This window comes from Thermanaeromonas sp. DSM 22490 (assembly GCF_056378755.1).
Map to the genome: position 1 here is coordinate 1 of NZ_JBJHHE010000018.1, position 47,862 is coordinate 47,862.

The window sequence follows — 47,862 nt, forward strand, 5'->3', positions numbered from 1 at the left end:
TCACAAAGCATTCATGAGCAAATTAATGAAAGCGGAATCCTTTGTGGCATAATCTCCATAATTAGGGGGCCAGCCCGTTCTTCGTACTCTTCCTCGTATTTCACCCTCCAGCAGTGCGGCTCTTCTCTGGGGTCGTACCAAGCGCAGTGCTTGCCGCAGTTCTGGCCGTTAATGGGGCAAATAAGGGGCTTTTTAGACAGTTTCCATATAACCCAAATCGAGATGATAAGTGAAGCAGAAAGCAGCATAACTACACCATCCTTGATCGCCCCATTCCTTATAGCTATCACTCCCATGCCAATAAGGAAAAGAAGTATAAGCGCAGCCATATCTAACGACCTTGTCCTCCTCTTCTTTTGTTCTCACTATCCGGTAGCCGCTCTTTGCCATCCGGTAGGGGTGCATTCCCTTTGTCGCCAACTAAGGCTGTGCCACCGTCACTAAATAAACATACTTTCTTAAGCGCCCACGTTGGGATTGTCGCCAGGTAAACTTCTCCACCCTCACCAAATCTCACAGATGGCGGGCCTGGCAGTTTCGGGAACACTTAGCTCCCCGATCCTCCACCCCGGCTCAGTAGTTTCGATGAAGTAGTAGCTCGTATTTCCCTGGAAGTAAGCCCGCAGGTTCATTGTGAGCCTATCCGCTGGTATCTGATCCAAGGAAAAGGCTACACCCACAGCGGCATGGGCGATAGGAAAGGGATAGACCAGAATGGCCACCCGGTAGCCGAGCTTTCTTAAGATGGCTGCCAGAAGCACGGACTTATTGATGCAGTCCCCTCCGTGGGCAATGACCTGGGGCGGGTACTGCGTGTTGGTCGGCAGGATTATTTTGTAGGGTATGGACTGGACAAAAGCAGCGATAAATTCGGCCTTGCGGAAGATATCGTAACCCTGGGCTTCTGCCGCACGGTTTAAACGATCGGCCACATAGCTTATGTACTCTGAGCTTGTCCTATCCTGTACCAGCATATTATTCAGGATCTCCTGGGCCATGGTCACGGGAGAACCAGTAGCGAAGAGGCTGGCGAACCACATGGCAGGATTCGAAGCTATAAACATGTACCAGAGGGGCCATTTAATCATTTTCTGCCCTTGCTCGTATTTCACGAGCACTTGAGGCACCTCGATGGTCCAGCTAAACTGCTTTCCTTCGTAGTACCAGGTGTACGTATTACGGATTGTCTCCAGGCCCCCAGGGTATTGAAGGGGAGGAAGGACCACCACGTTGGAGGCCGGAGGTTGCCCATAGGAAACATTGTTCGTTCTCCAGGATATCTGTATTGTTTCGCTCGGAGGGCTTTCTTCTCCCGCCTGGTTCACCGCCGTTACATAAATTTTGGTGAGGGTGGTGCTAATCGGGAAGGTAGCGTAAGAATAAGAATAACTGTTCCCAGAACATAAGGCTAGCTCATGCGGTGGAGTCCACGTGCCGTTTTGATCAAGATAATCAGAAGTATAGATCTTGTAGCCGGTCGCACCGTTTACCGGGTTCCAGGAGAGGGTCACCCAAAAGCCTGACATACCAGAACTGTTCATCGGGCTAAGGTCCACGTGCAATCCAGTGGGGGCTTCAGGCTTGGGGGACTGATTGTTGGACGGTTGACTAGCCGCCTGGTTGACGTTTCCTACGACATTCCAGTCAGGGAGCGTCACCTGCAATGTTTGGCTGGGAGGGCTTTCCTCACCCGCCTGGTTAACCGCCGTCACGTAAAATGTTTCGGTGACGTTGTTTTTAACCATGAGGGGATAACGGATGGTAAAAGTGGGATTAGTAGGATACCCGCAGATAACCCATTTGCTGCTCTCTGTAGTGCTTACCAGTGTATACACCCGGTACCCGGTAGCCCCATTTACCGGATCCCAGGAGATGGTTACACTGGCCCCTATAATGCGCTGAGACGTAGCGCTTATCTCCGGAGTGATGCTCACCAGATGCAGCCCGGTCGGTGCTTCAAGCTTATTCCCAACTAACGAACCAGCAGAGACGGATATGGTATTGCTTGGCGGGCTCTCCCCTGCTGAATTTACCGCCGTAACGTAGAACTCCCAGGAGGTACCCGCAAAAGTGCTGGTGTAGGTGTTAGTATTAGTCTCTATGAAGGCGGGCCCCTGGGGTGTCCAGGAATGGGTCTCATAAACCCTGTACCCGCTCGCATTGTTTACAGGGTCCCAGCCCAGGGTTATTACATAATGGCTAGATACTCCTGCCGGGCTAATGCTTACCAGGTGCAGCCCGGTCGGAGCCTGGGGTTTTTGCCGTTGATTATCGGATACCCGAGTGGCCGGCTGGTCGTCCAGTCTAATGACCACCTGCTGGTATTCGGCGTTCCAGTCTATCCTGGCATCAAAGGCCTGGGCCATCCACCGGAACGGGACCATGGTCCGGCCACCGATAACTTCCGGGGCTACGTCCATGGCCGTAGTAGCACCGTTAATTGTTATAAGGTTGCTGCCGATGGTGAGCTGGATAACCTTGTTACCTTTGATGAGGGTGACTTTACCGGTATCATATAGTATATTCTCCGGGGTGACACCCAGGGTCTGGGCAGCATACCTCAGGGGAATGAAGGTCCGGCCATCCTTAGTATACGGGGTAACGTCCATAAGAAATTCCTGGCCGTCAACGGTGTAAATGTTGCTTCCGATTGTAAATACTACTGTTTGCTCCGCCGCCCTTGAAGGTAGAGGCAATAAAAACAAAATTCCGACCAAAGTGACCAAAGATAGGAGAAACGTAAGTAACTTGCGCCTCATCTACCTCCCCCCATGCCCATTTCCTCCCGTCCCACTCCCTGACAGTCCTCTCTAGTAATAAGCTTTCTCTACGCGTGTGGGCTACTCATCCGATTGCGAGATACTTCTTTACGTTCTACAAGGACCGCCAAAACCACCTCCCCCAGGGACCTACTATATCAAAGCTTAGGGCTGTTTTAGAGAAAACGAAAAAGGCCAACATAACTACTAAAGCTACCAAGAGGTAAAGCACAGCCCGCCCTAATCTCCTACGCATAAAATAACCTCCCCTGGAAAACCATTACTGGAAGCCCCAGCGGCCCTCCCACCAGTTCCACTGGTCGATACCCCCATAGGCTTGGACAGCCTCGTAGATGTCCTGGAAGAGCTGCTTATAGCCTTGATAATAGCCAACGGCATGTTGATCGCCCTGGTAGATAACTCCAGGGGCTCTGCCCTGTAGCTTTAAGAGCATTTTGTTGATGAGCCCCCTCTTCACTAGTACAGTTGGCTCAATAGCCACTGTATGGTCTACGGTATTCGCTATGACCCAGGCGTGCGAGCCAAGGTTGGGGTCCCAGGGGCAGGGCCCTACGGCGATGGAGGCCTTGAAACCCGAGATCTCTAAAGCCCATTCCAGCATGGCCGCAGACTCGGAACAGTCGAAGATTTCCTGCTCATAACCCCTGGGCAGAGAAAAGGCGAACAGGAACTTGCACAGCTCGGAGAACGTATTGGAGTAACGCCCGTAGGGGCTGGATACCTGGTAGTAGTTCTTGGGCACCTGGGTAGCCGGATCTTCGTAGAATACTTTCAGTGTAGCCGTGGTGGCGTTTCCCGCCGCATCCCGGGCCACGACGGTTATGGTGTTGTTCCCCGCCTCCAACCCCTCTAGTTCACAGGTGAACCTGCCATCCTGACCTACCTGGATCTCACGGGTTACTTTAGGGGTCTTTGCTGTAATTATGGCTCCTGCCTCGGTTACCCCGCTTACCGTAATCTTAGGCCAGCGGGTTATAGCGCCGTCTACAGGAGATATAACTTGCAGCGGTGGGGGAGTGGTATCACGGGCAGGGCTATAAGAGCTGGCCTGTGCAGTAGGGTTTGAGGAGTAAGAGTAAGAAAAGGAAGGACGGTAATAACTGCGTCCGAAAATAAAGTAAATGGCCAACAACGCCGCTACAATATACCCGAATGCTATAAGCAGAGTAACGCCCATAGACTGCCCGAACCCTTCCTGGTCTGCTTTGGGCTGACTTTTTTCTTTACTGTCTTCGGTCGAAGGTAGGTTGACAGGCTGAGTTTCCTCTAGAGCTGCAGCTACCTCTTGCATAGCTAGGAGGGGTTCGGTATGTTCTAAAGGAGTAGAACCCTGCCTCCTCCTGGCAGGAGGCTGAACCTCCAAGGGTACCCTTTCTTCTTTCCCTTCGGAAAGCCCACGGCGGCCGCAGGTAGGGCAGGCTAGCTCCACTCTACCGTCGCTCCAGACTATTATAGTAGCGCCATGCCCTTGGGGACACTTCACCGGGTGGCTGCCCACTACCCTGACCCCATCCTCTACCCTTTGGCCTTCGTACTTGTTTAGCAGGCCCTGGATACGCTTCCTAGTTTCAGGGTCAAGATCTTCGAACTTCAGGGGCATAAAACCAACCCCCTTGCCTATAATCCTAGCCTCGGGACAGCCAATGGTCATTTTGCTACAAGGGAAATCACCTAACCCTCGGTTGCCTTCGACACATTTATTCTACCTTCCAGCTTTTTCTCCTCCTTTGGGCTATCGACTTCATCAAGCGTGTAAAAGCACTCCGCCCCGCAAAAAGGGCAGGGCCAGGGTGGCCTGGTCCGGGCGGAGAACGATAATTGGCCGCATTGTGGGCAACGCTTGCCGGTCATTTTTTCCTCTCCTTCCTTTTGCTGATCAAAGTAAGTGGGGCCCGTAAACTAGGCCCCTTCCCTCATTTTTGAAACTTCGCTCCGCTTATGCACTTCTGGGCACCTCTGTGTTCCCTTTTTTACTTTGGCACCCTGCCCAAGGTGGCGAGCACACGCCGCACCACCACTACTGCTTCGGCACGGGTAGCCTTACCTTGGGGTACGAGGCTTACGGAGGTACGGCCCCGCAGGATATTTTCTTTCACCGCAGCAGCTACGCCCTCCCTGGCCCATGGGCTTACCTCACCGGCATCGGTAAAGCGAGCCAGGATCTTTTCGACTTCGCCAGTTACCACGACTTTTTTCCCGGCCCGGGCCAGGGCCCGCTGGATCATGCAGGCCATCTCTTCCCTGGTGATAGGAGACGCTGGCCGGAAGGTCCCGTCCGGGTACCCGCTGATGAGTCCCGCTTCCCTGGCCGTCTCCACGGCGCCAAAATACCACTCGGAAGGGCTGACATCCCAGAAGTGGCTTTCCACTGGCTTCTTTTCTTCTATCCTCAGGGCCCGGAGTAAGAAGGCAGCAAACTCGGCCCTGGTTACCTCCGGGTCAGGAGCGAACCTGTCCTCGCCTATGCCGCGGGCTATCCCCAGGGCAGCCAGGGCTTCGATATCCGCTTGGGCCCAGTGGCCCTGGACATCGGCAAAGGTCTTTGGCGGTGCCTTCTCTAGCAAGGCGTATTTGCTAAGGTGGTCGGTCTCAAAGACGATAGCTCCCGCCTGGGCATCGTAGCTACCACCCAGGGCCACCCAGGTATTGGTAGCTTCATCGTAGCGGTGGGCATCAAGCTTGCCTGCAACTGCGGCCCCTCTGGCCTCCTCTGGCACCGGCAGGCTTACCCGGATGGCCGCCCCGAACCGCTCGACCGCCTGTTTGGTTCCATCCTGGGCTACCGTCATGGCGTTAAGCTCGAATACGTCGCCGATAAGCCGCAAGCCCCGAGCATTAACTGCTCCAGATACCAGCCGTTTTGCCTCTTCAGTGGCCAGCTTGACCGCCGCTACCTCGACCTGAGCCGCGTCGGCTGCCACCAGTGCCTCTAGCGCTGCCGGAGGCAGGGTAAACTTTACTTCGGACACCGAGAGGACCACAGGCTTTTCAGCCTGGATCACCTTTTGCAGCTGGGCCACAGTAAGGGCTAGGACCTCCTCCTTCTCAGGTACGGAGATGGCCACTACGCTTTGCTCCCCACCTGCTGGGCAAAGCGCCTGGAACCTTCCGCGAAACCAGTAACCTGGTGCTCTAGTTCCTGCCTGCTATAAATTTCCTTTTTACCAAAGCAAATCCTGGAAGAAAGTGAGACCTCTATACCCCCTTTCGTACCGACTTCTAGGCTAATTTTTTCCTTCGTGGAGGGGCTCCGTGATAATGCTTGCCTTAGTTTTCTTCTCCTTATCTTCTTCTCTGGGCGGGGGCAGTATCTTCAATTAGCGTAGTTACTGGCACATCTAAAGCCGCAGCAAGTTTCTCCAATGTGCGCAGTGTGGGTGACTTCTGCCCAACCTCAATGCTGTGAATGAAAGAAGGAGAAACTTTTGCCCTTCGGGCCAATTCCGCCCTGGTAATTCTCTTTTCCTGCCTAACGGCCTGCAGCCTGATTCGCATGGTAGCCCACCGGTGTTCATAGTATATTCCGCATAAAGTATATCCTCTTTAGAGTATACTGTCAATACGCTAAAAAGGTCAGTTACGAATATTGTTCCTTACCTTGCCGTATAGTAGCATCCTCTATAGAGGATGGTGTGGATGACAACAGGACAGAGGCTTAGGGAAATCAGAGCGAAATATGGTATTAGCCGATCTAGCCTGGCTAGGAAAGCCGGGGTGTCACTCTCTTTTCTCAATGCCATAGAGAAGGATGAGAAGGAGCCCACTATTGCCACGCTGAGAAAAATTTGCGCCAGCCTGGGCATCACCTTGGGGGAGTTTTTCGCAGAGGAAAATGAGGCAGTTACGGTTCCCCAGCATTTGCGCGCTCTGCTAGAGGAGGCGAGGGCTCTAACACCAAAACAGGCCGCCCGATTGCGTGACTTTTTGGCGGCATTGAAGGAAAAAGAGTAGGGGCAAAAGATGGCTAAGAAACTGCCTTTAGACGATGGGAGCCCTTTTGCGCTAGAGCTCAAAGAGGCGGAAAAGGCCGGGTAATAGACTTTATCTCCCGGCCTTTTCCGTGACCTTACAGGACAAAATTATGGAGTATTTCCTATGCCTGCTACGCCTCGCAGGCGATTCGTTATAGTTTTTATTTACCACTTTGGCCGCCACCGGAACGGTTTCAGGGGGAGACAACGGCTCTTAAGCCAGAATTTAGAGGCACATATGGTAGGTGGTAACTTTTAACGAGAATTGGAGGATAAAGACATTTGACATAGAATAACAGTTATTAAAATGTGGATGGATAAAGGCTAAAAAGTCAAGAATTATATCTTAACGTAAGCCAAACCCTAGGAGACCTGAGATAATTTAGCTTGCCGCAAGGGATAGTAGAATTATAAATCTTCGAGAAGGTATTGCCAACATGAGGAGTGTTTCCCCCGTGGCAAAGAAAAGAAAGCGGGCAAACAAAGCAAGTCCCAATGGCGCCGAGGATTTCCGACACCCAGAGGTTACCCGCAAGAATAACCCGCCTGCGGGGCTGGCACCCACCTATGAAGTGCGGGAGCAGCGGACCCAACGTTATGCCTACAATCCCCATGAAGACCCTCAGCTGGTATGGGCGGGCAAGGCCGAGCATACTTCCTTCGAGGTTGATGTCGTTTCCCTACATATTCACGAGTACGTTTCTACGAAGGCCATTCTTAATGCCGTCCGCCGACCCGAGCCGGTGCAGCTAACCATTTTCGGAGAGACGCCGTTACCCGCCGACCAGCAGCTCGCCTTTTACCAGCACGATGTTGGCTGGACGAACCGGCTCATCCTGGGCGATTCCCTACTGGTCATGAACTCGCTGTTGGTCAAAGAAGGCATGGTGGGAAAGGTGCAGATGATCTATATGGACCCGCCTTACGGCATAAAGTATGCTTCCAACTTCCAGCCCCGCATTGACCGCCGCGACGTGAAGGATCAAGATACAGATCTCACCCACGAGCCGGAGCAGATTAAGGCCTACAGGGACACTTGGAAGCTGGGCATCCATTCCTACTTGACCTACCTGCGCGACCGCCTGCTCCTTTGCCGCGAGCTTCTGCACGAGAGCGGCTCCATCTTCGTGCAAATCAACGACGAGAACCTGCACCTGGTGCGCTGCTTACTGGATGAGGTGTTCGGGCGGGAGAATTTTGTAGCAGTAATCAGTTTTGTCAAGACGAGTGGCAAAGGCGGGGCCTTACTCGACACAGTCAACGACTACCTTTTGTGGTACGCAAAGAATAAAACTTTAATCAAGTACCACCAGCTATACCTGCCTAAAGAGCTAGGCGTAGAAGGGGCCAAGGGCTACCAGCATGTAGAACTTCCCGACGGTACACGGAGGCGCCTCAGTCGCCAGGAATTAGAAAACCCGGAGCTACTCCCTGAAGGCGCGCGAGTGTTTATGGCCAGTGGACTTGACTCACAGGAGCCGGGTAAGACTACCTTTGCCTATGAGTTTCAAGGCGTATCCTTTTTACCAGCAAGTGGGAAGCGACATTGGGCCACAGGGTTTGAAGGTATGGAGCGTCTTAAGCGAGCGGAACGTCTCTTTGTCGTAGGCAATACGCTCAGGTACGTGCGTTACTTAGATGAAGTTCCAATGCATCCCCTTACCAACATTTGGACGGATACAGGTATTGCCGGCTACGGCGATCCCAAGCTTTACGCCGTCCAGACTAACACCAAAGTCATCGAGCGTTGTATCCTTATGACTACCGACCCCGGCGATCTGGTTTTTGACCCGACTTGTGGCAGCGGCACTACCGCCTACTGCGCCGAAAAGTGGGGCCGCAGGTGGATAACCTGCGACACCTCCCGCGTGGCTGTCGCTATCGCCAGGCAGAGGCTCATGACCGCTCGCTTTGATTATTATGAGCTGAAAAACCCCGAAAAGGGCCCTGCTGGTGGCTTTGAGTATGAAAAAGTGCCCCACATCACCTTAGAGAGCATCGCCAAGAATATGGAAATCGATGCGATTGCGGAAAAGTATCAACCCGAGATTGATGCTGCCCTGGCACTGCTGAACGAGGCTCTCGGCCAAAACTGGCGGGAGTGGGAGGTGCCCCGTGATATAAACGAGGGCTGGTCGGAGGAAGCCAAGGAAGCACATCGCTGGTTTTGGGAGCTAAAGCATAAGAAGCGGCAAGAGATAAACGAAAGCATCCGGCGGAACGCCCCTTCCGAAGACTTGCGTGACCGTCCTAGGATAAGACGGGGAGTGGTCAGGGTTTCGGGGCCATTTACTGTAGAAGCCATCCCCGCACCGACAATTGAAGACCCGATGCAGGCTCCCGTGCCGCAGTTCGAGGATGAGGAAGCGCGAGCTCGGATCTCGGACCCAGGGGGCGATTATTTGAGCCGTCTCATTAATTTGTTGAAGGCACAGGGAGGTGTCCTGTTTAAAGACGGCAAAAGGCTAGAGCTTAGAAACCTGCGACGCCTTAGTTTAGGGATGCTCCATGCCGAGGCCGAAGCCACCCAAAATGATAAAACAATCCGGGTGGCCGTGAGCTTCGGCCCGCAGTACGGTCCCGTTACCGCCTTCCAGGTTCAGGAGGCCGTTCCAACGGCCAAGGTAAACGGTTATGACCTCCTAATCTTTGCGGGTTTTAGCTTTGACCCGGAGGCGCAGGCCTTGCTTCAGCGGACACCAGTAGCACGAATTAAGGTGGAGTTCGTCAACATCTCCCCTGATGTGTTGGTTGAAGACTTACTGAAAGCCAACCGCGCCAGTCAAATTTTTACCGCTTTTGGTCAGCCAGACGTAAAGCTGGAGAAAAATCAGGACGGTACCTGGACGGTAGAATTGCTGGGCGTGGACATTTATGACCCGCTCACTGGTGAGGTTTACAGCACGCGGGGTGAGGACGTGGCTGCTTGGTTCCTTGATACCGACTACGACGGAGCCACCTTCCACATCTGCCAGGCGTTCTTTCCAGGTGATGCTAACGCGTGGGAGAAGCTTCAGCGGGCATTGAAAGCTCAAATCGCTTCAGAAGTCTTTGAGAGCATGCGCGGCACCCGCTCGTTTCCCTTTAAGCTTGGCGACCATAAAAGAGTCGCCGTCAAGGTTATCGACTTCCGGGGTAACGAAGTAATAGCTGTGCGCTCGCTGGGGGAGGGGACACATGGCTACTGAGAAAGCAATGTTAGTGGACGAGCCGATCCTCAACTCCCCTTTTGAAGAGCCCGCCCGCTGGTGGGATTACGCGGAGGGCCAGCCCGTGGTCAGGGAAGGAAGGCGGCCTGCTGGCTACTATCTTCGTCCTCGTACCCGTGGCCCCCAGGTTTCGATACTTGAGGAAGAGTTCATTCCCCTGGAGACCGTAAACCTTATCCGTGCTCGGGTAAAGGATTGGAGACAAAGAGGGTACCCTGGGGTAACTTCCATTACCCGTCGGCTTTTGAACCACTGGAACGATCCGGGGCGGGAAAGGCGGCTATTCTTCTGCCAGAGGGAAGCCGCGGAGACGCTTATCTGGCTTGTAGAGGCGTCCCCGTCTGAGAGGGAAGGTATTATCATTCCGAAGGATAACGGCCTTATCCGATATGCCTGTAAAATGGCTACGGGTAGCGGCAAGACCGTGGTCATGGCGATGGTTATCGCCTGGCAGGTTCTTAACAAGCTTGCCAATCCTCAGGATCGACGCTTTTCCGACGCTGTGCTTCTCGTCTGCCCTAACCTGACCATAAAGGAGCGGCTTCAGGTTCTCCTGCCGTGGCGCACCAAGAATTATTACGAGCGCTTTGACCTGGTTCCAAAAGGGATGATGGATCGTCTTCAAGAAGGACGGTATCTTATCACCAACTGGCATCTTTTCCAGCCAAAGGACGATGCGCGCTCTAAAAGCGTGGTTCAGCGTGGCCAGGAAAGCGATACCGCTTTCTGCAACCGCGTACTTAAGGAACTAGGGAAGAAGCAAAACATACTGGTCATAAACGACGAGGCCCACCACGCCTACCGGCCGGCGCCTCTCCCTGACGAGGTAAAAGAAAAGCTTTCGCCAGATGAGGTTGCCGAAAGAGAGGAAGCCACTGTTTGGGTGAGCGGGCTCGACCGGATTAACGCCGTTCGGGGCATTAACTTTTGCGCCGACTTTTCAGCCACTCCATTTTATATCAAGGGCAGTGGCTACCCGGAGGGTGAGCCCTTCCCCTGGATAGTTTCGGATTTTGGGCTGGTAGATGCCATCGAGTCAGGTATTGTTAAGATACCACGGATTCCTGTAGACGACGATACAGGTGCGCCTATACCGAGGTACTTCCGCCTGTGGGAATGGATCAACCAGCAGCTCCCGGCCTCAGAACGCCAGACAGCTCGCCGCCGGGCCAAGCCCCAATCGGTACTTCGGGAAGCTGATGGGGCCTTAAAGATGCTTGCCTCTGAGTGGAAAAAGACGCTAGAAGAGTACCAAAGGGTAGGCTCACCAGTCCCGCCGGTAATGATCGTCGTCTGCGACAACACCGACCTTTCTCAACTGGTCTATGAATATATTGCTAAGGGTAACGTGATAGCCGAACTAGAGAACCGCCCAGGGCAAGAGGTCACTTTGCGTATCGATACTAAACTTCTCAAGGAAGCGGAAAGTGTAGTGGAAGGTTTTACACGTAAAGAGGCGGCCGAACGCCTGCGCAAGACGGTGGATACCGTAGGTAAGACTGAATGGGACGGCGAAGGCGACCCGCCTGGTAAGGATATAAAATGCGTTGTCTCAGTGGGCATGCTTACCGAGGGATGGGACGCCCAGAACGTCACCCAGATTCTAGGGCTACGGGCTTTTACCTCCCAACTCCTGTGCGAGCAAGTGATCGGGAGAGGCCTCCGGCGCCTAAACTACGATGACTTTAGGGAGCCGGAATATGTGGACGTCTACGGTGTACCCTTTGAAGTAATTCCTGTGAAAAAGAAGCCTGTATCCCGTACCGAGGTTACAAAGGTATCTACCCTAGTGCGTGCACTGCCGGAGCGCAAACATCTTGAGATCACGTTCCCCAGGGTTGAAGGCTACGTGTTTGATGTTAGACAGCGGATACGTCTTAATCTGCAGGGGGTACCTTACCTAGTAATCGATCCGACGAGCGAGCCTACGGAGGTAGTGGTCAAGCCCGCCGTGGGTTATCGCATAGGTCGCCCAGACCGTCTGGGACCGGGGCCAGAAGTTCTACACGATCGCAATCCCTTCCATCAGGAAAAGCGGCTACAGGCCACGGTGTACGAGATCGCGGCTGAGGTGACGCGGAGGCTTAAAGAAAAGCGGGAGGAGTGGACTGGCCGCCACATTCTGTTTCCTCAGGTGCTCAGATGCGTGTGGCAGTATTTGGAGGAACGTGTGGTCAGGTCTAGACCGGACATACCGCTGGAGGAAATCGCCCTGCTGCGCTACAAGCAGCGCATCGTTGAGCGTATAACTGCTGCCATTGAGCCGGATACGGAAGCAGGCGAGCCCCCTATTCTTCCGGTAGTGGAACGCTTCCGACCCTTCGGCTCCACTTCGGAAGTGCTGTTCCGGACTGTGAGACCTACGGTGGGCACTACAAAAAGCCATATTAGTCATGTCGTTTTAGACGCGCCAGTATGGGAGCATAGCGTTGCTTACCAGTTGGAGCGTATGCCGGAAGTAGTAGCTTACGCCCGGAATGACCACCTGGATTGCACCATCCCTTACGAATGGCAGGGGGTACCTCGCGAATACCGCCCGGATTACCTGGTGCGCTTGAAGACGAAAAATGGGAGTGAACTCAAGATTTTGCTTGAGGTCAAAGGGTTTGAGAGTGAACAGGACCGTCAAAAGGAAGTTGCAGCGCACCGGTGGGTGCGGGCAGTAAATTATCACGGTGAGTTTGGCAAATGGGCGTTTGTAGTGTGCAGGGATCCGCATCAGTTGCGCTCCATTCTGTCGGAGCTTGAGCCTATTTAACAATGTACAGAGAGGGTTAATACCGAAGCAATGTAGGGGTGACGGCGGGCCAGCCCATAAAGAAGAGCGGCCACCTTGGCGAGAAGGCCCGGATAGAGCTCTGCACCGCCAAAGGTGGCCAGCGGGCCCATAACTGCGCTCTCCAGCAGCCCTCGATCGCGGATACCAGAGAGGCCGCCAGTAGCGCGCACTACCTCCTCATGTATACGTTCCACGTCCTCAGGAGTTATCCACTTCACCGTGAGGCCAGCTCCTCAAGGGCCGGCCGGTACTGCTCGATAACCTCCCTGGCCAGCTCTAAGTCCCGCCGGACCTCCAGCTGGCGTACCACAGCTTCCAAGACCTGCTTCAGTTCAGCAGGCGGAAGCTTTAAGAGTTCCTGTACCAGCGCATCGCGGGTCATAGAGGCACCTCCCTGAGAATATTATAGCATTTCCCCACAAGGCTCTTTGTCTAAACTCAGGTGGTATTACTTCCCGGCGTCCCTGTTCCGCACCAAAAAGTTGCTGAAGCTCCGGTACATCCCGGGGCTTTTTATTTTTGCTCATCATGGGGAAATTCCATACCAGGACCTATAGAAAATTGCTGCTACAGAGGATATAATAATTACGACTTGAGACATACATTAAACCCTTAACAGAAAAGGATGATACAAGACTATCATGAACCTGAACACAACCAAGATTGCACGGGTAGCTATTATTGCTGCTATTTACGCTGTAGTTACTATTATCCTATCACCCATTAGCTTTGGCGTTTTTCAAATTAGGGTGGCCGAAGCCTTGACGGTATTGCCCATTCTTTTTCCAGAAGCGATCTGGGGGCTTTTCCTGGGTTGCTTACTTAGCAACATTTATGGAGGATTGGGCCTTATCGATATTTTTTAGGGAGCTTGACCACTTTGATTGCCGCTTGGCTTACCTATCTCTTGCGCACTTCCCCCTTGGCTTATGCACCGCCGATCGTACTAAACGGGCTAATTGTGGGTACTTATCTCTCTTTCCTCCTCCATATGAATATTTTGCTTTCTATTGTGAGCGTATCTCTCGGTGAGGCTATTGCTGTTTTAGCGCTGGGTATTCCTTTAATACGCCACTTGCGCAAACTTAAATTGCATAACAGGTGATTTCTTAATGATAACGGAAAAAGAAATATATGTTCGACAGCTTTTTAGCAAGATAGCCCATCGTTATGATTTGATGAACACCCTCTTAAGTTTTAATCTGGACAAATACTGGCGGCGTATAGCAGTAGAAAAATCGGCTTTAAAGCCTGGGGGGTTTGCCTTAGATGTTTGTTGCGGTACGGGAATGTTAACTTTGGGCCTGGCACGAGCGGCCTTCCCTCACGGTAAAGTTATTGGCCTGGATTTTTGTCGGGAAATGTTAGAAGTGGCTAAAGCCAATCTGGCCCGCAGCCCCTATGGTGGAATAGTGGAACTGGTAGAAGGAAATGCCACTTCCCTTCCTTTTGAGGACAATACTTTTGATTGTGCTACCATAGCCTTTGCTTTAAGAAATGTTCCTGACCTCGAGCGAACCCTACGTGAAATGAAACGCGTTGTACGGCCAGGCGGTCGAGTGGTTTCCCTGGAACTAGCTAAACCTTGCTGGCCTGTTTTTAAACAACTTTATTACCTTTACTTTAACCGTTTAGTACCTTTACTCGGTTGTCTAGGAGTAGGGCGCAAAGATCCCTATAGCTATTTACCCCGGTCTTTAAAGGATTTCCCGCATCAGGAGGAAATACGGCTGCTTTTTACCAGAATAGGGTTGGAGCAGGCCCAATGCTTGGAGCTGACGGGGGGCATTGTAGCTATTCATGTAGGAATTAAAGGAAAGGGATGATCTGTCCTTTGGCCTATAAAGATCTCCGGGAATATCTTAAGGCGCTGGAACAAAAAGGACTTTTGCACCGCATTCCGGTCGAAGTTGATCCGATATTGGAAATAGCAGCTATTAGCGATAGGGTGGTTAAAGCGGGTGGACCGGCTCTGTTGTTCGAAAAAGTTAAGGGCTATTCTATCCCGGTAGTTACTAATCTTTTTGGCAGTGAAGAGTTATTGAAAACTGCCTTGCAAATTGAAGATCTGAACGAGCCGGCCCGGCGCCTGGCTGAGCTACTAACAGTGCCGGAATTAAACTCCTGGCGCTCAAAGTTGCAAAATATACCGCGGCTTTTGGAACTGACCAAATATTTGCCACGGCGGGTTAAACATGCTCCCTGCCAGGAAGTGGTGATAGATCCGCCCTCCCTTAAAGAATTACCTGTTCTCCAGCTATGGCCGGGCGATGGAGGCAGTTTTATTACTTTGCCCCTGGTCTTCACTCGGGACCCGCGTACAGGACGTCGTAATGTAGGCATGTACCGGATGCAGGTCTTCGACGAGAGAACCACAGGAATGCACTGGCACCTTCACAAAGATGCTGCCGAACATTTTCGTCTGGCCGGGGGGCGCCTGCCCGTAGCTGTAGCCCTGGGAGGGGATCCCAGTATTATTTATGCCGCTACGGCGCCACTCCCCTTAGGGATAGATGAGATGATACTGGCCGGTTTTTTAAGACAGGAACCTGTGGAAATGGTACCTGCTCTGACGGTAGACCTGGAGGTACCCGCCCACGCCGAAATTATCCTGGAAGGCTATGTGGAAGCAGGGGAAAGGAGGCTGGAAGGCCCCTTTGGGGACCATACAGGTTATTATTCGCCGGCTGATTATTACCCGGTTTTCCACCTTACCTGTATAACCAGGCGAAAGGATGCCCTTTATCCGGCTACAGTAGTGGGGCGTCCGCCCATGGAGGACGCCTTTTTGGGTAAATTGACGGAAAGGCTTTTCTTACCGTTAATTCAACTCCAGCTACCTGAGGTAAGGGATATCAACTTTCCTATTGAGGGCGTTTTCCATAACTGTGCTATTGTGTCCATTGAAAAGCGTTACCCCGGCCAGGCGCGTAAAGTGATGTATGCCCTGTGGGGAATGGGGCAGATGATGTTTACTAAGTTCATAATTGTGGTTGACGCAGATGTCAATGTCCACGACCTGGACGAGGTACGTTGGCGAGTCCTGGGAAATGTAGACCCTAAGCGCGATACTATAATATTAGATGGGCCTGTGGATATTTTGGATCATGCTTCCCCGCAGGTAGGCTATGGCAGTAAGATGGGAATTGATGCCACGCGGAAGCTCCCGGAGGAAGGCCATCCCCGCCCCTGGCCGGAAGAAGTGCGTACTGATCGGGAAACCCAGCAGTTAATTTTAAAGAGGTGGGAAGAGTATGGGTTACCCTCAGATATTTTACAGAAAACTAAACATCTTTTTAGAGATGATTAAGTTCGAGCACACCGTTTTTGCTCTTCCTTTTGCCTACCTGGGTGCCTTCCTGGCGGCAGGAGGAATACCTACAGCCCACCAGCTGTTCTGGATTACCATGGCCATGCTCGGTGCTCGCACGGCAGCCATGTCCCTTAACCGCCTGATCGATCGCCATATTGATGCGCTAAATCCCCGTACAGCTAATCGAGCCTTACCCCGGGGGCTTATCTCTGTCTTGGAAGTATGGGTGTATACTATTTTGTCTCTCTTGCTCCTCCTTTTTTCTGCCCTTCAGCTAAATGAGCTTGCTGTGCGGCTTTTGCCCATCGCTGTCTTTATACTGGTGATCTATTCTTATACCAAACGCTGGACTTGGGGGTGCCATCTGGTACTGGGCCTGGCCGATAGCCTGGCGCCTATGGGAGCCTGGGTAGCAGTTCGCGCAAGCTTGGATCTCCCCGCTATTGTATTGGGGTTAGGCATGGGCCTTTGGGTGGCGGGCTTTGATATTATTTATGCCTGCCAGGACTATGATTTCGACAGGCAGTACGGTATACATTCCATACCGGCCCGTTTCGGTAAGGAAAAAGCTCTGTTTATGGCCAGGGTGTTACATGCTGCCTCTTTAAGTTTCCTTGTGGCTGTGGGGATTCTCCTCCAGCTGGGCGTTATTTATTTTGTGGGGGTAGTGGTGGCGGGGCTTATTCTTATTCATGAACACCGCCTGGTATCACCCGAGGATCTGTCTCGGTTAAATATTGCCTTTTTACAGATGAACGGCTACCTTAGTGTGCTCATGTTTATTTTTACCGTACTGGCTTTAACTTTATAAACAAATACTTGCAAAAAGGAAGGTGAACCAGGTTTGACAGAGCTATCCAATGCGGAAATTGAGCGGTACAGCAGGCAGATTATCCTGCCCAATGTAGGAGGGCGCGGCCAAAAAAAGCTTAAAGAAAGCAAGGTTTTGGTAGTAGGAGCCGGCGGCTTGGGCTCTCCGGTGGCCTTTTATTTAGCAGCTGCGGGTGTAGGTACCATAGGTATAGTGGATAGCGATGCCGTAGAATTATCCAATCTGCAACGGCAAATTCTTCATACCACCGATCGATTAGGGGAGCCCAAGGTAGAGTCTGCACGGAAAACCTTGTTAGCCCTAAATCCTTTAATCACCGTGGAGACCTATCCTCTGCGCTTAAGCAAAGACAACGTTTTAGATATCATTAACAACTATGACGTGATTGTAGGAGGTGTTGACAACTTCCCGACACGCTATTTATTAAATGACGCCTGTGTTATGGCCGGGAAGCCCCTGGTAGAGGGCGGGGTGTTGCAATGGGACGGCTTAGTAATGACCATCAAACCTAAAGAAGGGCCCTGCTACCGCTGCATCTTTCCCGAACCGCCGCCGGTTGGTGCCGTACCAACTTGCCAGGAAGCGGGAATAATTGGGGTTATACCGGGGGTTATTGGAATCATTCAGGCTACAGAGGTTATCAAACTTTTACTGGGAATAGGGGATAACCTTGTCGGCCGCTTGCTTGTTTATAATGCCCTGGAAATGCGTTTTCGTGAAGTGCGCGCAGACCGCAATCCCGATTGTCCCGTTTGCAGTGATAACCCGCGCATTCGTACCCTGGAGGAATACATCTTTGCTTGCGACAACAGATAAATAGAGGCGGTAGTTTATGTACCACAATTATTACAAGGCTGCGCAGGAACTTTTCCCTCAACTGGTGGCCTGGCGCAGGCATTTCCACCGCTATCCGGAACTGAGTTTTGAGGAAAGGGAAACAGCCAGTAAAATAAGCGAAATCCTTTATTCCCTCGGGATAGAGGTAACAACGGAACTGGCCTCTACTGGAGTAGTGGGGTTGCTTAAAGGTAAAAAGGATGGGGTGGCCGTTGCCCTCCGGGCAGATATGGACGCCCTTCCCCTTAACGAAGCTACAGGAAGAGAGTTTGCTTCAGTCCGGCCGGGGATTATGCATGCTTGCGGACATGACGCCCACATATCCATGGTTTTAGGTGCGGCTGCCCTTCTTGCCCAAGAGCGGAAAAAGCTGCCGGGGGCGATAAAGTTTATCTTTCAGCCGGGAGAAGAAAAACCGCCCGGCGGAGCCAAGCTAATGATTGAAGAAGGGGTTTTAGAAAATCCTCCTGTTAGGGCTATTTACGGCTTGCATATAAATAGCCTTTTTCCTACGGGAACAGTGGCGGTTAAGGAAGGTCCCATGATGGCCGCGGTAGATAATTTCACTTTAAAAATTAAGGGGCAGGGGGGCCATGGCTCCATGCCCCATTTGACTGTGGATGCCATAGTAGTGGCCTGTGAAGTGGTGTTAGCCTTGCAGACTATTATTTCGCGCACTTCCGATCCTCTTCAGCCGGCAGTGCTTAGTATAGGTACCATAAGAGGGGGAGAAAAAGAAAATATTATAGCCAGTGAGGTAGAACTTAGCGGTACAGTAAGAACCTTGGATCCCGGTTTGCGAGCCAGAATCAAAGAACAATTCAACCGGATTGTAGATGGAGTCACAGCGGCCCACGGCGCATCTTACGAACTTGATTATTTGTGTGGTTACCCGGTACTATGTAACGACGGCCAGCTTTTGAGAATTCTTTGCTCCTTAGATCTAAAAGCTTTAGGCATTGACCAGGTCCATTGGCTCCAGGCCCCTTCCATGGGCGGGGAGGACTTTGCCTGGTATACGCACAAAGTGCCGGGGTTATATCTTTTTCTGGGCGCTAAACCCCCACAAGGCCAAGGGTATTTGTGGCATCACCCGTGCTTTGATATAGACGAGGAGGCTCTGCCCTTGGGAACTGCCTTGTTGGCGGCCTTGGCCGTAGAAACTCTTAAATTTACTCAATAAAAAAACCTTCCCGGGGGAAGGTTGCTTAAATATAACTAACTGCTTTCTTTTTTACTAAAAGTATCTTTTTGGCCACATTCAGGGCATTTACGGGGTTTACAACGGGTTTCTTTTTCATATCCACAATTGCTACACTTCCAAACAGCCATTTTGGGTTCCTCCTAAGGAAAAGTAGTAGCTATTTTTATTTTAGTATCCATGTCACCGATAGTCAATCGCTCTATTATAATTAAGCCTAATGTAAGGCCTGTTCAAGCAGGAGGTTTCCCGCTGTTGGTAAAAAGAATTATAATATAAGTGGCCAATAAGGGGCAAATTTAAAGCAGCTTCGCAATGAAGGAGGGTAGGTAGACATGAAAGTCATTCTGCACCAACCCCAGAGACAGGAACTGGAGATAACGGGCGGGAAAAAGCTGGCTGAGATTGCTAAAGAGCTCCATATAAATCTAGAAGCCCATTTAGTGGTACGGGATAACACCATCCTTACCCGGGATGAATTTATAAAAGACAGCGATGTAATTGAGATTTTCCCGGCAGTATCAGGGGGTTAAGCAATGCGCTGTAAGGTTTGCCGAGCCAAAGCCTCGGTAGAAGTACAACAGCATAATGCTGCTTACTGCAATAATTGTTTCGTGGACTATTTTCTTAAGCAGGTGCACCGGAACATCCATGCCCATAGAATGTTTTCTCCCCAAGATCATATCCTGGTGGTGGTTTCCGGGGGCAAAGATAGCTTAAGCCTGTGGGATGCCTTAATCCGCTTGGGCTACCGGGTAACCGCTCTTTATCTGGACTTGGGGATTAACGGGTATTCGGAACGTTCCGGGGAAAAATGCAGGGCTTTGGCTACCAAAACCGGCACTCCTCTCCACATAGTGTCGATTAAGGATGAATTTGGCCTGAGTGTTCCCGAGTTAGCCCGTAAGACGCGAAGGATTCCTTGTGCTGTATGCGGCCGGATCAAACGCTACCTTTTTAACAAATTCGCTTGGGAAGGCGGCTTCAGTGTAGTGGCTACCGGACATAACCTGGACGATGAAGCAGCCACTTTACTGGGTAACTTACTTCACTGGCAGACGGGGTACCTGGCGCGCCAGCAGCCCAGCCTGCCGGCTTCTCACCCTAAACTAGTAAAAAAGGTGAAACCCTTATACACCTTAACCGAGAGGGAATGCCTGGCTTACGCTTTGATCCAGCAAATTTCCTATCTGGCGGAGGATTGTCCCTATGCCGAAGGGGCAACCAGTATCACTTACAAAGAAGCTCTTAATCACATTGAACAAGCAGCGCCTGGAACTAAGCTCGCCTTTTTTAAGGGCTTTCTAAAGCACAAGGACCTTTTCAAGACTCGGGAGGACGACCTGGAGCTTAGAGAATGCTCCCGCTGCGGTCAGGTAACTACCGAGGACGTGTGTTCAGTGTGTCGCCTTTGGGAGAAGGCTCTAGCAACCGGTAACCGCAACAAGGCATAGCCGCTATTTATTCCCAGAGGTTAGCTTTTTTAAATCTTGCCTGAAAGGGAATGCCATGTTAAAATTATAAACGGCCCGGGATGTAGCTCAGCTTGGTAGAGCACCTGCTTTGGGAGCAGGGGGTCGCAGGTTCAAATCCTGTCATCCCGACCATAAAGTACGCCAACGTAGCTCAGCAGGTAGAGCAGCTGACTTGTAATCAGCAGGTCACCGGTTCGAGTCCGGTCGTTGGCTCCAGTGAGTTTCGAGGTCTCCGGATATTAGGCCGGAGACTTCTTTGATTCTTGAGGGGGCTTTCGCTATAATTAATAAATAATTTATTGACAACTTGTTGAATTAACAGGTATGATTAATCGCAAGTAAAATAATTATATTTGTTGCAGGACAGAGCAGTTCCTTAGCCTGATAGTTTCCCCTTGTGATTAATTTCACCATTTGAATAATTAACTAAATTTATACCTATTTTTTGACGAAATGTATTATAATAAAGCTAAAAGGTATGAAATGGGGGTTGAATATTTTTGCCTTGCAATTCTTCAAAAAGAAAAATGTTAAACAAGGAAAAACCCAAAAAATAGCGGTTGGCTAGCAGGAAAATCTGGATTTGTGCAGAATTTCACTAATGTCAATAGTACTGAACAGCTTGTAGTACTGGATTTTGAACACTGGGGGCTATAACTTTGAAGTTAGCTATTTCCGGAAAAGGTGGAGTAGGTAAGACAACAGTTGCGGCCGCATTGATTAGGTTTTTTGCCTCTCGAGGCTATCGTGTCTATGCAGTAGATGCCGATCCGGATATTAGTTTAGGAACGGTATTGGGCTTACCAGAAGAGCAAATAGGGGCCCTTAAACCTGTTGTGGATATGCGCGAGGCAATTGCCGAGCGCACAGGTGGAAATGGGGCCTTTTTTTCGTTAAATCCAGAAGTAGATGATCTCCTTGCAGATTATACTATCGCATACGGTAACATATTATTTTTGAAAATGGGAGCGGTTAAGCACGGAGGATCTACTTGTTATTGTCGGGAAAATGCAGTATTGAACGCCCTGGTAAATTCCCTTTTACTGAAACGGGAAGAGATAGTAGTGCTAGATATGAGCGCGGGCATTGAACACCTGACTCGGGGGACAGCTCGGGGAGTAGATGTTATGTTAATTGTTACTGAGCCCTCACTGGTTAGTGTCCGCACGGCACGCGTGGTACAGAACTTGGCTAAAGAATTAGGGGTTGCGCACATTAAATTTATTGCCAACAAGGTACGCAATTCCTTGGAGCGTGAATTTCTCCAGCAGCACTTCAAGGAGGAAGAAATATTGGGGATCATCCCCTTTGACGAAGACATTTTAAACTTAGGCTTAGGCCTGGAAGGGAAAGAGCCGCTGGGTTTCAAGAAATCCATAGAGAGTATGGGCCATCTTTTATTGACAATTAAATAGCCCTAGTTAGCGTCCGGCCCAAGCGGAAGTGCCCTTAACGAAGGCACGCATCCGGACGTTGACCATTCGCAGTAAATTTAAGAATGTTACCAAGGAGGTAATAGGGAATGCCCAGGTTTCGCGACGTAACCCATACTTGCCGCCCTTCGGGCGCTCCCCGGGTAGTGGAACCCAAAAGCCGGGAACGCAGCATTGATCCAGCTGTCAAGGAAATGCTGGAACAGAGCAAAAAAACCAACGTAATCACCGCCTTTGATCGCTTTGTGGCCCAGCAGCCTCAGTGCAAATTTGGCTACGAAGGCCTCTGCTGCCGCTTCTGCATGGCCGGCCCCTGCCGGATTAAAAGCGATTCCGGGCCCGGGAGCCGAGGAATATGCGGCGCCTCTCCCTGGACCATAGTGGCCAGGAGCGTAGGCTTAATGATTTTAACCGGTGCTGCTGCTCACTCCGAGCACGGCAATCACATGGCCCATACTCTGCTGGAGATGGCCGAAGGCCATGCGCCGGATTACACGGTTAAAGACCAGGACAAGCTTTACCGGGTATGCCAAAGGGTAGGAATAAATACTGAGGGCAAGTCCGATAAAGAATTGGCTAAAGAGTTGGCCCTCAAGGCCCTGGAGGATTTCAGCCGTCTTAAAGGTATGGGGGACTCCACCTGGGTAACCACCACTGTAACTCCGGGCCGCGTGGAAAAATTTCGCACTCATAATGTAATGCCTCATGGCATCCATGCCACCATATCTGATCTGGCCAGCCAGGCCCACATTGGTAACGATGACGATCCCGTTAACCTGGTATTCAGCGCTATTCGCGTAGGATTGGCTGATTATGCAGGAATGCATATAGCTACCGATATCTCGGATATTCTCTTTGGCACGCCCGAACCCATACTAAGCCAGGCCAATATGGGAGTGTTGGACCCTGAAAAAGTAAACTTCGTCCTTCACGGCCATAATCCGCTGTTAAGCGAAATAATCGTCCAAGCCGCCAGAGAAATGGAAGGAGAAGCTGTAGCCGCCGGGGCAAAGGGTATTAACCTGGTAGGCATCTGCTGCACTGGCAACGAGGTGTTAATGCGCCAGGGGATTCCCCTAGTTACCTCCTTTGCCTCCCAGGAGCTGGCCATCTGCACCGGAGCCGTAGACGCCATGTGCGTGGACGTGCAGTGCATTATGCCCGGCATCCGCACTGTATCCGAGTGTTTCCACACCAGGATCATAACTACCTCTGACATTGCCAAGATTCCTGGCTCCTACCACCTGGATTACCAAACCACCAACGCCTTAGAGAAGGCCAAAGAAGCCTTGCGCTTAGGTATCCAGGCCTTCAAGGAAAGGAAAGAGAGCAACCGCCAGGTATATATACCGCCTGTAAAGAACACCGTAGTGGCGGGCTGGAGTTTAGAGACCCTCTTCAAACTCTTTGGAGCCCTCAACCCCGAAAATCCCGTGCGGGTGCTTAACGAGGCTATACTTTCCGGAGAACTGGCCGGAGTAGTCCTCCTGGCCGGCTGCAACAACCTTAAAGTTTACCAGGATGCCTCCCATATAACCATCATGAAAGAACTTCTCAAAAACAACGTCTTTGTTATAGCTACCGGCTGTTCCGCCCAATCCGCTGCCAAGCTGGGGCTTATGGACCCGGCCAAAGTAGATGAGCTTTGCGGTGACGGCTTAAAAGGCTTCCTTGCTCGCTTGAGTGAAAAAGCAGAGATAAGCACAGGGCTGCCGCCGGTCTTCCATATGGGGTCTTGCGTAGATAATACTCGGGCCTCGGACTTACTTATGGCTATGGCCAACGATTTAGGCGTGGATACACCTAAAGTTCCTTTTGCCGCTTCTGCCCCGGAAGCTATGAGCGGTAAGGCCACTAGCATCGGCACCTGGTGCGTAGCCTTAGGATTGCCCACCCACGTGGGCTGCATGCCGCCGGTGGAAGGTAGCGATTTAATTTACAGCCTCCTTACCCAGATAGCCAGCGACGTCTACGGCGGCTACTTCATCTTTGAAATGGACCCCCAGGTAGCCGCACGGAAGATACTGAACGCTTTAGAATATCGCACCTGGAAACTGGGCGTCCACCGTCAGGTAGCCGAACGTTACGGGACCAAACTATGTCAGGGTTACTAAAGGGGGAGAGGGAAAATGGCCGTAGAATTTGATAAGATTTTCGAAGGAGCTATTCCGGAAGGGAAGAATCCCACTAAGCTCTTCCGCGAAGTATATCACGGAGCCATCACAGCCGTTAGCTATGCCGAGATCCTGTTAAATCGCGCCATAAAAGAATACGGCGCGGACCATCCGGTAGGGTACCCGGATACTGCCTATTACTTGCCCGTTATCCGCTGCTTTAGCGGTGAAGAAGTAACCAAGCTGGGCGATCTGCCGCCCATCTTAAACCGCAAAAGAGCCCAAATTAAATCCGAACTAACCTTTGAGAACGCCAGACTAGCCGGCGAAGCCACTTGGTACGCGGCAGAAATCATCGAGGCTCTACGGTATCTTAAACATAAGCCGGAAGAGCCTTTGGCACCTGAACCCTGGACCGGCTTCATAGGCGATCCTGTGGTTCGGCGCTACGGCATCAAAATGGTGGACTGGACCATACCAGGTGAGGCCATCATCTTAGGCCGCGCTCGTGACCCCAAAGCCCTGGCCAAAATGGTCCAGGAGCTTATGGGCATGGGCTTCATGCTCTTCATCTGCGACGAAGCAGTAGAACAGCTGCTGGAACAAAACGTCAAACTGGGTATCGACTACATTGCCTATCCTTTAGGCAACTTCACCCAGATTGTGCATGCTGCCAACTATGCTTTAAGGGCCGGCATGATGTTCGGAGGAGTTGCCCCGGGCGCCCGTGATGAACAGCGTGACTACCAGCGCCGGCGCATCCGCGCCTTTGTCCTCTACCTGGGTGAGCGGGACATGGTGAAGACCGCCGCCGCCTTCGGCGCCATCTTCACCGGTTTTCCGGTTATAACCGACCAACCCCTAGCCGAAGATGAACAAATACCCGACTGGTTCTTCAGCGTAGAAGATTACAGCAAAATGGTCCAGATAGCCATGGAAGTGAGGGGCATCAAGCTCACCAAGATCAAGCTTGACCTGCCCATCAACTTCGGCCCGGCCTTTGAAGGCGAAAGCATCCGTAAACACGAAATGTATGTGGAAATGGGCGGCACCCGCAGCCCAGCCTTCGAACTGGTGCGTACTGTCTCCGAAGACCAGATCACTGACGGTAAGATAGAGCTCATCGGTCCCGACATCACCGATATACCGGAGGGAAGTGTACTGCCCCTAGGTATCATCGTTGATATTTATGGCCGCAAAATGCAGGAAGACTTCGAAGGAGTACTGGAGCGCCGCATCCACGACTTCATCAACTACGGCGAGGGACTGTGGCATACTGGCCAGCGGGCCATCAACTGGGTAAGAATAAGCAAAGAAGCAGTGGCTAAGGGCTTCCGATTCAAGCACTTAGGCGATATCCTCATTGCCAAAATGAAAGAAGAATTTCCGGCTATCGTGGACCGGGTACAGGTTACCATAATCACCGAAGAAAGCAAAGTCTTGCAGGAGATGGAGAAAGCCAAAGAAAAATACAAGAAGCGCGATGATCGCATGCGCGGGCTTACCGACGAAGCAGTGGACACCTTCTATTCCTGCGTCCTCTGCCAGTCCTTCGCCCCCAACCACGTATGTATAGTAACTCCCGAAAGGGTGGGGCTCTGCGGCGCAGTGACCTGGCTGGACGCTAAAGCGTCTTACGAAATCAACAGCGCCGGACCCAACCAGCCCATCCGCAAAGAAGGAGAAATAGACCCCATCAAAGGTATCTGGAAGAGCGTGAATGAGTACCTCTACACCGCCTCCAACCATAACCTCGAACAGGTATGCCTCTACACCCTCATGGAGAACCCCATGACCTCATGCGGGTGCTTTGAGGCCATAATGGCGGTCATACCGGAATGTAACGGTATTATGATAACCACCCGAGACCATCCGGGTATGACGCCTTCTGGCATGACCTTCTCCACCCTAGCTGGTATGATAGGCGGTGGGGTGCAGACGCCGGGCTTCATGGGGATCGGCCGGAGCTACATCGTGAGCAAAAAGTTCATCAAGGCCGACGGGGGTATTGCCCGCATTGTCTGGATGCCCAAATCCTTAAAGGAATACTTGAGGGAAGACTTCATCCAGCGCAGCATAGAGGAAGGCCTGGGAGAAGACTTCATTGATAAAATCCCTGACGAAACGGTAGGGACGACGGTCGAGGAGATCTTACCCTTCCTGGAGGAAAAGGGTCATCCAGCTTTAACCATGGATCCACTGATGTAGTTTGAGTGCCTGAGTTTTAGCTGGGGGAGGGTAAACTACTTGCCCTACCCCGGCTTAAACACATATCTATTTTCGGCAGAAAGGAGTTGTGATTTATGGGGCTGACTGGATTAGAAATATATAAGCAACTGCCCAAGAAAAACTGTGGTGAATGTGGCACGCCTACCTGCTTAGCTTTTGCTATGAACCTGGCAGCAGGCAAAGCTAGCCTAGATGCTTGCCCTTATGTCACTCCTGCGGCCCGGGAAGCGTTGGAGGCAGCTTCCGCCCCTCCCATTGCTAAAATAATTCTGGGCAGCGGCGAAAATGCGGTGGAGATGGGCGACGAAACCGAATTATTCCGCCACGATAAGCGCTTTTATCACGAGCCGGTTATAGCGATTCAAGTTAGCGATGCCCTTCCCGAAGAACAAATTCTATCCAAGGTTAGAGCTATCAATGATTTAATCTTCGAGCGGGTCGGTCAGCGGTATACGGTGGAAGCCATTGCCATCAGTCATGAAGCCGAAGATGCTTCTGCTTTTGCCCGGGCTGTAAATATCGTAACCGACAATAGTAAGCTCAATTTGGTGCTCATGGCCGAGGAACCGGCAATCTTAAGCCCTATCTTGCCCGCTATTGCCGCTCGCAGACCACTCATCTATGCCGCCAATTCTTCTAATTATGAGGCCATGGTCGCCCTAGCCAAGGAACATAACTGTCCCCTGGCCGTTAAAGGTAACAATTTGGATGAACTGTCCGACCTGGTAGATAAAATTGTGGCCCTAGGTTATAAGCAGTTGGTATTGGACCCCGGTGCCCGCCATGTTTCCCGGGCCATAGCCGATTTTGCCCAGATTCGCCGGCAGGCCATTAAGAAGCGCTTCCGTTCCTTCGGCTATCCGATTATAGCGTTGACTACCGCCACCGATCCTTTAATGGAAGTATTGGAAGCGGTAAATTACATTAGTAAATATGCCAGTTTGATCGTTATCAAAACAGCTGCCAAGGCCCATTTGTTGCCCCTACTTTCCTGGAGACAAAATCTTTACACCGACCCGCAGGTACCGATCCGGGTAGAGGAAAAGATATATGAAGTTGGCGAGATCAACGAGAATTCTCCCGTGTATATAACTACCAACTTCTCCCTGACTTACTATTCAGTGGAGGGTGAAGTAGAAGCGAGCAAGATTCCCAGTTACATTATTGCGGTGGATACCAACGGGCTTTCCGTTCTGACAGCCTACGCGGACGGGAAATTCGAAGCCGAGAAAATCGCCAGCGTTATGAAGAAGCTAGGCATAGAGAACAAAGTAAAACATCGGACTGTGGTTATTCCGGGTACAGTAGCTGTCCTTAAGGGCAAGCTAGAAGATCTCACCGGATGGAAGGTTCTGGTAGGTCCTCGGGAAGCCTCCGGCATCCCGTCCTTTGCCCGCAGTAACTTTGCTTAGCTTGGACAGTCTATAGAACCTTGAGGGAGGGTACAGGGACTTTGCAGCAATATACAGTTGCTTTCTTGCCGGATGAAATAAAGGTCATGGTCCCGCCGGAAACAACTCTGCTAGAAACGGCAGCTCGTGCCGGGATAGCTCTTAAAAGCACGTGCGGTGGCCAGGGCACCTGCGGCCGCTGTGTGGTCAAGGTTAAACAGGGAAAAGTGAGCAGCGACCAGGGACGCCTGCCAGCCCATTTAAAAGAAGAAGGCTATACTTTGGCTTGTCGCACCAAAGTATTAAGCGATGTAGTAGTAGAAATACCTCCCCAATCGCGGTTGGAAGAGCACCAGGTCCTCCTCCAAGATAACTCGCGGACGGAATCTCGAGTAGAGAGCTACGGGGATTTAATAGGTCCTTATACCCTCCATCCCTTATGCGAGGTATTAACTTTAGAGCTGGACCCCCCTACCCTCACGGAGAACGCCAGTGACTGGAGCCGACTGCAATCCGCTTTACGCCGGCGCTTACCGGAAAACGATTTTAATATCAGGTTAACCACTCTCCGGCAACTGGCCGAGGGCTTGCGCCGGGCCGACTGGCATATAGCGGTAACTTTAGCCAGAGTAAACGGACAGGCAGAAGTAATTCGGGTGGCGCCGGCTGATGATGACCAAATATACGGCATCGCTGTTGACCTGGGCACAACCACTGTAGTAGTCTCCTTAGTAGATTTAATTTCCGGCCAGATTTTAAGCCAGGGGGGTACCTATAACCGGCAGGCCCGCTTCGGTGATGATGTTATCTCCCGCATCATTTATGCGACTACAACGGATAACGGGCTGGAGGAACTGCAGGAAGCAGCCCTCGCCAGCATAAACGAATTAATAACCAAATTATTAAAGGATCACCATGTTGCGCAGGAACAAGTAGTGGCAGCAACCCTAGCGGGAAATACTACCATGACCCATCTCTTCCTAGGCTTGACACCGAAATATGTGCGGCTGCAGCCCTATATTCCTACAGCCACGGAATATCCGCTGTTAAAGGCCGGGGAAACGGGCCTGAATATTAACCCCGCGGCCCCCGTTATAGTATTTCCTTCCGTAGCCAGCTACGTGGGAGGAGACATTGTTTCCGGCGCCTTATTTACGCGCATTGCCGAGAGCGAGGACCTGATCCTTTTTGTAGATATCGGCACCAACGGAGAAATGGTACTGGGCAATAAAGAATGGCTTATCTCTTGTGCTTGCTCCGCTGGGCCCGCCTTCGAGGGCGGAGGGATTACCTTCGGCATGCGGGCCATGAAAGGGGCCATTGAAAGGGTAGAAATCGATCCTGATACGTTTGAAGTTAAATTGGAGGTCATTGGCAATACCAAACCTGTGGGCATCTGCGGGTCCGGCCTGATCGACAGCCTGGCCAAGTTGCGGCGGGCAGGAATTATCGACCGTACAGGTAGTTTTTCCCGTGACCAAGCCAGTCCCCGCTTGCGCCGCACCGATGAGGGTTACGAATTTGTTCTGGCCTGGAAAGAGGAAAGCGGCAATGGAAAGGACATCGTCCTTACGGAAGGGGATATAAAGAACCTTATCCGCTCTAAAGGAGCTGTATTTGCGGGTATCCAGAGCCTGTTAAAAACAGTACAATTGGACCTGGAAGCCATCGATAAAATCATTATTGCCGGTGGTTTCGGCAATTACCTCAATATCCCTAATGCTATAGAGATAGGTCTCTTACCCGATCTTCCCCGGGAAAAATATGTATTTGCCGGCAACACCTCTATAAAGGGAGCTATCCAAGTGTTGTTGTGCCGGGAAGCCTGGGAGGAGGCCCTGGAAATCGGGAGAAAAATGACTTACCTGGAGCTCTCAGCAGGCAACCTCTTTATGGAAGAATTTGTGTCCGCGCTGTTCCTGCCCCACACCAACCTTGAACTTTTCCCTTCAGTAATTCTGGGGGAAAGGGTAAGGGAGGCAGGTTAATGGCCAGAAGTGTAGCCGTGGCCGGCAAAGGCGGGACCGGGAAAACGACTTTCGCCGCCCTCGTTATCCGGTATCTCGTAGAGAAAAAGAAGGGGAGTATTTTAGCAGTAGATGCCGATCCTAATGCCAATCTCAACGAGGCTCTGGGTCTCACTGTAACCACCTTCATTTCCGACATCCTGGAGGACACCAAAAACCCCAAAGCCGTGCCCCCAGGCATGAGCAAAGATATGTTCATTGAATACAAATTGGCCCAAGCTCTGATAGAAACGGAAAAGCTGGATTTACTGGTAATGGGGCGCCCCCAGGGACCGGGTTGTTACTGCTATCCCAACGACTTCCTCCGCAAACATCTGGAAATCCTGGGCCATAATTACGCCTACATGGTTGTAGATAGTGAAGCCGGTCTGGAGCATATTAGCAGGCGTATTATTCAAAACGTAGATGATCTCTTTGTTATGAGCGATGCTTCTGTGCGGGGCATACGCTCGGCCGCCCGCATCCGGCAGCTGGTAGAAGAGATGCAGTTGCCCATCAAACGGCTTTTCTTGGTGGTAACAAAAACGTCCGACGGCCTGGGACCTTTGGTGGAAGAAATAGAGCGTACAGGTTTACCCTTAGCGGGCACCATCCCCTATGACCCGCTGGTAGTGGAATATGACACTTTAGGGAAACCTCTTTTTGAATTGCCGCCGGACTCGATCGCGGTGCAAAGAGCCAAAGAAATCCTTCAAAAAACAGGCCTATAGCTATCTGGGCTAACAATCGAAGGAAGGAGTGGTTTTCAATGCCTGTCCAAATTCTTAAAGAAAAGAGCAGGGCTGCCGTCCAGAAAGTAACCCTGGGAGCCACCAAAGAAGAGGGTGGCACCCGCAGCCACACCATAACTATCGGTGGGGATGCTGCTCTGCCTTTTTACCATTTTGAAGGGGAGATACCCCACCGCCCGGTGATTGCCATGGAGGTCCAGGACATTGAGCCAGACTGGCCAGATACTCTGAAGAAATGTTTTGCGGATGTTATAAAAGAACCGGGACGCTGGGCAGAGAAATGTGTTAATGAATACGGCGCGGATCTCATTTATGTTAAACTGGACGGAGCCGACCCTGAAGGTGCTAACCGCACAGTAGAAGAATGCGTCAATACTGTGAAGGAAGTGCTCCAGGCTGTAGGCGTGCCCCTCATTGTAGTGGGCTGCGGGGATGCGGAGAAGGACAAGGAAGTTTTGGAAGCCGTGGCCGAAGCAGCAGCAGGAGAAAATCTTTTACTGGGCAACGCGGAACAGAACAATTATAAGTCTCTCACTGCTGCCTGTATGGTACACAAGCATAATATAATTGCCCGTTCACCTTTAGACATCAACATCTGCAAACAGCTTAACATTCTAATTAACGAAATGAATTTGCCCTTAAACCGCATTGTAATCGATCCTTCCATTGGTAGTCTGGGTTACGGCATCGAATATGCTTATTCTATCATGGAGCGGACTCGTTTGGGTGCTTTGCAGGGGGATAAGATGCTCTCTATGCCCGTTCTCTGTACTGTGGGCTATGAGGCCTGGCGCACCAAGGAAGCCACGGCAGATTTACCGGCCTGGGGAGATGTAAACGAGCGCGGCATTTTATGGGAAGCCGTAACAGCGGCTGCGCTGGTCCAGGCGGGAGCTCACCTGCTCTTGATGCGCCATCCTAAAGCGGTGGCTTTGGTAAAAGAAAATATTAATAATCTAATGGTTAACAATGCCTACTAGGGGGGTCAACCATGCTAATTATTGGTGAACGTATTAATGGCATGTTCAACGACATTAAACGAGCCATCCAGGAGCGGGATCCGGCACCCGTCCAGGAATGGGCACGCCGGCAGGAGGAAGGCGGTGCTCGCGCTCTGGATTTAAATGTAGGGCCGGCTGTAGCCGACAAGGTTGGCGCCATGAAGTGGTTGGTAGAGGTGGTCCAGGAGGTTAGCGATCTCACCCTCTGCCTCGATTCCACCAATATCCAGGCCATCGAAGAAGGCCTCAAACTGTGTAAGAAGCCGGCCATTATCAATTCCACCAATGCCGATAGAGAAAAGGTAGAAAGATTATTCCCCTTGGCCGTGGAATACGGAGCCGCCCTCATAGGCTTGACCATGAATAAGAACGGGGTCCCCAAGGATGCTGATACGCGGTTGGCCTTTGCCATGGAACTGGTAGCGGCGGCCGACGAGTTCGGGCTGCCCATGGAAGACTTATATATTGACCCCCTGATTTTACCAGCCAATGTGGCCCAGGATCACGGACCCGAAGTCCTTAAAACCCTATATCAGATTAAATTGCTGGCCAATCCCGCCCCGCGAACCGTTATAGGTTTGAGCAATGTATCCCAGAATTGCCAGGAGCGCAAGTTGCTCAACCGCACTTTCCTGGCCATGGCCATGGCTTGCGGGTTAGATGCGGCCATCGCCGATGCGTGTGATGAGGAACTCATGGCTACAGCCGCAGCCGCCGAAGTGCTTCTGAACCAGACTGTTTACTGCGATTCCTTTGTGAAAATGTTCAAGAGCAGATAACTTTCTAAATGGTAAAAAAGGGGATATGTTCCTCTCTCGGGACCATATCCCCGCCTAAGAATTTGGAGGAAGGAGGGAAAGGATTGGTTGAGGGTAATGGGATACCGGAACCCCGATTGCTTAGCTGGATAGAAGAATGCTCCTCGCAACCGGTTAGCCGGTGTTATCAATGTTATAAATGTACCGGCGGCTGTCCGGTAGCTGGGGCCATGGATATCTTGCCTCACCAGATCATCCGCTATGTTCACCTGGGGTTAGAAGAAGAACTATTAAAAAGCAAAGCTATCTGGCTTTGTGCCTGCTGCCATACCTGCAAAGCAAGGTGCCCCAACGGCATTGATATTGCGGCAGTTAGCGATGCTTTAAAGGCCAGAATATTGTCCCGTAATCTTTCCGCTGCCTTGCCAGCAGTGGCCCAATTTCATCGCGAGTTTCTTTCCTCTATAGAGAAAAATGGGCGGGTACACGAATTAGGCATGATGGTATCCTATAAACTTAAAACTCGAGACTTCCTCCAGGATGTTCCTTTAGGACTTAAAATGTTGGCTAAAGGTAAATTTAAGCTTCTACCTCATCGGTTGCGCGGCCAGAAAGAAATTCGTGCCCTCTTTCAAAGGCTTGGGGGGGACCGGGGATGATTTTCGCTTATTATCCAGGCTGCTCTTTGCATTCTACTGCCTTGGAATATGGAGCTTCCACCGAAGCAGTTTTTAAAGCCCTGGGCATCACTTTAAAGGAACTACCGGATTGGAACTGCTGCGGTGCCAGTTCTGGCCATTCAGCCAGCACCCGCTTATCCCATGCCCTGGCCCTTCGCAATCTGACCCTAGCCCAGGAACAAGGCTCAGATCTTTTAGTACCCTGCGCTGCCTGTTATAATTCCCTGCGTTCTACTCAGGCGTTTTTAGCCGGTGGAGGAAAAGAAGTAGAACAGCTGCAAAACGAAGTGAGCAAACTTATGGGTCGGCAGTACCAGGGACAGATAAGAGTACGTCACATCGTCGAGGTTTTAGCCCAGCCGGAAGTTTTAAGTATATTAGCAGAACGCAAACAAATATCCTTAGCCGGATTGAAACCGGCTGCTTATTACGGATGTTTACTTACCCGTCCCCCTAAGATAGCCAGTTTTGAAGCCAATGCCGAACAACCCCAACTGCTTGACCGTTTGCTAAAACATCTAGGAGCGGAACCCGTATCCTGGAGCCATAAAACAGAATGCTGCGGTGCCAGTCTGGCTATTCCGGCACCGGAAATTGTATACGAGCTGGTAGGTAAAATTGTTCAGGCAGCTCAGAGAGCCGGAGCTAATGCCATAGTTACCGCCTGTCCTCTATGCCAGACCAATCTGGACAGCCGTCAGCCGGAAGGGGCAGGTCTGCCCGTGTTTTTCGTTACCGAACTCGTGGGCCTGGCCCTGGGTTTACCGGCGTTACCTTGGTTGCGCAAGCATCTTATCGATCCTATATCTCTGCTTAAAACCCATAACCTCTTACCAGCGGCGTAGGCCTTATAGGGAAGGTTGGTGAGGTGTGCGTGTTAAAAAATTCTAGAGAAAAAACGGAAGTAGTAGGTTCTGTTTTAGTGGTCGGCGGTGGTATTGCCGGCATGCAGGCTTCTCTGGACCTGGCCAACGCTGGCTACCTGGTCCACTTGGTAACCGCATCACCTTCCATTGGGGGGAAGATGACGCAGCTGGACAAGACCTTCCCCACCAACGAATGTGCTATGTGCTTACTGGGCCCGCGCATGACCGACACCTTAAGCCATCCCAATATCCGCCTCTACACCTGTTCCACTCTGGAGGCAGTAGAGGGCACTAAAGGAAACTTTAAAGTAAAAATACGCCAGCGGCCGCGCTATATAAACCTGGAGGAATGTACTGCCTGCGGTGACTGCGAACAGGTCTGCCCGGTACGCGTACCCAACGAATTCAACGAGGGAATGGACCAGCGCAAGGCCGTATACAAGCTTTTCCCCCAGGCAGTACCCAACAAATACTTGATCGAAAAGCGGGGTATACCCCCTTGCCGCAGCACCTGTCCAGCAGGTACTAATGCGCAAGGGTACGTAGCCCTTATTTCCCAGGGCAAATTTGTTGAAGCCTTAGAGGTAGTCCGCCGGCGCATGCCCTTTGCCGGCATTTGCGGCCGCATCTGCCATCACCCCTGCGAAGCAGAATGTAACCGCGGCCAGTACGACGAACCCGTTGCCATAGCCCTCCTCAAGCGGGCTGCCTATGACTTCGGCTGGGAGGAAGCCCAAGAGAAGGAGAAAGAAATCTTCCGGCCGCAGACAGTGCGGGAAGAAAAAATAGCCATAGTAGGGGCGGGACCGGCGGGTTTAACGGCTGCCCAGGACCTGGCCCTGGAAGGTTACCAGGTAACCGTATATGATGCGCTGCCGGAGCCGGGCGGTATGCTTCGGGCAGGCATTCCGCGCTACCGGCTGCCTCTGGAAGTAGTCCATCGTGAGACCCAGCGCATCCTGAACCTGGGCATAAAATTCGTTCCCAACACCCGGCTGGGGAAAGATATCACCCTGGAGGACTTACGAGCCCAATATAAAGCAGTAATTTTGGCTGTGGGCCTGCAGGAAAGCCGCCAGCTGAATATACCGGGCGCCGATTTTCAGGGCGTCCTGCCGGGCCTAGCTTTCTTACGCCAGGCAGCCCTGGGCCAACCGGTACAAGTAGGCCGGCGGGTAGTAGTGATCGGTGGCGGCAACGTGGCCATGGACGTGGCCCGTACAGCCAGGCGTCTAGGCGCAGAAGAAGTCCATATAGCCTGTCTGGAAGCGCGCCAGGAGATGCCTGCCCACCCCTGGGAAATAGAAGAAGCCCTAGAAGAGGGCATTATTCTCCACACTTCCTGGGGACCGAAAAGCTTTTGGGGCCAGGATAACCGGGTCAACGGTGTGGAGCTGATGCAGTGCACCCGGGTTTTTGATGAGGAGGGGCGCTTCAACCCCCAGTATAATCCCGAAGTGACCAAGAGGCTACCAGCGGATACGGTCATAGTGGCCATCGGCCAGGCAGCTGATCTCTCCTTCTTAAATGAAAATAGCGGTATCCGGGTAAATCGGGGGCTCATCGGTGCGGATAAGGTAACCCTGGCCACCTCCCTGTCCGGCGTCTTTGCCTGCGGGGATGTAGTGCGGGGTCCCAGTTCAGTAGTGGAAGCCGTGGCTTCCGGCCATGAAGTAGCCGAAACCGTTAAGCGTTATCTCCACGGTCTGGACTTGTCCAGCGGCCGTACCCCTGAAAAACCCGAAAAACTGGGGCCGCCCGAAAATATTGTTCCTTTTCCGGCCAGCAGGGTAAAACAGCCAATGGCCCCTCCCGAGGAAAGGATAAAGGACTTCCGCGAAGTCTACCAGGGTTATACTCGGGAGATGGCCATCGAAGAAGCCAAGCGGTGTCTGAACTGCGGTATCTGCTCGGAGTGCCTCCAGTGTGAAGCTGTCTGTAAGAAGAAAGCAGTAGAACATGGGCAAAAGGAAAAGTGGGAGGAACTTAACGTCGGGAGCATTATCCTGGCTCCGGGGTTTGAGCTCTTTGATGCCGAGCGAGCCGGGGAATACGGCTATGGCTATTACGCGAACGTTGTAACCAGCATAGAATTCGAGCGTATTTTAAGCTCCACCGGTCCTTCCCAGGGACACGTAGTGCGTCCCTCAGACCACCAGGCCCCCCGGAAAATAGCCTTTATTCAGTGCGTGGGCTCCCGCGATTGTGAGCGCGAGGGCAGCCCTTACTGTTCCTCCATCTGCTGTATGTATTCAACTAAAGAAGCTGTCATAGCCCGGGAACACGACCCCAACATCGAGCCTACTATTTTCTACCTCGACATGCGGTCTTACGGCAAAAACTTCGATAAGTACGTGGAAGCGGCCAAACAAGCAGGCGTGCGCTACGTGCGGTCTATGATTTCCCGGGTAGAAGAAGACCCTGTGACCAAAAACCTCACCATCCAGTATTATGACGGCCAAAGAATAGTGCGGGAAGAGTTTGATTTAGTGGTCCTGGCCGTGGGAGTACGGCCACCTAAAGAAGCGGCAGAACTGGCCCGGGTATGCGGCATTGAACTAAACACCTACGGTTTTGCCCTCACTCAAGAACTAAATCCCGTGCTCAGTAGCCGCGACGGCATTTATGTAGCGGGAGTTTTCCAGGGTCCCCGGGATATTCCGGAGACCGTAGTCAATGCCAGTGCAGCAGCTGCCTGCGCCGGAGCAGCGTTATCACCTGCCCGCAACACCATGGTAAAGCCCAAAGAATATCCTCCGGAAAAAGATGTCAGCCAGGAAGAACCGCGGGTAGGCGTCTTTATATGCCACTGCGGTATCAACATTGCCGGTGTAGTGGATGTAAAAGCCGTAGTAGAATTTGCCCGCCAGCTGCCGGGCGTGGTCTATGCGGAGGATAACCTGTACACCTGCTCCCAGGATACCTTAAAGAAAATCCAGGCAGCTATCCACGAGCACAATTTGAATCGCGTAGTAGTAGCTTCCTGTACCATTCGCACTCACCAGCCCCTTTTCCGGGAAGCTCTAAGGGAAGCAGGCCTCAACCAGTTTTATTTCGAGATGGCCAACATCCGGGACCAGTGCTCGTGGGTGCACCGGAACGAGCCCCAGCAGGCCACAGAGAAGGCCAAAGACCTGGTGCGCATGGCTGTGGCCAAGGTCAAAACCCATGAGGCCCTGCACCTACACCCCGTGCCGGTAGTGCCCCGCGCCCTCATCATTGGCGGAGGTGTGGCCGGGTTAACGGCTGCTTTAGGTCTGGCCGACCAAGGTTACGAAGCTTACCTGGTGGAACAAGAGGCCGAGCTGGGGGGTTACGCCCGGAACTTGCGTTTTACCCTGGAGGGTACCGACATACAGGCCTTTATCCAGGATTTAATTGCCCGGGCCAACTCCCACCCCCGCATCCGGATATTTACCAACTCGCGCTTAGAAGACTTCGGCGGCCACCAGGGCCACTTTACCACCACCATTTCCCAGGGCGAACCCGGGCGGGAGCATGTGCGGCGAACCTTACAGCTAGAACACGGAGTAATTATCATCGCCACCGGTGTTCAGGAACTGGCGACCTCCGAATACCTGTACGGTCAGGACGAGCGAGTGGTAACTAATACCCAGCTGGAGCAAATGTTAGCTTCCGGCCAGTGGAATGCCCAGGCTGACAAGCAAATAGTGTTTATCCAGTGCGTCGGTTCCCGGGAGCCGGAGCGCATGTATTGCAGCCGTACCTGCTGCGCCCAATCCCTTAAGAACGCCCTGCGCATTAAAGAGCTCAATCCAGAAGCTAAAGTTTATGTCCTGTACCGGGACATCCGCACCTATGGCTTCCTGGAGGATTACTATCGCCTCGCCCGGGAAAAAGGGATATTGTTCATCCAATACGATCTGGAGCGAAAGCCACTAGTCCGGAAGAGGGATATAGGTTTGCTGGAGGTGGAAGTGCAAGATCCCGCCTCGGGCAAAAAGCTTTTGCTCTGGCCGGACCGGCTGGTACTGGCTACCGGTGCCGTAGCACCTGCCGGCATAGAAAAGCTGGCTACTATGTTGAAACTGCCTTTAAACGAAGACAAATTCTTTGTAGAAACTCACGCCAAACTGTCGCCCATAGATTTCCCGTCGGCAGGCATATTCCTCTGCGGCGCAGCCCATTCGCCTAAATCCCTGGCCGAAGCCGTGGCCCAGGCCCAGGGGGCCGTAGCGCGGGCGTGCACCATTCTGTCCAAAGAGAACCTTATGGTGGGAGGCGTGGTGGCCGTCGTGGACGAAAACAAGTGCGCCGCCTGCCTCACCTGTGTGCGGGTATGCCCCTACAGTGTGCCGCGGATTAACGAGCGCCACGTGGCGGAGATCAATGCCGTCCAATGCCAGGGCTGTGGAACCTGCGCGGGCGAATGCCCGGCCAAGGCTATACAATTACAACATTACAAAGATAACCAGCTCCTGGCCAAGGTGGCCGGCCTCTTCGGGGAGGTGTGGTAGAGGTGGCCGAGTTTGAGCCCAAAATCGTCGCCTTTTGTTGCTATTACTGCGCTTATTCGGCAGCCGACCTGGCCGGATCCATGCGCCTGCAATACCCGGCCAATGTGCGCCTCATAGAAATACCCTGTACGGGTAAAACAGACGTCAGGATCCTGTTGGAAGCCTTTGAAGATGGTGCCGACGGGGTGTATGTGGCCGGTTGCCTGGAAGGGGATTGCCACTTCCTGAGAGGCAACCTGAGGGCCAAAAAGCGGGTGCACTATGCTAAAAAGATCCTGGACGAGATCGGTATTGGCGGTGAACGCCTGGAAATGTTTAACCTGTCAGGGTCTATGGGCCCGCGCTTCGCCGAGATCGCCCGGGAGTTTACCGAAAAAATAAAGCGGTTGGGACCCAGTCCGTTAAACAGGCTCTGTGCCCAGGAAAAAGCAGCAAAGGCAGGTGAGTGAAGATGATAATAGCTGAAGCTAAGCCTCTAGGTGAAATAGCAGAGTTAATTGGCGAAGCCCGCAAGATCCTGGTGGTGGGCTGCGGGGGATGTGTGACCGTTTGCCTGGCCGGCGGGGAAAAAGAAGTGGGAATAATGGCCGCCAGCCTCCGATTAATGCGTAAAAAAGAGGGTCGAACCCTGGAAACAGTCGAGGTTACCTTAACTCGCCAGTGCGACCCGGAATATGTCCAGATGCTGGAGAAATATGTCACCGAGGATGTGGACTGTATCCTCTCCCTGGCCTGCGGCGTAGGAGTCCAGTTCCTGGCCGAGCGCTACCATAAATGGGTAGTGCCCGCCTTAAATACCAAATTCGCCGGCGGCACAGTTGAGCACGGCGTCTGGGAAGAGCGCTGCGGACTCTGCGGGGAATGTATCCTCCATAAAACAGGAGGCATTTGTCCCATAATCCGCTGCTCCAAAAGCATCCTTAATGGTCCCTGTGGCGGTTCCCAAAAGGGGAAATGCGAGGTTAACCCGGATATACCTTGCGCCTGGCAATTGATTTACGACCGACTGAGCGCTTTAAATAAGCTGGAACTACTGCTAGAAATCCAGCCGCCCAAAGATTGGTCCAAGGCCCGGGACGGCGGTCCGCGCAAAGTAGTACGAGAGGATGTGAGGCTGGAATGAGCTTGAAAACAGAAAGCAAATTAGAAAAACTCCTGGCGCAGGGTCATTTTGTAGTCAGTGGCGAGGTAGGCCCGCCCAAGCACGCTTCCCCTGAGGGCGTACTCCATCATGCTGCGCTCCTCAAGGACTATGTTGATGCCATAAATTTAACCGACAACCAAACAGCCATTGTGCGCATGTCCAGCATTGCCGCCGCCGTACATGTGTTGCGGGCCGGCTGTGAACCCATCATGCAGATGACGGTCCGTGACCGCAACCGTATAGCCATCCAGAGCGATCTGCTGGGAGCTTATAGCTTGGGGATTCGCAATGTTCTCTGTCTCTCAGGAGATCACCAATCCTTCGGCAATCATCCTACAGCTAAAAACGTCCATGATATTGATTCCATTCAGCTCTTGCGCATAGTGAAGGATATGCGGGATGAGAAAAAATTTGCCTGTGGGGAAGAGATAAAGGAACACGAGCCGCGCTTCTTCATCGGAGCTGCGGCCAATCCCTTTGCCGACCCCTTTGAATTTCGCGTTTTGCGCCTGGAGAAAAAAATCAAGGCGGGCGCTGACTTCATCCAGACCCAATGTATATTTGACATGGAACGCTTTGAGCGCTTCATGGCCCTGGTGCGGGAACGGGGCCTGCACAAGAAAGCCTATATTATTGCCGGCGTAATGCCCTTAAAATCAGTGCGGGCTGCCAAGTATATGCAGCAATCGGTAGCGGGCATGATCGTCTCTGATGAAATTATAGCCCGGATGGAGAAGGCTTCCGATCCCAAAGCCGAAGGGGTAGCTATATGTGTGGAACAGATTAAACACCTCCGAACCATTGAAGGAGTAGCCGGCGTGCACATCATGGCTGTAATGTGGGAAGAGATTATCCCCACTATCGTTAAGGAAGCTGGCCTTTATCCCCGGCCCCAAGTAGAATAATTTTCTCTTTTCCCTCCTCGTGTTATCCTCCCCAACGCAAACAAAACCTTGCGGTTCTGTTTTGCTAAACCGGGCATATACTGATGGGGAGGATATCCTCCAACCGAGGAGGGATTTTTCGTGCGCAATACCAGGCTGGAAGCCCAAATCCTCAGCTCCGTCGACGAGCTGGTTCAATGTGCCATTTCTGCTGGCCTTAAAGGAGGGGCAGAACGAGAGGAAGAGATAGCTCGAGGCATAGCCCTCATCAAGGCAATGGGAGATCTCCTGGCCGAAGCCCTGGAAGGCCGAACCGAACACATGCAAGCTTTATTGGAACAGTTAGTTGCCCAGCGTTTACCCGATCGCAGGGTCTTGCAAAGCTTCGGTAACTTTTCCCGTGACCTACAGGAGATTATTACCAAAGGTGTAGCCGAGTATAGAGAAGGCAAAAATAGCCCGGGAGAAGAAGTGGTTCCCCCGCAGGGGGAAACGGCACCCGAAGCTACGACGGAGACCTTTACTGTAACTAAGCCCCTTACCGACAGGCTAGAAGAAGTTTATCCCGGGGAAGAAGTTGCACAGACCAGAACCCTAACAGACCCTTTAAGAAATTTGCGCCTAGCTTTAGAACGGGCCTACCCCGGTGAAGAAATAATAGAAGACTTTACCACCAGAGGGGGGAAGCTCGCCTTCTTCTTGCCACACTTAAATCTCGGTTTTGAAATCGCCTCCCAGCAGCAGGACTGGCGCAAAGAATTCTTCTACCGCCAGGCGGGAATTACAGTGATAAATGTGGCTGAAGAAGAACTAACAAATCCTTTTTATCTTGCGCGCCGTTTGCGACTGCTAAAGCTTTCTTGCAACCAATAGAATCATCTGTTGACAGAACAGTTTTCATAGTGCTAAAATGTCGCTACAAGATATTTAGAGGTCCTAAAGGCCATGAAGGGGAAAGTAAGCAGACTTAGCGGTTTCCCAGCGAGCCGGGGAGGGTGGAAGCCCGGTAACCGTTTCTGCCGAAAGCCACCCCGGAGCTTCCTGCCGAACGGTTTTTCCTAGTAGGCCAGGACGGAAGAGCCCCGTTAAAGGCCATGCGCTTCTTCGGCGCACCGAGGTGGGCCTTTTGGGGCCAAGAAGGGTGGTACCGCGGGAAAAAGCCTCCCGTCCCTTGGGGACAGGAGGCTAAATTATTTTTGGGCCAATTCCTTGGTGAAGGAGGGAAAAGATGCGCTCCAAAATACTACGGCTTTTGGAAAATAACAGCAAACTTACTGCTAAAGAAATAGCCATTATGTTGGGCTTGCCGGTGGATCAGGTTGCTCAAGAAATTGCCCAGATGGAAAAAGAAAAAATCATTTTAGGCTATTCCACCCTGATTAACTGGGAAAAAGCTGGGGAAGAAGAAGTGGCTGCCCTTATCGATGTTAAAGTAACTCCTCAACAAGATGTAGGTTTTGATGAAGTGGCTGCCCGTATTTATCGCTACCCGGAAGTAAAATCCGTGTTTCTCATGTCCGGCAGTTATGATCTTTCCGTCCTGGTGCAAGGCAAAAGCCTGAAAGAAGTAGCTTACTTTGTGGCGCAAAAACTGGCCCGGCTGGAGCATGTTCAGAGCACGGTAACCCATTTCATTTTAAAGAAGTATAAACAAGACGGGGTTATCTTTGAAGACCTAGAAGCTGATCGCAGGCAGGTGGTACAGCCATGACCATTACAGGCGGCTTTGAACCCCAGAGATTTATTTCTCCGGTAGTCAAGAGTTTACAGCCTTCGGGCATCCGCCGGTTTTTTGACCTGGTGGCCAATACTAAAGGAGTCATCTCCCTGGGAGTAGGTGAACCGGATTTCGTTACCCCCTGGCATATCCGGGAGGCCTGTGTTAGGGCCTTGGAGCGTGGTTATACCATGTATACTTCCAATTACGGTATGCCTGAACTGCGCCGGGCCATTGCTGCTTATCTGGAAGAGCGTTTCGGCGTCTCGTACCATCCCGAAAAAGAGATACTCATTACCATAGGTGCCAGCGAAGCAGTAGACCTGGCCCTCCGTACAGTCATTAATCCCGGGGATGAAGTATTGATTCCAGAGCCCTGTTATGTGTCTTATAAACCCATTACCCTCTTGTGCGGTGGAGTTCCGGTAGAGGTTCCTACCAGCAGGGCCAGGGATTTTATGCTGAGCGCTACAGAGCTAGAAAAATACGTCACGCCGAAAACAAAGGTACTTATCCTCTGTTATCCCAATAATCCTACTGGTGCTATGTTAAGTTCTGAGGATATGCTGGCCATAGCCCGGCTGGTGGAAAAATATAACCTTTTAGTCCTGGCCGACGAAATTTACGCCGAACTCCGTTACGATGGCCCCCCGGTGTCCTTTGCCTCTCTACCAGGCATGCAAGAACGCACCATTTTGATCAGCGGTTTCTCCAAGGCCTTCGCCATGACGGGATGGCGCATAGGGTATGTGGCTGCTCATCCCGAGTTTTTAGCCGCGATGGTGAAAATTCATCAATATACTATCCTCTGTGCTCCCATAATGAGTCAGATGGCTGCCCTGGAAGCTTTGCGCCATGGACGGCAGGATGTGGCCTCTATGGTGGAACAATATGATCAACGGCGACGGTTCGTAGTAAGCCGTCTAAGGGAAATGGGATTGGACTGCTTTGAACCCCGGGGCGCTTTCTATGTCTTTCCTTCCATTATAGTAACGGGCCTGACTTCCGAAGAATTTGCCGCCAGGTTATTGCAGGAAGAACGGGTAGCCGTAGTGCCCGGTAATGCCTTCGGTCCCAGTGGGGAAGGCTTTGTACGCTGTTCCTATGCAGCTTCTTTGCAGGAGCTGGCAGAAGCCATGAACCGGATGGAGCGCTTTGTGTCTAGACAACTTAAATTGGGGAAAGCAGTGGCCCATGGTTGAGGCGATCTAAAGGGCCAGGTGCTTGACCGTGATGTTGACTGCTTTTACCGGCAGGGCCGTCATATCTTCGATCCCTGCCTTAACTTTTTTCTGGGCTGCTTGCAAAAAGGGCTTCCAGGCAAAGCCGTAACGCCCGGTGACCTCTATATGTAGTATGAGCCCAGAAGCAGAGCTTTCCACCTGAACGCGGGGATATAATATTGCTTCATTTTTTGCTAGATAGCCTGCTAGCTGTTCTATAGCTGCATTGGAAACATAAAAATGGCCTAAAAAATTAAAGGTGGGACGGACAATAGTTTGCTCGACCCACAAACTTTTGCTTCTTCCGGGCGAAGTATGGTGACGTCGCAAAAAAGTGCGTAAGGGTTCAATGAAAAGGCCTTTAAACCGCGGTTTTACCTCGACCGTAGGAACGGGAATAACATGCTTACCCAATTGTTTGCGGATTTGCAGGGCCCGGGCAATTTCCCTGGGAGTAGCCACCTCGGTAATATCAATAAACAGACTAGGTTCCGGTAATCCCAAATTATGGGCAATGCGGCAGGCCATTTCCCGGGAAGTGCTGATAAGTAAAACTCTGCGAGGAGCTAAGGCGGCAATTTTAGCTCTTACCTCTGTCGCATGGCGAGGATCCAAAAATAAAGCAGTTTTAATAGCCCCTACACGGGTAGGCTGTTCCTTGGCCGAAACCCCGGCGAGGATACGACTGCCTTGAATTAAAAGCCCATCATCAATAATAATATCGGCTTGATAATCATGAGCCATGACCAGAGCGCGATGGCTTTTACCGGTCCCGCTGGGGCCAACAAAAGCGATGACTTCCATAATCAACCTCCTTGGCTAATACCTTGGACCTCGTCCCAAGCAGTGCTATAATAAAATTAACACCAACCCCTACCACACCCTTTTACCAGGTTAGGAGGGACAGGATGCCAGCATCCAGTAACTTGTCTCCTGAGCTACTTGCCTTATTATTTGAAGATGGCAGTATAACCATCCCCAACCCTTTACTTCAATATTATACCCGTCTCAACCTTTCCGAGATAGAGGTAATGGTTATTCTCCATCTTTTGCGCTGGCGCCAGATAGAACATGATCGTTTTCCTTCGCCGGAAAAATTAAGCCAGTATCTATCCGTAGATAGTGATGAAGTTAAAAATATCCTGGCCAGCTTAATTGAGAAAAAGATTATTACCGTCGAGCCCTATTATAATGCGGCTACAGGTCGCTGGCTCAATGCCTTTTCCCTCCGCAACCTCTGGCATAAGCTCACCCAAATAATATTGGCCAATGAAGAAGCTTCTACAAGCTTAAACCTAAATAATAAAGCAAATAGCGAAAAAGAAGTGGCAGCAACACTAGAGCCTAGCTTGGGAGAGATTTATCGGACCTTTGAAAAAGAATTTGGGCGCCCTTTATCTCCCTTTGAAACCAGCCAAATTGCCGACTGGTACCATAACAGCAACCTCAATTCTGAACTTATTATAGAGGCCTTAAAAAGGGCAGTATTGCGGGGTGCCCTCAACTTCCGCTACATAGATTCTATCTTAAGGGACTGGCTGCGCCATAATATCCGTACGGTTCAAGAAGCCATTGTTTATGACGAGCGCCTTCTAAAACAAAGGCCCGGTAAAAAAAGGCGGTTAGATACATCTAACGACGATAAATATCGCGAACTTTACCGTTTAGAACCGTAAGTTAAAAAGGCGATGGTGAAATCCTATGGAAAAGCTACAGGTTCCGGCAGCTCTCTTGAAACGTCAGCCCTTAAGCTCCGACCCTGATAACCTTTTACCCTGGACTAATCCTCCTTCCTGTACGGAATGTCAGGATCGAGGGGTGATAATTCGTGAGGGTCGGGCTTATCGCTGTAAGTGCATGCAACTTAAATCCTGGCAAAATCGCCTCCGCTCCGCTCACCTGGCACCGCAGCTCAGCCGGCATACCTTTGCCAACTTTGACCTCAAGTATTATTCAAGACATCTATATGATGATCTAACCGGCACTACCTACTACGAAAGCGCCCGGCGCTGTCTGGAGGCTTGTAAAAATTTTGTAGCCCAATGTGCTGAGCAGCAGGTCGTCAGGGGCCTTTTTATCTTTGGCCCAGTAGGTAGTGGCAAAACCTTTTTGGCGGCGGCCATTGCCAATGCCCTAACGGCCATGAAAAAGGAAGTACTGTTTGTGGTGGTTCCCGACCTTTTAGATGAAATTCGAGCAACCTATGACCGTAAAGCCGAAACAGAGAGCCCCACAGAATTGGAATTGCTTACCACCGCTCGGGATGCCAAGGTTCTAATTCTAGATGATTTGGGAGCTCACAATTATACGGAGTGGACCCGTAATAAAATCTATTCCTTGATCAATTACCGTTTAATCAACGAACTCCCAACAGTGATAACGAGCAACCTAAATTTAAAACAACTGGAAGAATATTTGGGAGAGCGTACAACTTCACGCTTGCTTCAGCTGTGCCGCTCTTATCATCTTCCGGTAGAAAAAGATATTCGCTATGTTTTAAGTCGGGAAGAGCGACGTTAAAAACGGGTGGCGACTCATTGACAATGATTTTCAATTGCATTATAATAAGTATAGGTTAATGATAATGCTTTTCATTTAGACTATTCCCGGGGGAGGGGAAAGTCATGACACTAGCTCAGGTAAAAAAGGGACAATTCTATCGCATCGTTAGTCTACCGGGAAAAGAAATACGCAGTCAGGCCATTCGTTTTGGACTTTGGGAAGGCGCGGTTATAGAATGTAAAGGGATAATACCCAAGGGGCCGGTTATTATAGGGCGCAACCACCAGGAAATCGCCATAGGCAGAGGATTGGCCCATAAGATAGAAGTAGAACCCCTAGCTCAGCAGAAAGAGGCTTGTTAGAAGGGGAGCAACCTATGAATTGTCATGAGTTTAAGGAATTTCAATTTCCAGCGGGAGTGCGCAAAATTGTTTTGGTCGGCAACCCCAATGTGGGTAAATCTGTTTTTTTTAACGCTTTAACCGGTTTATATGCTGATGTTTCCAATTTTCCTGGTACTACCCTGGAGATTCACCACGGGCGTGTCGGCCAAGACTTTATTATAGATACTCCTGGAATTTACGGGGTTTCCTCCTTTAACGAAGAAGAGAAGGTTGCTCGCGACATCATCTTAGCAGCTGATGTAATAATAAATGTAGTAGATGCTGTTCACCTCGACCGGGATCTTTTCTTGACCCAACAATTAATTGACATGGGCTTTCCTATGGTGGTAGCCCTTAACATGATTGATGAAGCGGCCAAGGAAGGTATAAAAGTTGATGATAAAAAACTGGCAGTACTGCTCGGGGTACCTGTTATACCGACGGTGGCAGTTAAAAAACAAGGCTTGGACGAGCTGAAGCAAGCAGTAGCTTATGCCCGGCCAGGCAATGGGTTGCCTGAGCTCGAGGAAATGTTAGAGCCTATCCTACCTAAAGTTCACAGCCGGGCGGAAGCTCTGCTAGTCCTGGAAGGAGACCCGTGGGTAGCTGCTCGCCATCGCCTGAAGCCCATGGACAGGCGGGAAGAAATATACCTTCTTAGACGCCGGCGGGTAGATGAGATCCTGGCAGCCGTGGTAAAAGGAGATATGACCAAAGCTTCTTTTAAAACCCACGTGGGCCGGTGGATGATTCAGCCCTGGACTGGTGTACCTATTCTTTTACTCACCCTTTATGCTCTTTACCAGTTCATCGGCGTTTTTATTGCTCAAACAGTAGTTGGGATTACCGAAGAGCAAATAATGCAGGCCTACTATGAACCGTTCATAAGGGGATTGCTAGAACCTGTACTAGGCGCTTCCCCCCTGCGGACCATCCTAATTGGGGAATTTGGTCTTCTTACCATGACGGTAACCTATATCCTAGGACTTTTGTTGCCACTGGTAGTAGGTTTCTACTTAAGTTTATCCTTCTTGGAGGATTCTGGATATTTACCCCGAATCGCTGTCCTGGTGGATCGCATTTTAATGAATTTAGGTATGAACGGCCGGGGAGTCATTCCCATTATACTTGGTACCGGCTGTGTCACTGCAGCTACCATTACTACTCGCTTGCTGGCCACGCCGCGTGAAAGATTTATAGCAACCTTCCTCCTGGCTATGACCATCCCATGTTCTGCTCAATTGGCAGTGATTACTAGCATGTTGGCCCCCCTGGGTCCCCGCTATGTTATTTTATACGTTGTTATTATTCTAAGCATCTTGGTGGTAACCGGTACTCTACTTAATCGGATGCTGCCGGGACAGCCCAGTGATCTGTTTATTGATCTGCCCCCCCTGCGCTGGCCGCAGTTGGAAAATGTATTGAGGAAAACCTATACTAAGACTTCCATGTTTATCCGGGAGGCAACTCCCCTGTTTGTCGGCGGAGCCTTGCTCATCGGGGTCCTCCAAGTGACAGGTTGGCTGGAGAGGATACAGAACTTATTAGTGCCCTTAACAGTCGATTGGCTGCAGTTACCGAGAGAGGCGGCCACCGCCTTTATCATGGGATTTATCCGGCGGGATTTTGGCGCTGCAGGTCTTTATTCTCTAGCCCTTTCACCCCAGCAGACCCTTGTAGCTTTAGTGACCATTACCATCTTTGTTCCCTGTATAGCCTCTGCCCTAGTAATTTTTAAAGAACGAGGAGCTCGACAGGCTATTATTATCTGGCCCACTATACTAATACTGGCCTTCCTCATTGGAGGAATAATATCTCAAATTTTGATCTAGAAGCGTTGTGAAAAACTCATTTTAATTAGCAGGTATTAGCATATCGACATCGAAAATAGTAATGACATCTAC

41 protein-coding genes, 2 tRNA genes, 1 pseudogene and 1 other annotated feature are annotated in these 47,862 nt (G+C 51.3%); of the genes and pseudogenes, 34 read left to right on the forward strand and 10 right to left on the reverse strand.

Annotated features, from left to right (window positions below):
* Positions 1-11: 11 nt before the first annotated feature.
* From AC1BI1_RS11415 to AC1BI1_RS11440, 6 genes are all read right to left on the reverse strand, one after another.
* Entirely contained in the window at positions 12-329 is a 318-nt protein-coding gene (locus AC1BI1_RS11415) for a hypothetical protein (protein WP_476717427.1), read from the reverse strand.
* Positions 330-503: 174 nt separating this feature from the next.
* On the reverse strand, positions 504-2,759 hold the full coding sequence (locus tag AC1BI1_RS11420) for a stalk domain-containing protein (RefSeq protein WP_476717428.1): 2,256 nt from the start codon (positions 2,757-2,759) through the stop codon (positions 504-506).
* Positions 2,760-2,874: 115 nt separating this feature from the next.
* The gene (locus AC1BI1_RS11425; protein ID WP_476717429.1) at positions 2,875-3,015 is read right to left on the reverse strand and encodes a hypothetical protein; all 141 of its coding nucleotides are present in this window, start codon (positions 3,013-3,015) and stop codon (positions 2,875-2,877) included.
* 24 nt (positions 3,016-3,039) lie between these two features.
* Complete coding sequence (locus AC1BI1_RS11430; protein WP_476717430.1) at positions 3,040-4,380, reverse strand: Ig-like domain-containing protein; 1,341 nt, start codon at positions 4,378-4,380, stop codon at positions 3,040-3,042.
* A 370-nt stretch (positions 4,381-4,750) separates the two neighbouring features.
* Entirely contained in the window at positions 4,751-5,845 is a 1,095-nt protein-coding gene (locus AC1BI1_RS11435) for an S-layer homology domain-containing protein (protein ID WP_476717431.1), read from the reverse strand.
* A gap of 217 nt (positions 5,846-6,062) precedes the next feature.
* Complete coding sequence (locus tag AC1BI1_RS11440; protein WP_476717432.1) at positions 6,063-6,275, reverse strand: helix-turn-helix domain-containing protein; 213 nt, start codon at positions 6,273-6,275, stop codon at positions 6,063-6,065.
* Positions 6,276-6,416: 141 nt separating this feature from the next.
* Between AC1BI1_RS11440 and AC1BI1_RS11445 the strand changes: the two genes are divergently transcribed.
* From AC1BI1_RS11445 to AC1BI1_RS11455, 3 genes are all read left to right on the forward strand, one after another.
* On the forward strand, positions 6,417-6,731 hold the full coding sequence (locus AC1BI1_RS11445) for a helix-turn-helix domain-containing protein (RefSeq protein ID WP_476717433.1): 315 nt from the start codon (positions 6,417-6,419) through the stop codon (positions 6,729-6,731).
* 475 nt (positions 6,732-7,206) lie between these two features.
* Positions 7,207-9,939 carry a site-specific DNA-methyltransferase gene (locus AC1BI1_RS11450; protein ID WP_476717434.1) on the forward strand — a complete coding sequence of 911 codons (2,733 nt, stop codon included), beginning with the start codon at positions 7,207-7,209 and terminating at the stop codon, positions 9,937-9,939.
* Positions 9,940-9,946: 7 nt separating this feature from the next.
* A complete protein-coding gene (locus tag AC1BI1_RS11455) occupies positions 9,947-12,718 on the forward strand; it encodes a BPTD_3080 family restriction endonuclease (RefSeq protein WP_476717467.1) in 2,772 nt (923 codons plus the stop codon).
* Here AC1BI1_RS11455 and AC1BI1_RS11460 read toward each other — a convergent pair.
* Together AC1BI1_RS11460 and AC1BI1_RS11465 are read right to left on the reverse strand one after the other, a co-directional pair.
* Positions 12,715-12,957, reverse strand: coding sequence for a type II toxin-antitoxin system death-on-curing family toxin (locus AC1BI1_RS11460; RefSeq protein ID WP_476717435.1), 243 nt, complete (start codon positions 12,955-12,957; stop codon positions 12,715-12,717). The two genes, AC1BI1_RS11455 and AC1BI1_RS11460, sit on opposite strands and share 4 nt — an antisense overlap.
* Complete coding sequence (locus AC1BI1_RS11465) at positions 12,954-13,121, reverse strand: hypothetical protein (protein WP_476717436.1); 168 nt, start codon at positions 13,119-13,121, stop codon at positions 12,954-12,956. The genes AC1BI1_RS11460 and AC1BI1_RS11465 overlap by 4 nt, the downstream gene beginning before the upstream one ends.
* Before the next feature lie 259 nt (positions 13,122-13,380).
* On the opposite strand from AC1BI1_RS11465, the pseudogene AC1BI1_RS11470 reads away from it, so the two are divergent.
* The 6 genes and pseudogenes from AC1BI1_RS11470 (at position 13,381) to AC1BI1_RS11495 (ending at position 18,904) form a co-directional block, all read left to right on the forward strand.
* A pseudogene (locus AC1BI1_RS11470) lies at positions 13,381-13,844 on the forward strand (QueT transporter family protein).
* 7 nt (positions 13,845-13,851) lie between these two features.
* Positions 13,852-14,565: a demethylmenaquinone methyltransferase gene (locus AC1BI1_RS11475; protein ID WP_476717437.1), complete on the forward strand. Its 714-nt coding sequence runs from the start codon at positions 13,852-13,854 to the stop codon at positions 14,563-14,565.
* A gap of 8 nt (positions 14,566-14,573) precedes the next feature.
* On the forward strand, positions 14,574-16,049 hold the full coding sequence (locus AC1BI1_RS11480; RefSeq protein ID WP_476717438.1) for a menaquinone biosynthesis decarboxylase: 1,476 nt from the start codon (positions 14,574-14,576) through the stop codon (positions 16,047-16,049).
* On the forward strand, positions 15,994-16,863 hold the full coding sequence (locus AC1BI1_RS11485) for a UbiA-like polyprenyltransferase (RefSeq protein WP_476717439.1): 870 nt from the start codon (positions 15,994-15,996) through the stop codon (positions 16,861-16,863). The genes AC1BI1_RS11480 and AC1BI1_RS11485 overlap by 56 nt, the downstream gene beginning before the upstream one ends.
* 33 nt (positions 16,864-16,896) lie before the next feature.
* On the forward strand, positions 16,897-17,700 hold the full coding sequence (gene moeB / locus AC1BI1_RS11490) for a molybdopterin-synthase adenylyltransferase MoeB (RefSeq protein WP_476717440.1): 804 nt from the start codon (positions 16,897-16,899) through the stop codon (positions 17,698-17,700).
* Positions 17,701-17,716: 16 nt separating this feature from the next.
* A complete protein-coding gene (locus tag AC1BI1_RS11495; protein ID WP_476717441.1) occupies positions 17,717-18,904 on the forward strand; it encodes a M20 metallopeptidase family protein in 1,188 nt (395 codons plus the stop codon).
* 35 nt (positions 18,905-18,939) lie between these two features.
* Here AC1BI1_RS11495 and AC1BI1_RS11500 read toward each other — a convergent pair whose 3' ends face one another.
* A complete protein-coding gene (locus AC1BI1_RS11500; protein ID WP_476717442.1) occupies positions 18,940-19,053 on the reverse strand; it encodes an RCKP-type rubredoxin-like domain-containing protein in 114 nt (37 codons plus the stop codon).
* A 204-nt stretch (positions 19,054-19,257) separates the two neighbouring features.
* On the opposite strand from AC1BI1_RS11500, the gene AC1BI1_RS11505 reads away from it, so the two are divergent.
* From AC1BI1_RS11505 to AC1BI1_RS11605, 21 genes are all read left to right on the forward strand, one after another.
* Positions 19,258-19,455 (forward strand): MoaD/ThiS family protein, encoded by a 198-nt coding sequence (locus AC1BI1_RS11505; protein ID WP_476717443.1) that lies wholly within the window; start codon positions 19,258-19,260, stop codon positions 19,453-19,455.
* 3 nt (positions 19,456-19,458) lie between these two features.
* Complete coding sequence (locus tag AC1BI1_RS11510; protein WP_476717444.1) at positions 19,459-20,376, forward strand: TIGR00269 family protein; 918 nt, start codon at positions 19,459-19,461, stop codon at positions 20,374-20,376.
* 76 nt (positions 20,377-20,452) lie between these two features.
* Positions 20,453-20,529 (forward strand) — tRNA-Pro (locus AC1BI1_RS11515).
* Between the two features lie 8 nt (positions 20,530-20,537).
* A tRNA-Thr gene (locus tag AC1BI1_RS11520) sits at positions 20,538-20,613 on the forward strand.
* Positions 20,614-21,056: 443 nt separating this feature from the next.
* Positions 21,057-21,812 (forward strand): ATP-binding protein, encoded by a 756-nt coding sequence (locus AC1BI1_RS11525; protein ID WP_476717445.1) that lies wholly within the window; start codon positions 21,057-21,059, stop codon positions 21,810-21,812.
* 107 nt (positions 21,813-21,919) lie between these two features.
* Positions 21,920-23,944 (forward strand): anaerobic carbon-monoxide dehydrogenase catalytic subunit, encoded by a 2,025-nt coding sequence (cooS, locus tag AC1BI1_RS11530; protein WP_476717446.1) that lies wholly within the window; start codon positions 21,920-21,922, stop codon positions 23,942-23,944.
* A 15-nt stretch (positions 23,945-23,959) separates the two neighbouring features.
* A complete protein-coding gene (acsB, locus tag AC1BI1_RS11535; protein ID WP_476717447.1) occupies positions 23,960-26,152 on the forward strand; it encodes an acetyl-CoA decarbonylase/synthase complex subunit alpha/beta in 2,193 nt (730 codons plus the stop codon).
* A 95-nt stretch (positions 26,153-26,247) separates the two neighbouring features.
* Positions 26,248-27,585: an acetyl-CoA decarbonylase/synthase complex subunit gamma gene (gene acsC, locus AC1BI1_RS11540; protein WP_476717448.1), complete on the forward strand. Its 1,338-nt coding sequence runs from the start codon at positions 26,248-26,250 to the stop codon at positions 27,583-27,585.
* Positions 27,586-27,626: 41 nt separating this feature from the next.
* A complete protein-coding gene (locus tag AC1BI1_RS11545; protein WP_476717449.1) occupies positions 27,627-29,552 on the forward strand; it encodes an ASKHA domain-containing protein in 1,926 nt (641 codons plus the stop codon).
* Positions 29,552-30,301: an ATP-binding protein gene (locus AC1BI1_RS11550; RefSeq protein WP_476717450.1), complete on the forward strand. Its 750-nt coding sequence runs from the start codon at positions 29,552-29,554 to the stop codon at positions 30,299-30,301. Before AC1BI1_RS11545 ends, AC1BI1_RS11550 begins: the two co-directional genes overlap by 1 nt.
* A 38-nt stretch (positions 30,302-30,339) precedes the next feature.
* A complete protein-coding gene (gene cdhD / locus AC1BI1_RS11555; protein WP_476717451.1) occupies positions 30,340-31,302 on the forward strand; it encodes a CO dehydrogenase/acetyl-CoA synthase subunit delta in 963 nt (320 codons plus the stop codon).
* Between the two features lie 11 nt (positions 31,303-31,313).
* Positions 31,314-32,102, forward strand: coding sequence for a methyltetrahydrofolate cobalamin methyltransferase (locus tag AC1BI1_RS11560; protein WP_476717452.1), 789 nt, complete (start codon positions 31,314-31,316; stop codon positions 32,100-32,102).
* An 83-nt stretch (positions 32,103-32,185) separates the two neighbouring features.
* The gene (locus AC1BI1_RS11565) at positions 32,186-32,740 is read left to right on the forward strand and encodes a 4Fe-4S dicluster domain-containing protein (RefSeq protein ID WP_476717453.1); all 555 of its coding nucleotides are present in this window, start codon (positions 32,186-32,188) and stop codon (positions 32,738-32,740) included.
* Positions 32,737-33,606, forward strand: a complete 870-nt coding sequence (locus AC1BI1_RS11570) for a CoB--CoM heterodisulfide reductase iron-sulfur subunit B family protein (protein ID WP_476717454.1) — start codon at positions 32,737-32,739, stop codon at positions 33,604-33,606. Before AC1BI1_RS11565 ends, AC1BI1_RS11570 begins: the two co-directional genes overlap by 4 nt.
* Positions 33,607-33,629: 23 nt before the next feature.
* Positions 33,630-38,105, forward strand: a complete 4,476-nt coding sequence (locus tag AC1BI1_RS11575; RefSeq protein ID WP_476717455.1) for an FAD-dependent oxidoreductase — start codon at positions 33,630-33,632, stop codon at positions 38,103-38,105.
* Between the two features lie 2 nt (positions 38,106-38,107).
* The gene (locus AC1BI1_RS11580) at positions 38,108-38,554 is read left to right on the forward strand and encodes a hydrogenase iron-sulfur subunit (protein WP_476717456.1); all 447 of its coding nucleotides are present in this window, start codon (positions 38,108-38,110) and stop codon (positions 38,552-38,554) included.
* A gap of 2 nt (positions 38,555-38,556) precedes the next feature.
* Complete coding sequence (locus AC1BI1_RS11585; protein WP_476717457.1) at positions 38,557-39,228, forward strand: methylenetetrahydrofolate reductase C-terminal domain-containing protein; 672 nt, start codon at positions 38,557-38,559, stop codon at positions 39,226-39,228.
* Positions 39,225-40,154, forward strand: coding sequence for a methylenetetrahydrofolate reductase (locus AC1BI1_RS11590; RefSeq protein WP_476717458.1), 930 nt, complete (start codon positions 39,225-39,227; stop codon positions 40,152-40,154). The genes AC1BI1_RS11585 and AC1BI1_RS11590 overlap by 4 nt, the downstream gene beginning before the upstream one ends.
* A gap of 120 nt (positions 40,155-40,274) precedes the next feature.
* Positions 40,275-41,006, forward strand: a complete 732-nt coding sequence (locus AC1BI1_RS11595; protein ID WP_476717459.1) for a hypothetical protein — start codon at positions 40,275-40,277, stop codon at positions 41,004-41,006.
* A gap of 63 nt (positions 41,007-41,069) precedes the next feature.
* Positions 41,070-41,308 (forward strand) — a binding site (T-box leader).
* A gap of 53 nt (positions 41,309-41,361) precedes the next feature.
* Entirely contained in the window at positions 41,362-41,844 is a 483-nt protein-coding gene (locus AC1BI1_RS11600) for an Lrp/AsnC family transcriptional regulator (protein ID WP_476717460.1), read from the forward strand.
* Positions 41,841-43,052, forward strand: coding sequence for an aminotransferase class I/II-fold pyridoxal phosphate-dependent enzyme (locus AC1BI1_RS11605; protein WP_476717461.1), 1,212 nt, complete (start codon positions 41,841-41,843; stop codon positions 43,050-43,052). The genes AC1BI1_RS11600 and AC1BI1_RS11605 overlap by 4 nt, the downstream gene beginning before the upstream one ends.
* A 6-nt stretch (positions 43,053-43,058) precedes the next feature.
* Here the strand turns inward: AC1BI1_RS11605 and AC1BI1_RS11610 are convergent, their stop codons facing one another.
* Entirely contained in the window at positions 43,059-43,877 is an 819-nt protein-coding gene (locus AC1BI1_RS11610) for an Asp23/Gls24 family envelope stress response protein (protein WP_476717462.1), read from the reverse strand.
* Between the two features lie 104 nt (positions 43,878-43,981).
* Here AC1BI1_RS11610 and AC1BI1_RS11615 point away from each other — a divergent pair, with 104 nt between their 5' ends.
* The 4 genes from AC1BI1_RS11615 to feoB all read left to right on the forward strand — a co-directional run bounded on the left by AC1BI1_RS11615 (position 43,982) and on the right by feoB (position 47,790).
* Complete coding sequence (locus AC1BI1_RS11615) at positions 43,982-44,749, forward strand: DnaD domain-containing protein (RefSeq protein ID WP_476717463.1); 768 nt, start codon at positions 43,982-43,984, stop codon at positions 44,747-44,749.
* Positions 44,750-44,774: 25 nt separating this feature from the next.
* Positions 44,775-45,593, forward strand: a complete 819-nt coding sequence (locus AC1BI1_RS11620) for an ATP-binding protein (protein WP_476717464.1) — start codon at positions 44,775-44,777, stop codon at positions 45,591-45,593.
* 104 nt (positions 45,594-45,697) lie between these two features.
* A complete protein-coding gene (locus AC1BI1_RS11625; RefSeq protein ID WP_476717465.1) occupies positions 45,698-45,937 on the forward strand; it encodes a FeoA family protein in 240 nt (79 codons plus the stop codon).
* A 14-nt stretch (positions 45,938-45,951) separates the two neighbouring features.
* Positions 45,952-47,790: a ferrous iron transport protein B gene (gene feoB, locus AC1BI1_RS11630; protein WP_476717466.1), complete on the forward strand. Its 1,839-nt coding sequence runs from the start codon at positions 45,952-45,954 to the stop codon at positions 47,788-47,790.
* Positions 47,791-47,862 lie beyond the last annotated feature (72 nt).

Bases quoted from the DNA above. Each gene is read 5' to 3' on its own strand.
- AC1BI1_RS11415 (WP_476717427.1), bottom strand. From the start codon at position 329: ATGGCTGCGCTTATACTTCTTTTCCTTATTGGCATGGGAGTGATAGCT.
- AC1BI1_RS11420 (WP_476717428.1), bottom strand. From the start codon at position 2,759: ATGAGGCGCAAGTTACTTACGTTTCTCCTATCTTTGGTCACTTTGGTC.
- AC1BI1_RS11425 (WP_476717429.1), bottom strand. From the start codon at position 3,015: ATGCGTAGGAGATTAGGGCGGGCTGTGCTTTACCTCTTGGTAGCTTTA.
- AC1BI1_RS11430 (WP_476717430.1), bottom strand. From the start codon at position 4,380: ATGCCCCTGAAGTTCGAAGATCTTGACCCTGAAACTAGGAAGCGTATC.
- AC1BI1_RS11440 (WP_476717432.1), bottom strand. From the start codon at position 6,275: ATGCGAATCAGGCTGCAGGCCGTTAGGCAGGAAAAGAGAATTACCAGG.
- AC1BI1_RS11445 (WP_476717433.1), top strand. From the start codon at position 6,417: ATGACAACAGGACAGAGGCTTAGGGAAATCAGAGCGAAATATGGTATT.
- AC1BI1_RS11455 (WP_476717467.1), top strand. From the start codon at position 9,947: ATGTTAGTGGACGAGCCGATCCTCAACTCCCCTTTTGAAGAGCCCGCC.
- AC1BI1_RS11465 (WP_476717436.1), bottom strand. From the start codon at position 13,121: ATGACCCGCGATGCGCTGGTACAGGAACTCTTAAAGCTTCCGCCTGCT.
- AC1BI1_RS11475 (WP_476717437.1), top strand. From the start codon at position 13,852: ATGATAACGGAAAAAGAAATATATGTTCGACAGCTTTTTAGCAAGATA.
- AC1BI1_RS11485 (WP_476717439.1), top strand. From the start codon at position 15,994: ATGGGTTACCCTCAGATATTTTACAGAAAACTAAACATCTTTTTAGAG.
- AC1BI1_RS11495 (WP_476717441.1), top strand. From the start codon at position 17,717: ATGTACCACAATTATTACAAGGCTGCGCAGGAACTTTTCCCTCAACTG.
- AC1BI1_RS11500 (WP_476717442.1), bottom strand. From the start codon at position 19,053: ATGGCTGTTTGGAAGTGTAGCAATTGTGGATATGAAAAAGAAACCCGT.
- AC1BI1_RS11505 (WP_476717443.1), top strand. From the start codon at position 19,258: ATGAAAGTCATTCTGCACCAACCCCAGAGACAGGAACTGGAGATAACG.
- AC1BI1_RS11510 (WP_476717444.1), top strand. From the start codon at position 19,459: ATGCGCTGTAAGGTTTGCCGAGCCAAAGCCTCGGTAGAAGTACAACAG.
- cooS (WP_476717446.1), top strand. From the start codon at position 21,920: ATGCCCAGGTTTCGCGACGTAACCCATACTTGCCGCCCTTCGGGCGCT.
- acsB (WP_476717447.1), top strand. From the start codon at position 23,960: ATGGCCGTAGAATTTGATAAGATTTTCGAAGGAGCTATTCCGGAAGGG.
- acsC (WP_476717448.1), top strand. From the start codon at position 26,248: ATGGGGCTGACTGGATTAGAAATATATAAGCAACTGCCCAAGAAAAAC.
- AC1BI1_RS11550 (WP_476717450.1), top strand. From the start codon at position 29,552: ATGGCCAGAAGTGTAGCCGTGGCCGGCAAAGGCGGGACCGGGAAAACG.
- cdhD (WP_476717451.1), top strand. From the start codon at position 30,340: ATGCCTGTCCAAATTCTTAAAGAAAAGAGCAGGGCTGCCGTCCAGAAA.
- AC1BI1_RS11560 (WP_476717452.1), top strand. From the start codon at position 31,314: ATGCTAATTATTGGTGAACGTATTAATGGCATGTTCAACGACATTAAA.
- AC1BI1_RS11570 (WP_476717454.1), top strand. From the start codon at position 32,737: ATGATTTTCGCTTATTATCCAGGCTGCTCTTTGCATTCTACTGCCTTG.
- AC1BI1_RS11585 (WP_476717457.1), top strand. From the start codon at position 38,557: ATGATAATAGCTGAAGCTAAGCCTCTAGGTGAAATAGCAGAGTTAATT.
- AC1BI1_RS11590 (WP_476717458.1), top strand. From the start codon at position 39,225: ATGAGCTTGAAAACAGAAAGCAAATTAGAAAAACTCCTGGCGCAGGGT.
- AC1BI1_RS11600 (WP_476717460.1), top strand. From the start codon at position 41,362: ATGCGCTCCAAAATACTACGGCTTTTGGAAAATAACAGCAAACTTACT.
- AC1BI1_RS11605 (WP_476717461.1), top strand. From the start codon at position 41,841: ATGACCATTACAGGCGGCTTTGAACCCCAGAGATTTATTTCTCCGGTA.
- AC1BI1_RS11610 (WP_476717462.1), bottom strand. From the start codon at position 43,877: ATGGAAGTCATCGCTTTTGTTGGCCCCAGCGGGACCGGTAAAAGCCAT.
- AC1BI1_RS11615 (WP_476717463.1), top strand. From the start codon at position 43,982: ATGCCAGCATCCAGTAACTTGTCTCCTGAGCTACTTGCCTTATTATTT.
- AC1BI1_RS11620 (WP_476717464.1), top strand. From the start codon at position 44,775: ATGGAAAAGCTACAGGTTCCGGCAGCTCTCTTGAAACGTCAGCCCTTA.
- AC1BI1_RS11625 (WP_476717465.1), top strand. From the start codon at position 45,698: ATGACACTAGCTCAGGTAAAAAAGGGACAATTCTATCGCATCGTTAGT.
- feoB (WP_476717466.1), top strand. From the start codon at position 45,952: ATGAATTGTCATGAGTTTAAGGAATTTCAATTTCCAGCGGGAGTGCGC.